Source organism: Bradyrhizobium sp. RDI18 (assembly GCF_043203335.1).
GTDB classification, from domain to species: Bacteria; Pseudomonadota; Alphaproteobacteria; order Rhizobiales; family Xanthobacteraceae; genus Bradyrhizobium; species Bradyrhizobium retamae.
The window spans coordinates 3,120,414-3,178,084 of record NZ_JBICRN010000008.1; the positions used below are offsets into that span (position 1 = coordinate 3,120,414).

At 63.3% G+C, this 57,671-nt stretch carries 47 protein-coding genes and 5 pseudogenes (2 of these 52 cut by a window edge); 22 read left to right on the top strand and 30 right to left on the bottom strand.

Annotation, left to right across the window (positions count from 1 at the left end):
• On the bottom strand, window positions 1-368 hold the start of the coding sequence (locus ACFXS9_RS24125) for a putative hydro-lyase (RefSeq protein WP_392692734.1). The gene continues 454 nt to the left of window position 1, outside the view; the window shows 368 of its 822 coding nt (coding positions 1-368); the start codon lies at window positions 366-368; its stop codon lies beyond the left edge, outside the window.
• A 120-nt stretch (window positions 369-488) separates the two neighbouring features.
• On the opposite strand from ACFXS9_RS24125, the gene ACFXS9_RS24130 reads away from it, so the two are divergent.
• Genes ACFXS9_RS24130 through ACFXS9_RS24140 form a run of 3 tightly spaced genes read left to right on the top strand, consistent with a single transcriptional unit; the run spans window position 489 to window position 3,662 of the window.
• Window positions 489-1,406 carry a LysR family transcriptional regulator gene (locus ACFXS9_RS24130; RefSeq protein WP_213290339.1) on the top strand — a complete coding sequence of 306 codons (918 nt, stop codon included), beginning with the start codon at window positions 489-491 and terminating at the stop codon, window positions 1,404-1,406.
• Window positions 1,407-1,466: 60 nt separating this feature from the next.
• The gene (locus tag ACFXS9_RS24135; protein ID WP_392692736.1) at window positions 1,467-2,717 is read left to right on the top strand and encodes a Zn-dependent hydrolase; all 1,251 of its coding nucleotides are present in this window, start codon (window positions 1,467-1,469) and stop codon (window positions 2,715-2,717) included.
• A gap of 27 nt (window positions 2,718-2,744) precedes the next feature.
• Window positions 2,745-3,662 carry an NAD(P)-dependent oxidoreductase gene (locus tag ACFXS9_RS24140; RefSeq protein ID WP_392692738.1) on the top strand — a complete coding sequence of 306 codons (918 nt, stop codon included), beginning with the start codon at window positions 2,745-2,747 and terminating at the stop codon, window positions 3,660-3,662.
• A 146-nt stretch (window positions 3,663-3,808) separates the two neighbouring features.
• On the opposite strand, the gene ACFXS9_RS24145 is transcribed toward ACFXS9_RS24140, so the two are convergent.
• Window positions 3,809-4,888, bottom strand: a complete 1,080-nt coding sequence (locus ACFXS9_RS24145; RefSeq protein WP_392692739.1) for a tartrate dehydrogenase — start codon at window positions 4,886-4,888, stop codon at window positions 3,809-3,811.
• Between the two features lie 174 nt (window positions 4,889-5,062).
• On the opposite strand from ACFXS9_RS24145, the gene ACFXS9_RS24150 reads away from it, so the two are divergent.
• The 4 genes from ACFXS9_RS24150 (at window position 5,063) to ACFXS9_RS24165 (ending at window position 9,328) form a co-directional block, all read left to right on the top strand.
• Window positions 5,063-5,839, top strand: a complete 777-nt coding sequence (locus ACFXS9_RS24150; protein ID WP_392692742.1) for an SDR family oxidoreductase — start codon at window positions 5,063-5,065, stop codon at window positions 5,837-5,839.
• 120 nt (window positions 5,840-5,959) lie between these two features.
• Window positions 5,960-7,381, top strand: coding sequence for an amidase (locus tag ACFXS9_RS24155; RefSeq protein ID WP_392692744.1), 1,422 nt, complete (start codon window positions 5,960-5,962; stop codon window positions 7,379-7,381).
• A gap of 33 nt (window positions 7,382-7,414) precedes the next feature.
• Complete coding sequence (locus tag ACFXS9_RS24160) at window positions 7,415-8,080, top strand: sulfite oxidase-like oxidoreductase (RefSeq protein WP_392692745.1); 666 nt, start codon at window positions 7,415-7,417, stop codon at window positions 8,078-8,080.
• A 24-nt stretch (window positions 8,081-8,104) separates the two neighbouring features.
• Window positions 8,105-9,328, top strand: a complete 1,224-nt coding sequence (locus ACFXS9_RS24165) for an alpha/beta fold hydrolase (protein WP_392692748.1) — start codon at window positions 8,105-8,107, stop codon at window positions 9,326-9,328.
• Here ACFXS9_RS24165 and ACFXS9_RS24170 read toward each other — a convergent pair.
• From ACFXS9_RS24170 to ACFXS9_RS24245, 16 genes and pseudogenes are all read right to left on the bottom strand, one after another.
• Complete coding sequence (locus tag ACFXS9_RS24170) at window positions 9,325-10,383, bottom strand: YeeE/YedE family protein (RefSeq protein ID WP_392692750.1); 1,059 nt, start codon at window positions 10,381-10,383, stop codon at window positions 9,325-9,327. The genes ACFXS9_RS24165 and ACFXS9_RS24170 overlap by 4 nt on opposite strands.
• Window positions 10,384-10,615: 232 nt before the next feature.
• A complete protein-coding gene (locus ACFXS9_RS24175) occupies window positions 10,616-11,635 on the bottom strand; it encodes a zinc-binding alcohol dehydrogenase family protein (protein WP_392699983.1) in 1,020 nt (339 codons plus the stop codon).
• A 36-nt stretch (window positions 11,636-11,671) separates the two neighbouring features.
• Window positions 11,672-12,997, bottom strand: a pseudogene (gene paaK, locus ACFXS9_RS24180) (phenylacetate--CoA ligase PaaK); the annotation flags it as partial.
• 19 nt (window positions 12,998-13,016) lie between these two features.
• Window positions 13,017-13,475, bottom strand: a complete 459-nt coding sequence (paaI, locus tag ACFXS9_RS24185; RefSeq protein WP_392692752.1) for a hydroxyphenylacetyl-CoA thioesterase PaaI — start codon at window positions 13,473-13,475, stop codon at window positions 13,017-13,019.
• Window positions 13,476-13,703: 228 nt separating this feature from the next.
• Window positions 13,704-14,783, bottom strand: a complete 1,080-nt coding sequence (paaE, locus tag ACFXS9_RS24190; protein ID WP_392692755.1) for a 1,2-phenylacetyl-CoA epoxidase subunit PaaE — start codon at window positions 14,781-14,783, stop codon at window positions 13,704-13,706.
• Between the two features lie 2 nt (window positions 14,784-14,785).
• The gene (gene paaD, locus ACFXS9_RS24195) at window positions 14,786-15,289 is read right to left on the bottom strand and encodes a 1,2-phenylacetyl-CoA epoxidase subunit PaaD (RefSeq protein WP_392692758.1); all 504 of its coding nucleotides are present in this window, start codon (window positions 15,287-15,289) and stop codon (window positions 14,786-14,788) included.
• Window positions 15,283-16,059 carry a 1,2-phenylacetyl-CoA epoxidase subunit PaaC gene (gene paaC, locus ACFXS9_RS24200; protein ID WP_392692761.1) on the bottom strand — a complete coding sequence of 259 codons (777 nt, stop codon included), beginning with the start codon at window positions 16,057-16,059 and terminating at the stop codon, window positions 15,283-15,285. Before paaC ends, paaD begins: the two co-directional genes overlap by 7 nt.
• Before the next feature lie 41 nt (window positions 16,060-16,100).
• Window positions 16,101-16,388, bottom strand: coding sequence for a 1,2-phenylacetyl-CoA epoxidase subunit PaaB (paaB, locus tag ACFXS9_RS24205; RefSeq protein WP_392692763.1), 288 nt, complete (start codon window positions 16,386-16,388; stop codon window positions 16,101-16,103).
• A gap of 11 nt (window positions 16,389-16,399) precedes the next feature.
• Window positions 16,400-17,392: a 1,2-phenylacetyl-CoA epoxidase subunit PaaA gene (paaA, locus tag ACFXS9_RS24210; protein ID WP_392692766.1), complete on the bottom strand. Its 993-nt coding sequence runs from the start codon at window positions 17,390-17,392 to the stop codon at window positions 16,400-16,402.
• A 75-nt stretch (window positions 17,393-17,467) separates the two neighbouring features.
• Entirely contained in the window at window positions 17,468-18,337 is an 870-nt protein-coding gene (gene paaX / locus ACFXS9_RS24215) for a phenylacetic acid degradation operon negative regulatory protein PaaX (protein WP_392692769.1), read from the bottom strand.
• Window positions 18,338-18,435: 98 nt separating this feature from the next.
• Window positions 18,436-19,206 carry an alpha/beta fold hydrolase gene (locus tag ACFXS9_RS24220; protein WP_392699985.1) on the bottom strand — a complete coding sequence of 257 codons (771 nt, stop codon included), beginning with the start codon at window positions 19,204-19,206 and terminating at the stop codon, window positions 18,436-18,438.
• A 185-nt stretch (window positions 19,207-19,391) separates the two neighbouring features.
• Window positions 19,392-20,678, bottom strand: a complete 1,287-nt coding sequence (locus ACFXS9_RS24225; protein ID WP_392692772.1) for a DUF445 domain-containing protein — start codon at window positions 20,676-20,678, stop codon at window positions 19,392-19,394.
• 208 nt (window positions 20,679-20,886) lie between these two features.
• Window positions 20,887-21,363: a phasin gene (locus ACFXS9_RS24230; RefSeq protein ID WP_392692774.1), complete on the bottom strand. Its 477-nt coding sequence runs from the start codon at window positions 21,361-21,363 to the stop codon at window positions 20,887-20,889.
• A gap of 245 nt (window positions 21,364-21,608) precedes the next feature.
• Window positions 21,609-22,203: pseudogene (locus ACFXS9_RS24235) on the bottom strand (GNAT family N-acetyltransferase).
• Window positions 22,200-23,282 carry an alpha/beta fold hydrolase gene (locus ACFXS9_RS24240; RefSeq protein ID WP_392692777.1) on the bottom strand — a complete coding sequence of 361 codons (1,083 nt, stop codon included), beginning with the start codon at window positions 23,280-23,282 and terminating at the stop codon, window positions 22,200-22,202. The pseudogene ACFXS9_RS24235 and the gene ACFXS9_RS24240 overlap by 4 nt, the downstream one beginning before the upstream one ends.
• On the bottom strand, window positions 23,279-23,659 hold the full coding sequence (locus ACFXS9_RS24245) for a hypothetical protein (RefSeq protein WP_028350065.1): 381 nt from the start codon (window positions 23,657-23,659) through the stop codon (window positions 23,279-23,281). The genes ACFXS9_RS24240 and ACFXS9_RS24245 overlap by 4 nt, the downstream gene beginning before the upstream one ends.
• 164 nt (window positions 23,660-23,823) lie before the next feature.
• On the opposite strand from ACFXS9_RS24245, the gene ACFXS9_RS24250 reads away from it, so the two are divergent.
• A complete protein-coding gene (locus ACFXS9_RS24250; protein ID WP_392692780.1) occupies window positions 23,824-24,738 on the top strand; it encodes an alpha/beta fold hydrolase in 915 nt (304 codons plus the stop codon).
• Between the two features lie 153 nt (window positions 24,739-24,891).
• Here the strand turns inward: ACFXS9_RS24250 and ACFXS9_RS24255 are convergent, their stop codons facing one another.
• The 7 genes and pseudogenes from ACFXS9_RS24255 to ACFXS9_RS24285 all read right to left on the bottom strand — a co-directional run bounded on the left by ACFXS9_RS24255 (window position 24,892) and on the right by ACFXS9_RS24285 (window position 34,212).
• Window positions 24,892-25,566, bottom strand: a complete 675-nt coding sequence (locus ACFXS9_RS24255) for a spermidine synthase (protein ID WP_392692783.1) — start codon at window positions 25,564-25,566, stop codon at window positions 24,892-24,894.
• Window positions 25,567-25,732: 166 nt separating this feature from the next.
• Window positions 25,733-28,967: pseudogene (locus tag ACFXS9_RS24260) on the bottom strand (bifunctional cytochrome P450/NADPH--P450 reductase).
• Window positions 28,968-29,097: 130 nt separating this feature from the next.
• The gene (locus tag ACFXS9_RS24265; RefSeq protein ID WP_392692786.1) at window positions 29,098-30,093 is read right to left on the bottom strand and encodes an alpha/beta fold hydrolase; all 996 of its coding nucleotides are present in this window, start codon (window positions 30,091-30,093) and stop codon (window positions 29,098-29,100) included.
• Window positions 30,094-30,103: 10 nt separating this feature from the next.
• Window positions 30,104-31,648 (bottom strand): wax ester/triacylglycerol synthase family O-acyltransferase, encoded by a 1,545-nt coding sequence (locus ACFXS9_RS24270; RefSeq protein ID WP_392692789.1) that lies wholly within the window; start codon window positions 31,646-31,648, stop codon window positions 30,104-30,106.
• Between the two features lie 154 nt (window positions 31,649-31,802).
• Window positions 31,803-32,537, bottom strand: coding sequence for an esterase/lipase family protein (locus ACFXS9_RS24275; protein ID WP_392699987.1), 735 nt, complete (start codon window positions 32,535-32,537; stop codon window positions 31,803-31,805).
• Window positions 32,538-32,605: 68 nt separating this feature from the next.
• Window positions 32,606-32,857, bottom strand: a complete 252-nt coding sequence (locus ACFXS9_RS24280) for a DUF6489 family protein (protein WP_065744106.1) — start codon at window positions 32,855-32,857, stop codon at window positions 32,606-32,608.
• A gap of 101 nt (window positions 32,858-32,958) precedes the next feature.
• Window positions 32,959-34,212 carry an NAD(P)/FAD-dependent oxidoreductase gene (locus ACFXS9_RS24285; protein ID WP_392692792.1) on the bottom strand — a complete coding sequence of 418 codons (1,254 nt, stop codon included), beginning with the start codon at window positions 34,210-34,212 and terminating at the stop codon, window positions 32,959-32,961.
• A 189-nt stretch (window positions 34,213-34,401) separates the two neighbouring features.
• Between ACFXS9_RS24285 and ACFXS9_RS24290 the strand changes: the two genes are divergently transcribed.
• The 12 genes and pseudogenes from ACFXS9_RS24290 (at window position 34,402) to ACFXS9_RS24345 (ending at window position 48,613) form a co-directional block, all read left to right on the top strand.
• Window positions 34,402-35,997, top strand: coding sequence for an ABC transporter substrate-binding protein (locus ACFXS9_RS24290; RefSeq protein WP_392692794.1), 1,596 nt, complete (start codon window positions 34,402-34,404; stop codon window positions 35,995-35,997).
• Window positions 35,998-36,098: 101 nt separating this feature from the next.
• Window positions 36,099-37,079, top strand: coding sequence for an ABC transporter permease (locus ACFXS9_RS24295; RefSeq protein ID WP_057844461.1), 981 nt, complete (start codon window positions 36,099-36,101; stop codon window positions 37,077-37,079).
• An 11-nt stretch (window positions 37,080-37,090) separates the two neighbouring features.
• Window positions 37,091-38,062 (top strand): ABC transporter permease, encoded by a 972-nt coding sequence (locus ACFXS9_RS24300; protein WP_392692798.1) that lies wholly within the window; start codon window positions 37,091-37,093, stop codon window positions 38,060-38,062.
• On the top strand, window positions 38,059-39,057 hold the full coding sequence (locus ACFXS9_RS24305; RefSeq protein ID WP_334376639.1) for an ABC transporter ATP-binding protein: 999 nt from the start codon (window positions 38,059-38,061) through the stop codon (window positions 39,055-39,057). The genes ACFXS9_RS24300 and ACFXS9_RS24305 overlap by 4 nt, the downstream gene beginning before the upstream one ends.
• Window positions 39,054-40,052 (top strand): ABC transporter ATP-binding protein, encoded by a 999-nt coding sequence (locus ACFXS9_RS24310; protein ID WP_392692802.1) that lies wholly within the window; start codon window positions 39,054-39,056, stop codon window positions 40,050-40,052. Before ACFXS9_RS24305 ends, ACFXS9_RS24310 begins: the two co-directional genes overlap by 4 nt.
• Window positions 40,053-40,250: 198 nt before the next feature.
• Window positions 40,251-42,056 carry a gamma-glutamyltransferase family protein gene (locus ACFXS9_RS24315; RefSeq protein WP_392692804.1) on the top strand — a complete coding sequence of 602 codons (1,806 nt, stop codon included), beginning with the start codon at window positions 40,251-40,253 and terminating at the stop codon, window positions 42,054-42,056.
• A gap of 12 nt (window positions 42,057-42,068) precedes the next feature.
• The gene (locus ACFXS9_RS24320; RefSeq protein WP_392692806.1) at window positions 42,069-42,779 is read left to right on the top strand and encodes a DUF1028 domain-containing protein; all 711 of its coding nucleotides are present in this window, start codon (window positions 42,069-42,071) and stop codon (window positions 42,777-42,779) included.
• On the top strand, window positions 42,776-43,765 hold the full coding sequence (locus ACFXS9_RS24325; RefSeq protein WP_392692809.1) for an ABC transporter ATP-binding protein: 990 nt from the start codon (window positions 42,776-42,778) through the stop codon (window positions 43,763-43,765). Before ACFXS9_RS24320 ends, ACFXS9_RS24325 begins: the two co-directional genes overlap by 4 nt.
• Before the next feature lie 172 nt (window positions 43,766-43,937).
• Complete coding sequence (locus tag ACFXS9_RS24330; protein ID WP_392692811.1) at window positions 43,938-45,056, top strand: ABC transporter ATP-binding protein; 1,119 nt, start codon at window positions 43,938-43,940, stop codon at window positions 45,054-45,056.
• A gap of 29 nt (window positions 45,057-45,085) precedes the next feature.
• Window positions 45,086-46,597 (top strand): annotated as a pseudogene (locus ACFXS9_RS24335) (ABC transporter substrate-binding protein).
• A 182-nt stretch (window positions 46,598-46,779) separates the two neighbouring features.
• On the top strand, window positions 46,780-47,721 hold the full coding sequence (locus tag ACFXS9_RS24340; RefSeq protein WP_392692814.1) for an ABC transporter permease: 942 nt from the start codon (window positions 46,780-46,782) through the stop codon (window positions 47,719-47,721).
• A 4-nt stretch (window positions 47,722-47,725) separates the two neighbouring features.
• The gene (locus ACFXS9_RS24345; protein ID WP_392692817.1) at window positions 47,726-48,613 is read left to right on the top strand and encodes an ABC transporter permease; all 888 of its coding nucleotides are present in this window, start codon (window positions 47,726-47,728) and stop codon (window positions 48,611-48,613) included.
• Between the two features lie 68 nt (window positions 48,614-48,681).
• Here the strand turns inward: ACFXS9_RS24345 and ACFXS9_RS24350 are convergent, their stop codons facing one another.
• The 4 genes and pseudogenes from ACFXS9_RS24350 to ACFXS9_RS24365 all read right to left on the bottom strand — a co-directional run bounded on the left by ACFXS9_RS24350 (window position 48,682) and on the right by ACFXS9_RS24365 (window position 54,644).
• Window positions 48,682-49,425, bottom strand: coding sequence for a hypothetical protein (locus ACFXS9_RS24350; protein ID WP_392692820.1), 744 nt, complete (start codon window positions 49,423-49,425; stop codon window positions 48,682-48,684).
• Between the two features lie 123 nt (window positions 49,426-49,548).
• A pseudogene (locus ACFXS9_RS24355) lies at window positions 49,549-52,642 on the bottom strand (MexW/MexI family multidrug efflux RND transporter permease subunit).
• A 105-nt stretch (window positions 52,643-52,747) separates the two neighbouring features.
• Window positions 52,748-53,941 carry an efflux RND transporter periplasmic adaptor subunit gene (locus tag ACFXS9_RS24360; RefSeq protein WP_392692823.1) on the bottom strand — a complete coding sequence of 398 codons (1,194 nt, stop codon included), beginning with the start codon at window positions 53,939-53,941 and terminating at the stop codon, window positions 52,748-52,750.
• A 1-nt stretch (window position 53,942) separates the two neighbouring features.
• Window positions 53,943-54,644 (bottom strand): helix-turn-helix domain-containing protein, encoded by a 702-nt coding sequence (locus ACFXS9_RS24365; protein WP_334367717.1) that lies wholly within the window; start codon window positions 54,642-54,644, stop codon window positions 53,943-53,945.
• A gap of 351 nt (window positions 54,645-54,995) precedes the next feature.
• Between ACFXS9_RS24365 and ACFXS9_RS24370 the strand changes: the two genes are divergently transcribed.
• The gene (locus ACFXS9_RS24370) at window positions 54,996-56,216 is read left to right on the top strand and encodes a cytochrome P450 (protein WP_392692826.1); all 1,221 of its coding nucleotides are present in this window, start codon (window positions 54,996-54,998) and stop codon (window positions 56,214-56,216) included.
• A gap of 671 nt (window positions 56,217-56,887) precedes the next feature.
• Here ACFXS9_RS24370 and ACFXS9_RS24375 read toward each other — a convergent pair.
• Entirely contained in the window at window positions 56,888-57,178 is a 291-nt protein-coding gene (locus ACFXS9_RS24375) for a hypothetical protein (protein WP_392692828.1), read from the bottom strand.
• 15 nt (window positions 57,179-57,193) lie between these two features.
• Here ACFXS9_RS24375 and ACFXS9_RS24380 point away from each other — a divergent pair, with 15 nt between their 5' ends.
• Window positions 57,194-57,671, top strand: partial view of a Spy/CpxP family protein refolding chaperone gene (locus ACFXS9_RS24380; protein ID WP_392692829.1) — the 5' end (the start) only. Its footprint extends 512 nt past the window's final position; the window shows 478 of its 990 coding nt (coding positions 1-478); its start codon is at window positions 57,194-57,196; its stop codon lies off the right edge, out of view.

Consider the following 57,671-nt stretch of genomic DNA (forward strand, 5'->3'; position numbering starts at 1 on the left):
GCGACGAGATCGTCGCGCCAGTGCGCCATGATGTCGGTCGGCTCCTCGACGATTTCGCCGCCGCGCCAGATGCGATAGCGCGGCAGGTCGGTGCGGATATCGAGATCGAGGCCGAGCGCGGGAATGCGGGGGTCGCCGACGTCGGACATGCCGATGATCGGGCATGGTTTGGGATTGAGTTGACAGAACCGGTGAAACGCCGCCGCTAACTTCTCGGGCAGGATCGCAAGATTGCCCTGGACGAAACCGTTGGCCACACCCGCTGTGTGAGTAGCCATGCCGTTGCGGCACGCATGCCGGGCTGCCACGCTGGGCGATAAATCTGGCCCATCGCGGCTCGTAGTTTCCGTCCTCGCAAAGCCGGTCATCGTTGTCCCCGCTTCCATTCTTATCGACATCTACTCCCGCATATGGCTATGATAATGTCTAATCGTCTTTTCTAATCAAGTTCGATAAATAGCAATTATCAACCTGCGGGCTGAGGGTGCATGACTGATTTCAAGGCAATTGAGACTTTCATGTGGGTGGTGACGCTTGGCAGCTTCCGCGGCGCGGCCCAGAAGCTGAACACGACGCAGCCGGCGATTTCGCAACGGATCGCCCAGCTCGAGCGCGAAGTTGGCGTGAAGCTCCTGCAGCGCGATCGTCGCATGGTGCTGCCGACACCGAGCGGACGGCAATTGATGGTTTATGCCGAGAAGCTGATCGGGCTGCGCTCGGAAATGCTCGCTGTGGTCGGCGATCGCTCGGCGATGCGCGGCGTGCTGCGGCTCGGTGTCGCCGAAACCATCGTGCACACCTGGCTGCCGCAATTGATCAAGAGCGTCAATTATGCCTACCCCAACCTCTCGCTCGAGATCGAGGTCGACATCACCTCGAATTTGCGCAACCGGCTGTTGGCGCAGGAGATCGAACTCGCCTTCGTGCTCGGCCCGCTGACGGCGCCGATGGTCAACAACCGGGCACTCTGCGATTATCCGGTGGGTTTTACGGCCAGCCCCTCGCTCGGCCTCGGCAAGCAGGAACTGACGCTGCACGATCTGGCGAAGTTCCCCATCATTACGTTTTCGCGCCGTACCCAGCCCTATGAAATCGTGCGCTCCCTGTTCAACCGCCCTGACCTGCCGCCGATACGGCTGCATGCCAGCGCCTCGCTCGCAACCGTGATCCACATGGCGATCGAAGGTCTCGGTATCGCCCTGATACCGACGGCGATTGTCGAGGACGACATGGCAAACGGGCGGCTGCAATTGCTGTCGACCAATCTGCAGTTGGCGCCGCTGACGTTTTCGGCAAGCTGGCTCGCCTCCCCCGACACCGTCGCGGTGGAGCGCGTGGTCGAACTTGCGGCCAGCCTGGCGCGAGGCGGCGTCATTGTTGACGCGCCGCCGCAGGCGCGTCATTGAAAACAACCGAATAAGAATGAACAAGCGCGCCGCCTGCCAGCAGACCTTCCGGAACAGTGCATGACCAAGATCAGCTCCAACCTGCAAATCGATTCCGCCCGGCTATGGGGCACGATTCATGAAACCGCCAAATTCGGCGCGACGCCAAAGGGCGGGGTCAGGCGGCTGACGCTCGGGCCTGAGGACAAGCAGGTGCGCGACTGGTTCCGCGAGCGGTGCGAGGCCGCAGGGCTGGAAGTGCATGTGGATGCGCTGGGTTCGATGTTCGGCCTGCGCAAGGGCCGCGACATGTCGAAGGCGCCGGTTGGGCTCGGCTCGCATCTCGATACGCAACCGACCGGTGGCAAATATGACGGCGTGCTCGGCACGCTGGCGGCGCTAGAGGTGGTGCGCACGCTCAACGATGCCGGCATCGAGACCGAAACGCCGATCTGCATCTGCAACTGGACTAACGAGGAAGGCTCACGGTTCGCGCCGGCGATGATGGCATCCGCGGCCTATGTCGGCGACTTCACCACCGACGATATTTTGTCGCGCAAGGACGCCGAGGGCGTCACGGTGGCGGAGGCGCTTGACAGCATCGGCTATCGCGGTGACGCGCCGGTGGGTCGCCAAAAATTCTCTGGCTTCGTCGAGCTGCATATCGAACAGGGGCCGATCCTGGAGGCCGAGAACAAGACCATCGGCGTGGTCGATTCCGGGCAGGGAGTTCTGTGGTACGACGGCAAGGTCACCGGCTTCGAGAGCCACGCCGGCTCGACGCCGATGCCGCTGCGCCGCGACGCGCTGGCGACGCTGTCAGAAATCGTGCTGGCGATGGAAGCAATCGCTAAGAAGCACGGGCCGAAGGCCGTTGGAACCGTCGGCGAGGCGGTGATCGCCAATCCCTCGCGCAACGTTATCCCGGGCGAGATCGCCTTCACGGTGGATTGCCGCAGCGCCGATGCTGCCATCATGGATGCGCTGGATAGAGATTTGCGCGCGGCGATCACCGAGATCGCGGCGCGACGCAAGGTCGATGTCCAGTTCGACCTGATCTGGCGCAAGCCGCCGACCCATTTCGATGCCAAGCTGGTAGACGCGGTGGAGAACGCCGCAAAAATGCTCGGCTATTCGCATCGCCGGATCACCTCCGGTGCCGGCCACGATGCCTGCAACCTCAACACCGTGATGCCGGCCGCCATGGTGTTCGTGCCCTGCAAGGACGGCATCAGCCACAACGAGCTCGAGGACGCCACCCAAGCCGATTGCGCGGCGGGCGCCAACGTGCTGATGCATACCGTGCTGGCGCTGGCCGGCGTCGCATCCTGATATCAAACCAAGAAACGGGGGAATGCCGTGCGCGGAGTTTTCGTCGACGCCAATGAATCGCTGGCCGTGATCTTTGAGCGGCTGCACCAGCCCGGCGATCCCGACGTGCGGATCCACCGAAATCCCGATATCACTTCGGATCAATATCCCGAGATACTCGACGGCGCCGAGATCGCGATCGTCGATCACACCGCGCTGCCGACCGATATCGCGAAGAAATGCACGGGGCTGAAGCACGTGGTGTTTCTCGGCACCGGCGCACGCAGCTACATGAATCCGGAAGAACTCGCCGAGCTCGGGATCCAGGTGCACCTGATCAAGGGCTATGGCGATACGGCGGTCGCCGAATGCGCTGTTGCGCTGATGTGGGAAGGCGCGCGCGGACTTGCGAAAATGGATCGCGGTATCCGCGCCGGCAATTGGCTGCGCGACGACGGCATGCAGCTCACCGGCAAGACGCTCGGCCTGATCGGCTTTGGCGGCATCGCCGCGGAAGTGGCGCGGATCGCGATCGGTTCGGGCATGCGCGTCGTCGCCTGGAACCGGTCGCTCAAGAAGCATCCGAAGGTCGAATTCGTCGATCTCGACGAATTGCTGACTGAGAGCGACGTCGTCTCGATCCACCTCCTGCTCAACGACGAAACGCGTGGATTGATCTCGCGCGCCTGCATCGAAGCGATGAAGCCGGGCGTCATCCTGATCAACACCGCACGCGGCGCCATCGTCGACGAGGAAGCGATGATCGATGCGCTGAAATCGGGCCAGATCCGCCATGCCGGCCTCGACGTCTTCAACATCGAACCGCTGCCGGCCGATCATCCGCTGACCCAACTGCCGAACGTGACGCTGTCGGCGCATTCGGCGTTCCGCACGCCCGAAGCGAGCGAGAACCTGATGCGCGCGGCGTGGGAGCACTGCCGAAGGATTGTTGTGAAGGGGAAATAACGTTCGTCGTCCCGGGCAAGCGAAGCGCGACCGGGACCCATAACCACCGATGGATATGTAGCGACGGCTGGAGCCACAGCCGAGACAACAACTAACTTCAGTGGTTATGGGTCCCTGCGTTCGCAGGGACGACAGTGACCGAAAACTCAATCCACCATCTCTGCGACCGCCTTGCCGCATGCTACGGTGTCGGCGTTGCCACCAAGATCCCTGGTCCGCAGGGTGCGCTCGCCCAGCGTACGCTCGATGGCGCCGACGATGGATTCCGCCGCCTGCTTCTCGCCGAGATGCTCCAGCATCATCGCGCCAGACCAGATCATGCCGATGGGATTGGCAATCCCCTGCCCGGCAATGTCGGGCGCCGAGCCATGCACCGGCTCGAACACCGACGGAAAATTGCCTTCCGGGTTGATGTTGCCGGATGGCGCGATACCGATGGTGCCGGTGCAGGCGGGGCCGAGATCGGAGAGAATGTCGCCGAACAAGTTCGAGCCGACCACGACGTCGAACCAGTCCGGATGCAGCACGAAATTCGCGGTCAAGATATCGATGTGGTACTTGTCCCACTTCACGCCCGGATACTTCTTCGCCATCGCCTCCACGCGCTCGTCCCAATAGGGCATCGTGATCGAGATGCCGTTGGACTTGGTCGCCGAGGTCAGGTGCTTTTTCGGCCGCGACTGCGCCAGATCGAACGCGAATTTCAGGATGCGGTCGACGCCAGTGCGCGTCATCACGGTCTGTTGCGTGACGAATTCACGGTCGGTATCGGGGAACATGCGGCCGCCGACGGAGGAGTACTCGCCTTCGGTATTCTCGCGCACCACCCAGAAATCGATATCGCCGGGCTTGCGGTTGGCGAGCGGCGATGGCACGCCGGGCATCAGCCGCACTGGGCGCAGATTGACGTACTGGTCGAACTCGCGGCGGAACTTGATCAGCGAGCCCCACAGCGAAACGTGATCGGGGATTTTCGCGGGCCAGCCGACCGCGCCGAAATAGATTGCATCATGCTTGCCGATCTGCGCCTTCCAGTCCTCCGGCATCATCTCGCCGTGCTTTTCGTAATAGTCCCAGGACGCAAAATCGAAATGATCGAAATGCACGGCGACGCCGTGCTTTTTCGCCGCAACTTCCAGCACGCGCAGGCCTTCGGGGATCACTTCCTTGCCGATGCCGTCACCGGGAATGACCGCGATCCGATACTGCTTTTTGGCGCTGCTCATCGAGAGTTTCCTTGTTGTCTTGCCCGGCCGCTAATGCCGGTTATTCGATTGTCTTGCAATGGACCAATCCTGCCTGCCGCGCAACGCTGCACTGCAATGTTGACCGAGACGGCGCCCGCCGCTTACCAATTTCGCTGACCGTCTTCCACCCTCCTCTAACCACACGAGAATCCCATGGACCTGCATCTGCGCGGCAAGCGCGTCCTGATCACCGGCGCCTCCAAGGGCATCGGCGCGGCGGCGGCCGAAGCCTTTGCCGAAGAAGGCTGCGACGTCATGCTGGCCGCCCGCAGCGGCGAGGAGTTGAAGGCACTCGCCGAACGGCTGCGCTCCGCACATCAGATCGGCGCGACCGCCCATGTTGCCGACCTGCGCAAGGGCGAGGACATCGCCAGGCTCGCCAAGGAAGCTGCCGATATCGACATTCTCGTCAACAATGCCGGCGACATCCCCGGCGGCTCGATCGACAAGATCGACGAGGCGACCTGGCGCCACGCCTGGGAGCTGAAGGTGTTCGGCTACATCAATCTCACCCGCGCGATCTATGCGCAGATGAAGGCGCGTGGCGGCGGCGTCATCGTCAACGACATTGGCGCTGCCGGCGAAAAGTTCGACGCCAATTACATCTGCGGCAGCGCCGGCAACGCGGCGCTGATGGCATTCACCCGCGCGCTCGGGGGAAAAAGCCTCGCCGACAATATCCGCGTGGTCGGCATCAATCCCGGTCCCGTCGGCACTGACCGCCATGTGACGCTCCTGAAGACGCGGGCGAAGACTCAGTTCGGCGACGAGAACCGCTACAAGGAATTCCAGAAGAACATGCCGCTCGGCCGCCCCGCGCATGCGCGCGAGATCGGCGACCTCATGGCGTTCCTGGCGTCGGATCGCTCGGGATATACGTCGGGGGTGATCTTTACCGTGGATGGCGGATATACGGCGGGCTGGGGTTAGGTCGCGCTGCACCGTCATGCATTATCTTCGGTCGGCCACTACTTCCATGCGTTTCCACTTTGCCGGAAAATGTTCTACAGCACGATCTGCGATCGAGAAAACTGACGCAGGAGTATCGAAGTGGCTGATCAGGGGCTGGTGCGTGAGACGGCGGTTGCCATTGTCGGCAAGCTGAAATCGGGCGAAGTCACCCCGCTCGACCTGCTCGACGTGCTGGAAAAGCGCATCGCCGAGGTCGACGGCAAGGTCAACGCGCTGCCGACGCTGTGCTTCGACCGCGCCCGCAAGCACGCCACCGCACTGATGCAGAAGCCCGTTGCCGAACGCGGCCTGCTCGCCGGTCTTCCGATCCCGATCAAGGACCTTACCAATGTCGCCGGCGTCCTGACTACGCAGGGCTCGCCGATATACAGGGATAACATTCCGGCGAAGTCAGATATTCTGGTCGAGCATCTCGAAAACAATGGCGGCGTGATCTACGCCAAGTCGAACACGCCGGAATTCGGTGCCGGCGCCAACACCTTCAACGAAGTGTTCGGCCCGACGCGCAACCCTTTCGACACGTCACGCTCCGCCGCCGGCTCCTCGGGCGGCGCGGCGGTCGCGCTTGCGACCGGCACAGCCTGGCTGGCGCACGGCTCCGACATGGGCGGTAGCCTACGCAATCCCGCGAGCTTCTGCGGCATCGTCGGATTGCGGCCAAGCATCGGCCGCGTCGCGCATACCCCAATCGCCGCCATCGATCGCAATCTCGGCGTCCAGGGCCCGATGGCTCGCAATGTCGAAGACGTCGCGCTGCTGCTCGATGCCATGAGCGGCGAGCACCCCGCCGATCCGCTGTCGCTGCCGGTGTTGCCGAATTCGTTTCTCGCAGCCGTCCGCTCCGGCAACAAGCCGAAGCGCGTCGCCTATTCGCCCGATCTCGGCATCACGCCGGTCGACGCGGAAGTCGCCGCCGTCACCCGCAAGGCGGCGCAGCGCTTTGCGGCGCTAGGGGTCATCGTCGAAGAGGCCCATCCCGATTTACGCGAGGCCCATGAATGTTTTCATGTGCTGCGCGCGTTCGACTTCGCGCTTTCCAAGGCGGCGCTGCTGCGCACGAAACGCGACCTGCTCAAGCCCGAGGTGATCTGGAATATCGAGGAAGGCCTGAAGCTGACGGTCGAACAGCTCGAACGCGCCGAGGCGCAGCGCGTCGCGATGACCGCGCGCACGCTGGAATTTTTCGAAAGATACGATCTATTGCTCGCGCCCGCCACGATCGTGCCGCCCTTCCCGGTCGAGAACCGCTACGTCGCCGAATGTGCCGGCAAGCAGTTCGACAATTACGTCGAATGGCTCGGCATCGTCTACGCGATCACGCTGGTGTGCTGTCCTGCCCTGTCGTTGCCGTGCGGCTTCACGGCCTCGGGCCTTCCGGTCGGGCTGCAGGTGGTCGCGCCGCCGCGGGGCGAGGCGCAATTGCTTGCCGGAGCCAAGGTGCTGGAGGATATTCTGAGCGTGCGCGGCACGACGCCGATCGATCCGAGGGCGCCGAAGTAAACCAGGCGCGCTTGCCGATCAGGGGCCCTTCACATGACCGATGAGAATGAGCCGCCGCCCGAGAGCAAGCTGACGCGCAGCAAGGAACGCTGGGCGCGAGAAGGCAAATTCCTCACCGGCAAGACCTCGCGGCCTGAAGACCAACGGCTGCCGCCAGGACAGCATCTGACCAGGGATTGGCCGACGCTCGATCTGGGACTGACGCCCAATATTTCCCGCGAACGCTGGCGGCTTGACGTCTACGGCGCCGTCGAAAAACCGATCTTCTGGGATTTTGCGCAGTTCACGGCCCAGCCGCAGAGCAAGTTCGTATCCGACATTCACTGCGTCACGACCTGGTCGCGCTACGACAATCAATGGGAGGGGCTGGCAACGCGTGACCTCCTGGACACCTGCCGGCCGCGCGAGGAAGCGCGTTTCGTGGTGCTGCACTCCCATGACGGCTACACTACCAATCTGCCGTTGGAAGATTTCGCCGCCGAGGATGCCCTGCTCGCCCATAGCTGGTCCGGTGCGCCGCTGGAGCAGGAGCATGGCGGCCCGGTGCGGCTGGTGGTGCCGCATCTCTATTTCTGGAAGAGCGCGAAATGGCTGCAGAGCATCGAGTTTCTGGCAGAGGATGCGCCGGGCTATTGGGAAGTACGAGGCTATCACAACCGCGGCGATCCGTGGGCCGAGCAGCGCTATTCAGGCGATTGAAGCCAAGTCGGAGTGAGAACAGCCATGCCGAGCGAACGCTTTCAATTCACCGGCGAAGGCGGCCATCAGCTTGCCGCTGCCCTCGATATGCCTGACGGACCGGTGCAAGCCTACGCGCTGTTTGCGCATTGCTTCACCTGCGGCAAGGACGTGCTGGCCGCGAAACGCATTGCGACGGCGCTCACCGCAAAAGGCATCGCGGTGTTGCGGTTTGATTTCACCGGGCTCGGCGCCAGCGAGGGCGAATTCGCCAACTCGACCTTCTCCTCGAACGTTGCCGATCTCGTCCATGCCGCCGATCATTTGCGCGAAACCCGCACGGCGCCCGCGATCCTGATCGGCCATAGCCTGGGCGGCGCCGCGATCCTCGCTGCCGCGGGGCAGATACCGGAGGCAAAGGCGGTCGTCACCATCGCCGCCCCGTCCGATCCCGTGCATGTCACGCATCTCTTCAAGGATCGCCTCGACGACATCCGCACGCACGGCACGGTGGAGGTCCAGCTCGCCGGGCGGCCGTTTCACATCAAGCGCGAATTCCTCGACGACATCGCCGAGCACAGCCTGGCGGCGCGAATCGCAGACCTTCACAAGGCGCTGCTGATCATGCATTCGCCGACCGACGACACGGTCGGCATCGACAATGCAACGAAGATTTTCGTTGCCGCCAAACATCCCAAGAGCTTTGTGTCGCTATCGGGCTCCGATCATCTGCTGAGCGGCAAACGGGACGGCGTCTATGTAGCCGGCGTCATCGCCGCGTGGGCCGAGCGCTACATCGAGCCCGCCGCGGCGCAGCCTGCTTCTGCCGCGAGCGAGGCGCCACGCCACGTCGTGGTTCGTGAAACCCGCAACAGCAAATTCCAGCAGATCGTCACCACAGGTCCCCATCAGATGGTGGCGGATGAGCCCGTTGCCGTCGGCGGCCAGGACAGCGGGCCGGGACCGTATGACTTCCTGCTCGCAGGCCTTGGCGCCTGCACGTCGATGACGATGCGGATGTATGCCGATCGCAAATCGCTGCCGCTGGACCGCGTCACCGTGACGCTGAAGCACAGCAAGATTCACGCAACCGATTGCGCCGAATGCGAGACGCGCGAGGGCATGCTGGATCAGATCGACCGGGTCATCTTGATCGAGGGCGCACTCGATGCTGACCAGCGCAAGCGGTTGATGGAGATTGCCGACAAGTGCCCGGTGCACCGGACGCTAAAATCCGAGATTCAAATCGTGACCAAGGCTGGCGGCTAAGCCGCCGCCAGTGGCCGAACGCGCAGCGCGCCGCGCAGGCCGGCGGCGGTGCCGACGAGGATGCCGGCGAAGGCAATCAGCGAAGCAAGCGCCAGCGTGGAAAATCCCGTCAACCCCTGCCCGATCGAGCAGCCGAATGCCATGACGCCACCGATGCCCATCAGCGCGGCACCACTGCCGGAGCGCAGCATGTGACGCGGCGACTGATAGCCTTCGAGTTGAAAGCGTCCGGTCAACAGCGCCGTCACGAGGCTGCCGGCGAACACGCCGAACACGGTGACGATGCCGAAATTGAGCGTCGAGCCCGTCGACAGCATGAGATATTGAAGGGCGTCCGCGATCGGCGCGATGAAGGTGAGCGAGGTCACCGGCGTGGGATTGAAATCGTCGGCGCCGAGATAGCCGGTGGCAAACCAGCCCGCCACCACCAGGAGGCCGATGACGAGACCCGCGGCGATTTGGCCCGGCGACCGCCGCAAAGCGGGATGCGCAAAGGCAAAAATGATCAGCGCTGCGGAGATGACCGAGGCGGCCAGCATGCGCGCTGCCGTTGCGCTCAGGCCTGCGGCGGCAAACAAGGCCGGCACCGAATTCGCTGTGGCCGTGGTCTGCGACGCCCCGACCATCGCGATGCGCGACGGGGCGATCAGGCCCTTCAGCGTCATCTGGGCGAAGATCGCCAGCACGACCACCACCACGAACGAGCGGAGATTGCCGCGCCCGAGCAGCACCAGCGCGCGCGAGCCGCAGCCGTTCGACAACACCATGCCGTAACCGAACAACAGCCCGCCGAAGAACATCACGGGCGCGGAGAATGACGGCTGCAGATAGATCGACTTGCCGATATCGACGAGGCCGCCCGCAGCCAGCAACTGCGTCATGGCCACCGCGACGCCGATCGCCAGCGCATAGGTGCGCACCAGCCGGCCGTCACCTTCAGCCCAAAAACCTCTGAGGCTGCTGAGCAAGCAAAACCCGCTCAACAATCCGACCGATCCATAGACGAGACCGATCAGCAATCCGCTGATGATGACGATATTGGCACTTTCCAGCACTGGTGTTTCCCTGCTCCCGCCCGGCCGATGCAGCGGTTACCGCTCAAATAGGAAGCCATTTCAGCAGTTGCTAATATGTTGGAAAAATGCGCGCGTCCACGCCGCAACGATGCGGAGAATGAATCGCCCACCGAGGTCGACGATGACGAAATAAAGTCATTGCACGCAGGCGACGGACAACGGATTTATTCCCCATGAAAGAATTGGGAATCCCGCGCAGCGAATGCCTGTTTCAAGGCCGCAGGATCACCCGGTCGCGCGCCGAGCCGGCGACCGCGATGAAGGCAGCGCGGGCGTGTTCCAGCGGATAGATCGCGGCCGGCTTGATCAGGAACGGCTTGAGATGCCCGCTGGCGAAGCCGGGACCGAGTTCCCGCAGCACCGCGCCGGTCGCGATCGACGACAGGCCGAGGGTGTCGATGCCGACATAGGTGTGCTGGCCGCGATAGAATTCCAGAATATTGAACTGCACGATGCGGTCGATTGCGGCGATCAGGATCTGCCGCCCGCGCACCGCCAGCGATTGATGTGCGGCCTGGAAATAGGGATCGCCGACGGTGTTGAACACGATGTCGGCGCCCTTGCCGCCGGTGAGTTCGCGCACGCGCGCCGCGACATCGGTTGCGGAAGCGTCGATGACTTCTACCGTTGAATTGGCGTGGCCTTCGTAGGGCTCGCTCTTGCGCACCACGCCGATCACCCGCGCGCCGTGCCAGCTCGCGATCTGCACTGCCGCCTGCCCGACCTTGCCGTTGACACCCATGACTAGCAAGGTCTCACCCGCCTTCGGAACGCCGGCGCGGCGCAAGCCTTCCATCGCGGTGACGAAGGGCACGCCGATGCCGGCCGCCTCTTCCCATGAAATGCCCTTGGGCTTCTCCACCACGGCGTCGGCTTCGATCGCGAGATGCGTAGCGTGCGTGCCGTCCCGGCGAATACCGAGATCGCCGGAAGAGCCGAACACGTCGCGCCCGATCCAACCGTCCGGCCCATCGATGACAACGCCCGCATAGTCGCGGCCCGGCGTGCGCGGAAATACCGCATAGGGCATCAGCCCAGTCGCCGCCTTCACATCGGACGGATTGACCGCCGCCGCCTTGACCTCGATCAGCAACTCGTTGCCGGCACGCGACAGCGCGTGCGTTTCGATGATGGGCGCAAGTGAGGCTGCGTCCGCAACTTTTGCCGGCAGGCGGACGCAGCGGGCCTGCACCGTGACAGGTCCAACATCGGAATTTTCGGCAACTGACATTAGAGATTCCCGCTCGGCTCCTGAGCAGGAGTTACCCTTTGGCCGCTTGTCGTAAACACGTTTCGCCTTGCCGAGCGAACGTTCCAGCGTTTCCGGCGCCACTGCCTTGATGCGCGCGGTGATGCCGATGGTGTTCTTGATGAACAGCGCAACCTTTTCGGCGTGCGCGAGCAGCCCGCTACCGTCCCAGCTTTCGGGGCGGGCTTCGGCGAGCACGGTCATCTCGTCCATGCGCCCTTCGCGCGTCAACTCGATGATGAAATGGCCGCCGCACCAGTCGGTCGCCAGCAACGCCTCCTCGATCTGGGTCGGGAACACGTTGACGCCGCGCAAGATGATCATGTCGTCGGAGCGGCCGGTGACCTTCTCCATGCGCCGCATGCCCGGGCGCGCGGTGCCCGGCAACAGCCGCGTCAGGTCGCGGGTGCGGTAGCGGATGATCGGAAAGCCTTGCTTGGTGAGCGAGGTGAATACCAGTTCGCCCTTCTCGCCGTCCGGCAGCACCGCGCCGGTCTCGGGGTCGATCACCTCGGGGTAGAAATGATCCTCCCAGATATGCAGGCCGTCCTTGGTCTCAACGCATTCCTGCGCCACGCCGGGGCCGATCACTTCCGACAGCCCGTAAATATCGGTCGCGTCCATGTCAAAGGCCTGCTCGATCTCGGCGCGCATCGCATTCGTCCAGGGCTCGGCGCCGAAGATGCCGAACTTCAACGACGACTGACGCGGGTCGAGCCCCTGCCGCTTGAACTCGTCCGAGATAGCCAGCATGTAGCTCGGCGTCACCGTGATGATGTCGGGCTTGAAATCGTTGATAAGTTGCACCTGGCGTTCGGTCATGCCGCCGGAGACCGGCACCACGGTGCAGCCGAGTTTTTCCGCGCCGTAGTGCACGCCGAGTCCGCCGGTGAACAGGCCGTAGCCGTAGGAATTGTGAATGATCATGCCGGTGCGGCCGCCGGCGGCGCGGATCGAGCGCGCCATCACCTCCGACCAGATATCGATATCGCCCTGCGTATAGCCGACCACGATCGGCTTGCCCGTTGTGCCCGAGGACGCGTGGACGCGGACCAGCTTTTCGCGGGGCACGGCGAACATGTTGAAGGGGTAATTGTCGCGGAGGTCGGTCTTCGCCGTGAATGGGAATTTCGTGAGATCGGAGAGCTGCTTGAAATCGGAGGGATGCACGCCGGCCGCGTCAAACGCCTTCCTGTAATGCGCCACATTATCGTAGGCGTGCCGGAGCGACCAGGCGAGCCGCTTGGTCTGTAGCGCCATGATCTCGTCGCGCGAGGCGCGCTCGGCCTCATCCAATTCAGCGCGGTAACCGCTTCCGCTGGATTTCAATCTTGCCATGGCCATGGCGTGTTCCTCTCGCTTGCTATTTTTGTTTGGTCTCTTCGTCCGCGGCTGGTAGCCACGTCCCGGCGACGGTGCGGGAATGACCGCGGAACTCCGCAATCACGACATCGCCCGATGTGACGCGGACGTCATAGATCCCGGAGCGACCGTTGCGCGAAACTTCCCGCGCGGTCGCGACCAGCACGTCGCCGAGCTTGCCCGGGCGGATGAAGGCGATATCGCATTGCGCAGCGACTACGCGCTCATTGCGGGAATTGCAGGCAAAGGCGAAGGCGGAATCGGCGAGGAGAAAAATGAAACCGCCATGGGCGATGCGCTGGCCGTTGACCATGTGCGGCTGCACCGTCATCGTCAGCGTCGCCTGCCCCGGCTTGACCTCGACAATTTTCATGCCGAGGCCCTTGCTGGCGTCGTCTTCCTTCCACATCGCCTCCGCGCAGGCGCGGGCGATCTCGTCGGGCGACAGCGCGACGTTCATAGCGGGTTGCCCGCTCTGCGAGACGGATCCACGACGTTCTCTCCCTTGTACGCACGGGCCTGTTATCAGGCCTCTTTGCATAGTGTCTCAGTTGGAACGAAGCACACGAGGTGTCAACGATCCCGGGTCTCCAACTTCTTCCGTCATTCCGGGATGGTCCGAAGGACCAGACCCGGAATCTCGAGATCCGGGTTCGATGCTTTGCATCGCCCCGGGATGACATCGCTGCTAGACATGGTCGTAGTCCACCACGACCTTGTCCGAGCACGGCCGCGCCTGGCAAGTCAGGATGAATCCCGCCTTCAGCTCCCACGGCTCCAGCGAATAATTGACTTCCATCTGCGCCTCGCCCTCGACCAGCTTGGCGCGGCAGGTCGAGCACATGCCGCCCTTGCAGGCGAACGGCAGATCCATGCCGGCGCGCAACGCGGCGTCGAGAATGGCCTCTCCTTCGGCGACCGGCACCTCGCGGCGCTTGCCGTCGATGATCAGCGAGGCGATCGCCTTCGGCGGCGCGGACGGCTCGACAATCTTCTTCGCGCGCGGCTTGCCGCCGAATTCCGAGACAAAGCGCTCGACATGGATGCGGTCCTCGGCAATGCCGAGTTCGCGGCAAGTGGTCTCGATCTCCTCGCTCATACCCATGGGGCCGCAGATGAAGACGTGATCGACACTCGAGGCGGGCACCAGCGAGCGCAACAGCACGCGCACTTTCGCACCATCGAGCCGACCATGCAGGATCGGGATATCCTGCTCCTCGCCCGAGATGACGTGGAACAGCGACAACCGTTGCATGAAGCGGTCTTTCAGTTCTTCGAGTTCTTCGAGGAACAGCATGTTTGACGTCGTGCGGTTGCCGTAAAACAGGAAGAACCGGCTGTTCGGCTCGCGCGCCAGCACGCCCTTGACGATCGACAGGATCGGCGTGATGCCGCTTCCTGCGGCAAATCCGACATGGACCCTCGCCTCATCCGGTGCAGGGGCGACGCCGAAACGGCCAGTCGGCGTCATCACGTCGAGTTCGTCGCCGGCCTTCAATTCGTCCGCTGCCCAGTTCGAAAACGCGCCACCGTCGACCTTCTTCACCGCGATGCGCAACTCGCCGTCGTCAGGCCCTGAGCAGATCGAATAGGAGCGGCGCACTTCCTCGCCGTCCATCGTGGTACGCAAGGTGAGGTATTGTCCCGGCGCAAAGCTGTAGTCGCCTTCCAGCTCCTTCGGGATCGCAAACGTCATCGATACCGCATCCACAGCCTCGCGACGGAGGTCGTTGACGGCGAGACGATGGAAACGCGGCGCGACGGACATGGTCAATGACACTTGAAATAATCAAAGGGTTCGCGGCAGGCCTTGCAGCGCCACAGCGCCTTGCAGGAGGTCGAGCCGAATTCGGACAGCAGCTCGGTATTATCAGAGCCGCATTGCGGACAGGCCACCTGCTGTTCACCGAACAGCGCGCGGCGCGAGTTCGATGCCTGCGGTGGGGCGATGCCGTATTCCCGGAGCTTGTTGCGGCCGTCGTCGCTCATCCAGTCCGTGGTCCAGGCCGGCGACAGCACGGTGCGGACCGTCGGGCGCGGCATGCCGGCGCGTTCCAGCGCCAGCTCGATCTCGAGCGCGATCATGTTCATCGCCGGACAGCCGGAGTAAGTGGGCGTAATCGCGACCTCGACGCGGCCGTCATGAACCTCGACGTCACGCAGCACACCGAGATCGGCGATCGTAAGCACCGGTATTTCGGGATCGACTACCTGAGAAGCGGCCTCCCAGGCGCGGCGGCGCAGATCGGTGTCGCTGTGGATGGCCGTTACCATGTCGCCCCCGGAAACGTCCGCTGCATCGATTGCAGCTCGCTGAGGAGATGACCGAGATGCTCGCTGTGCCGCCCGCTGCGGCCGCCCTGCTGCATCCAATTATTATCGGGCAGCACAAGCGTCGCTTCGCGGACGACATCCGATACCGTCTTCAGCCATTGCGGACGTAGCGGCCCCGGATCGACCGCGACGCCCGCATCGATCAAGCCGCGCTCGCTGTCATCGGCGGCAAACATCTCGCCGGTGAAAGCCCAGAGCTCGTCGATCGCCGCTTGCGTGCAGCGGTGGCTTTCTTCGGTGCCATCGCCGAGACGGATGATCCATTCCGAGCAATGGCGGACGTGATAGGCGCTTTCCTTTTCCGATTTTGCCGCGATCGCCGCCAGCGTTGCATCGGTGGAGCGCATCATTGCGCGCCAATAGAGATCGGCGAACGCAGCATAGAAGAACTGCCGCACCATGGTGCGCGCGAAATCGCCGTTCGGCTGTTCAAGCAGCAGGAGATTGCGGTACTGCCTGACGTCGCGGAGATAAGCGAACTTGTCCTCGTCGTTGCCCCTGCCCTCGACCCTGGCCGCGTAGGAATAAAGCTCGCGCGCCTGGCCGAGCAGATCGAGGCCCATATTGGCGAGCGCCATGTCCTCTTCCAGCATCGGCGCATGGCCGCACCATTCCGACAGCCGATGGCCCAGGATCAAGGCATCGTCAGCGCGGCGCAGGGTGTAGAGCACCAGCGGCGTTTCGGAAACCTGGATGTTGGCTGCAGCCATTTCAATCACCTGCTAGCGGTCGTCATTGATGACGGAAAGACCTACATATGCCCGACTTCGTCGGGCACGTCGTAAAATGTCGGGTGCCGGTAGATCTTCGACTCCGCCGGCTCGAACATCATGCCCTTCTCGGACGGATCGGACGCGGTGATGGCGCTCGACGGCACCACCCAGATCGAGAGGCCCTCGCCGCGGCGGGTGTAGATGTCGCGGGCAGCCTGCAGCGCCAGCGTGGCGTCGGTGGCATGCAGCGAGCCGACATGCTTGTGCGACAGCCCGTTGCGGCTGCGGATGAAAACTTCCCAGAGCGGAATGTTCGGCGTCGCCATCGTTGGTCTCCCTACTCAGCGGCCTGCAAGGCGGCGCGCTGCCGGCGCTTCTCGGCATAGGCCATCGCTGCTTCGCGCACCCAGGCGCCATCCTCATGCGCCTTGCGCCGCGCCGCCAGACGGTCGCGGTTGCAGGGGCCGTTGCCTGCCAGCACCTGCTTGAACTCGTCCCAATCGATCGCGCTATATTCCCAATTGCCGTTCGCGTTCTGCTTCATATCGGGATCGGGAATCGCAAGCCCCAGGAATTGGGCCTGCGGCACGGTGGCGTCGACGAATTTCTGCCGCAGCTCGTCATTGGAGAAGCGCTTGATCTTCCACTTGGTCGAGGTGTCGCTGTGCTGGCTGACCTGATCGGGCGGACCGAACATCATCAAGACCGGCCACCACCAGCGATTCAGCGCATCCTGCGCCATCGCCTTCTGCTCGTCGGTGCCGCGGCACAGCGTCAGCATGATTTCAAAGCCCTGGCGCTGGTGAAACGATTCCTCCTTGCAGACGCGGATCATCGCGCGTGCGTAAGGACCATAAGAGCAGCGGCACAGCGGGATCTGGTTCATGATCGCCGCGCCATCGACCAGCCAGCCGATGGTGCCGATGTCGGCCCAGGTCAGCGTCGGATAATTGAAGATCGAGGAATACTTTGCCTTGCCCGCGAGCATCGCGTCGACGAGCTCTTCGCGCGAAGAGCCGAGCGTCTCGGCGGCGGCGTAGAGGTAGAGGCCGTGGCCGCATTCGTCCTGCACCTTGGCGAGCAGCGCCGCCTTGCGGCGCAGCGACGGCGCGCGGGTGATCCAGTTGCCTTCGGGAAGCATGCCGACGATTTCGGAATGCGCGTGCTGCGAAATCTGCCGCGTCAGCGTCTTGCGGTAGGCGGCCGGCATCCAGTCGTTGGGCTCGATGCGCTCGTCAGCATCGATGCGCGCCTGAAACTGCGCAGCCCGCGTGGCGTCCTCAATGTGGCGATCGTCGCCGTCGGACGTGTTGAGCGCCTGCGTGTACATGGCGGACCTCCCGGAATTTGTTGGGAGGTAATATATAACAAAAATTATGATATGCAATATATTTCTGTAACAAATCTACAGCCCGTCAAATCGCTTCGAAAGTTCCCCGCCGGGCTTTGGCAGCGCTCCGTTTTCGTTGGTGGCATGGCGATCAAGCCATTGTTCGGACGCGGGAAGCAGCGCGCGATAGATCTCGCCACAGAGCATTCGGGCGGCCCTGCCGGGCCAGTCCGCGGGCAATAGCGCGGTCGGCAGCAACGGGTCGCGCAGCACGACGCGGCGGTAATGATGGATCAGGAGGATCCGTGCGGTGAACGCGTCGGCCTCGGTCAGCCGCTCGCCGCGACCGAGCCAGCCGTGCAGCGGCTCGAAGGTCTTCATGAATTTCTGATAGGCGTCGGCGGTGCGATCGAGCGGCCAGCTTTCGCTGAGCAGACGCCGCCCGCTGTCGTCCTCCGCCGACACTTCGAGACGAATGGCGCCGGAGGCTTCGGCAGGCACCGGCACGCCCGACGGCGCCACCCACACGCCCGGCAGCGGACTGCCGAAGCCAGCGTTCTTCAACGCCTCGCGTGCGGCGTCGCGATCTCCGCCATTGCCGATCAGCAGCAGTTCAAATCGCCCGGTCCAGTCGGAGGCTGGCGGACCGTAAATGTGTTTGGTCGCGATATCGAAAGTCTGCCGTTCGCCCTGCACCAGCCGATAGAAACTGTTGCGGCCAACTTTGACGCGCTCGAACCAGCCGTCGGCCGTCAGCCGCGACATCGCGGTGCGCACGACGCTGGCGTCGATGTCGAGCTGCTCGAAAAATTCCAGCAGCGTGCCGAGCCAAACCGAGCCGCCGCGCGGCACGATGGCATCGCCGAATACGGTGATGACGATCGAACCCGTGCGCGACGGTTCGCGCTTCAACTGCTGAATGATGCGGGCAAGCGGCGGCGGCATGCGTCAAGGCATAGCGCGTTTTGCGGCAGAGCGACAATGTCGGTGGTTTTTCCCTCTCCCCGTTCTTCACGGGGAGAGGGTCAGGGTGATGGGCTGCTTCAGCGATGCGGATTCGGGTAAACAACGCTGCGCCAGCCGCTTCGATCGAACGGCGACCATTCGCCTTCCGGCTGCGCCAGGCGATCGGCAACCGCGTACACGACCGCCGGGTGATGGCCCATGCCACAGTGGCTGCTTTCGACCTCGATGCTTTCGGAAGTCGCCGACGTCTTCTCCATGCAACCCTGCCAGGCGCAGACGCCGTCGGTGCGGCTGAAGATCGCGGTGGTCGGCACCGGCGGCGTGCCTGAAAGCGCGCCGCCGAACCGGGCGTCCTCCTCGTCGGCGCGGCGGCCGCTCGCCAACTCGTAGACACGCCAGGCGTTGGTCGCCTTCGGTCCCGACGCAAACGGGCTGCCGAGCGTGATCACCGAGCGCACGCGCTCCGGCATCATCTTGGCAAGCTGCCGCGCGTAGAGACCGCCGAGGCTCCAGCCGACCAGCGAGACCTTGCGGCCGTGCGTGTCGTTCAACTCCTGCACCAGATCGACCATGGCGTTCTGCACGCCGTGGCGCAGGCCGAGGTTGCGCCCCTGACGCCAGCCGCTGACGGCATAGCCGCGCGTGCGCAGGAAGCTGCGCAGCGGCCGCGTCGAGGTGTCGGATGCAACAAGGCCGGGCAACACCAGCACGGGGTGCCCGTCGCCGCGCGGCGCCAGACTCAGCAATGGCAGTGCCCCCAGAAACGCGCCGAGTTCGTGAATGGCACGCCCCTCCAGAAGCATCAGGGTTCTGGATGGCGGGGCAAGCGTCTGCGCAGCAACGGACATCATATCTCCTCTCGGGCTCGGCCCCTTACGTCGCGGCAGCCGGCCACCAGTTCAGTTAGACGCCAACGCGGTAGAATCGTTCGGCACTGCAATATAGTTCCCTAAAAAGCTAGGGAACCGGCTTTCCCCTTGCAAGCAGTGCAGATCACATCTCGGATAACGAAAGCGTTGACGTGATGAATTAGTCACAGCAGCCGCAGCAGGTATTCCAGGGTGTACAGCGCCAATCCCGCCAGCCCACCGATCAGCGATCCATTGAAGCGGATGTATTGCAGGTCGCGGCCGATGTTGATTTCGATCAGCGAGATCAACTGCCCCATGTCCCAGGACTTCACCTGGTCGGAGATGAAGGTCGAGACGCCGCTCTTCTGTTCGGCGATCACGGTGCGCAACACCGCCACGAGCCCCTGGTTGATCTCGGTGCGCATCTCGGCGTCGCCCGCCAGCGCCTCACCCGCTTTCACGAACATGCGCACCAGATATTGCTCCAACACCTGCGTCTCGCCCGAGGCGCTGCGTTCGAAGAACGAGCGTGCGTTGGCCCAGATGTGGCGTGCGAGACCCGTCACTTCGGGACGCGCCAGGAGATCGCGCTTCAACCCTTGGATCCGCTCGGCGTAGCTTGGATCGGTGCCGAGGCGATCGACGAAGGTCATCACCATGCGATCGAACTCGCCGCGGAACGGATGCGCGGGATCGTTGCGGACTTCCTCGAAGAAGGCGGTGGCGGAAGCAACGATCTTGTTCACCAGGAACTTGTCGGCGCGATAGAGCCTTAGCAGCGTCGGCAATTCGGCGCGGATCTTTTCGCGGATCATCGCCATGGTTTCGGCCTGCGTCATGGTCTGATGCACCGCGCGCAGGATGTCATCGAGCAGGCCGGAATGCCGTCCCTCTTTCACGAATGCGCGCAGCATTCCGGCCGCGAGCGGCGCGAGATCGATCGACATCAGTTGCGCGGTGATGCGACGGCTGACGAAGGTCATCAGCCCGGAGGTCTCCGTCGCCGCCACCGCTTCGGGCAATAGCCGCAGCGCAAAGCGCGCAAGATCCTCGCTGCGCTTGCGGTCGCGCAGCCAGTCGGCGATGAACGCGCCGAAATCGATCTGCCGCAGCTTGGCCTCGACGGGAGCAGCTTCCAGGAAATGCTTCTCGATGAATTCGCCGAGCTTGTCGGCGATGCGGTGCTGGTTGCTCTGGATGATTGCGGTGTGCGGAATCGGCAGTCCCAGCGGCCGTTTGAACAGCGCCACGACGGCGTACCAGTCGGCCAGGCCGCCGATGGTGGCGGCTTCCGCAAACGCCGCGATGAAGCCAAAGGCCGGATGCATCGGCAGCAGCGCTCGTGCGGCGAGGAAGATCGCGAGCGTCGCCGCCAGCACCGACGTTGCCACAATCTTCACGCGCCGCAACTCGGCGGCGCGGATCACGTCGCCGGGAGAGTCGATGACGAAGGTGGCGGGAAGGGTCATGACGGCTTTCGAGGAACGGTTCGCGTCCGCATCAGACTAGCCGTCATTGCGAGCGAAGCGAAGCAATCCATGTCGCCGCACCGGAAGGATGGATTGCTTCGTCGCTATCGCTCCTCGCAATGACTGCAACAGGTCATGACGAGGAGAGGACAAAAAGAAGGCCCGCAAAAGCGGGCCTTCGAAAACGGCAGTTGTCAGCGGATCGCGATCAGGCGGTCTTGGAATAGACCTTGGCAAAGTTGTCCTGCGCGGTCTTGGCACTGTCGGCGACGAGCTTGCCGAGATAGTCGGTGGTGGCCTTCGCCCGCGTGACGAGCACTTCGCCGCGCGCACGGACCATGTCCGACTGGATCTGGGCAGCTTCGCTCAGCGACTTCGCCGAAGCGAGCTTGTCGATGCCGGCGAAGAACGCTTCCGCGTCCTGGTAGAGCGCCTGCTGGATGTTGCGGCTGATCTTGGCGGCCTCGGAAACCGAACCGGCAACGGCGGTCTCGATCGCAGCAGTCGCCTTCTCCGAACCGGCATAAAGGTCGGCGGCGCGCTCCTTGGCGGTCTCGGTCTGCTTCTTCACGAACTCACGGGCGGCTTCCGGAACTTCCAGGTTCTGGAGCTTGGTGAACGCCTCGGTGACGGGCGCGAAGGCATCCTTGACGGTGTTCAGCACGGAATTGGTTTCGGTGGTCATTGGGGGTCTCTCCATCCTCGGTTTGAGCTATGGGCTCACCCCGTCCGGATTGGCCCGGGGCACGTGTGTTGTGCCATAGTTAATGGTGCATCGCAACATTAATGTTGCAGCGCGATATCACGAATTCGTGAAAAGCCTGATAGATGAGCGATCCGCCCAGAGAACCGGCAAAAGTTCCACTTTAGGCTAATGCCGGAGCCGCCCCATTACTTTGCATGGGCTTGTTTTCGCGATTTTGTGTTCGGCTAGTGCTGCACGGCCCCGGGGAGCCCATAGGCTTCCATCTGTGCCCGAACCTGCGCCACATTGTGTCCGAGCACGACGATATCGTGCTTCTTGCCGTCGACATCCCGAACGTGGTCCCGCAGCAGGGCCTCGGCCCGGAAGCCGAGGCTCTCGAACAGGGCGATCGCCGCTTGCTGGTCGACGGTCATCTGTACCGACAGCTTTTCCAGCCCGGCGCCCAGCGCCAGCGCAAACGTTTCCTGCGACAGCGCCCGGCCGACCCCCCTGCCCGCGGACGTCAAGCGAGACCACCATCCGGATTTCGCCGACATGGGGCGACCAGGAATGCGGGTCGCGCACCAGCGTGCCGCAGCCGACCACCGTCCCATCTTTCACTGCCAGCAGGCTTACGATCTGGCCGCGCTCAATCTCGTTGATCCAGGCCGAGAGCACTTTTGGTTGGCTGATATTGCGCGGCAGAAACAAGAGATCATGCGTCGGCAGCTTTTGCGCAAATGCCAGCACGGCGGCTTCGTCCGCCCGCCCCATCATGCGGAATTCGATCTCGCCGGCATCGGTCTTGACGTGGCGCGGATAGGAACGTGTCTCGCTCATGTTGATCTCTTACCTAGCCAGGAATCCAGTTTCGGCCACAGCCGCTTGATCGCGTTGGCGCCGGCGACGAGGCTGACGTGACCGCCCTTGAGCATCACCTCTTCCTTGTCGGTCGAACCGACCTTGGCGATCAGGTGCTTGGCCGCATCATAGGGCACGATGTGATCGTGTTCGGCGACCGCATGCAGGATCGGCACCTTGATCTTGGAAATATCCGCCGCACGCCCGCCGACCGACATGGTGCCGTCATAGAGTTTGTTGTCCCACATCAGGTTCCTGGTGATGTCGCGGAAATACTCGCCCGCCAGTGGCAGCGTATCCGTCGCCCAGCGGTCGAACATCCGGTACGACTTCACGAACTCGTCGTTCCAGATGTTTTCCCACAATTGCACCTGGCTGACGGTGCGCGACGCCGGCCGCAGCATTTCGAACGAGGACAGGATCATTTCGGGCGGCACGTTGCCGACGCTATCGACGAGGCGATCGACGTCGAAATAGCGGCGGTCCGAAAAGTTCTGGAACAGCTTCATCTCGCGGAAATCGATCGGCGTGGTGAAGCAGATCAAATTCTTCATCGGCCCGTCATGAAAGATCGAGCCGTACAAGAGCGACAGCACGCCGCCGAAGCAATAGCCGATCACGGTAACGTCCTGCTCGCCGGAATCCTGCTGCACGCGGCGGACGCAGTCGGGGATGAAGTCGAGGACGTAGTCCTCCATCCGCAAGGATTTTTCTTCCGGCTTCGGCGCGCTCCAGTCCAGCATGTAGACGTCGTAGCCGCGCTTCAGCAGAAACTCGATAAAGCTTTGGCCCGGCACCATGTCGAGGATGTAGCCGCGGTTGGTGGTCGCCATCACGATCAGGATCGGTACGCGGTAGATTTCATCCGCCATCGGCCGATAGTGGTAGAGGTTCATGGTGCCGCGGGCGGCCAGGATGTCCTTTGGCGTCGAGCCGAGCGACGGGCCGGAGGTAGAAAAATATTCGACGCCCTTGATGCTACGCTGGATCGCGCGCTGCACCTCGGACTGGACCCGCTCTGAAATGGAAGCGAGATCGAGACCCGCGGGAGCGTTCATTTCTGCTCTCCCTCCGCCGGCGGACGCTTGGTGCGCGGCGGCCGCGGCGTGCCGTAGCCGCTCTCCGGCGCCAGCGAGTTGTGGTGCACCTGATGCAACAGCGCCTTGATCTCGTTGAGCTGGCCCTCGATCGCCTGCAGCCGCTCCGCCATGCCGACGAGCTGCGCCCGACTCGGCAGGTTCATCGCCAGCAGGTATTTCTCCATCAGTTCGCCGAGCTGCTTCTGCGCGCCTGCGCTGACGCCGCCGACCTGGTTCATCATTTTCGAGAATTCGGGCGAGGCCATCGCCTGGTTGGCAAAGGAGTTGAACCCCTTCTCCATCTCCCCGATCATGGTCTGCCAGATCACAGCAGGATCGTTGCCTTTGTCGGCCATAGGCGCCCTCTCCCGAAAGATTACGAGCGCTTGCCACGCTTCGCTTGTGATTGGCCCATACCACACCGTTGCAGCGGGCCGGTCAACCGCTGCGACGTCTTCTGCGGTGCGGGAAACCGTGCCATAGTTACTGAAGCCAGATAACACTTGAGGGAAGACACGCGATGCTCGCCCATCAGCCGCCCCAGATCGCCCGCGCCAACGGCATCGATATTTGCTACGAGATTTTTGGCGATCCGGCCGCGGAACCTATGCTCTTGATCATGGGGCTCGGCGCCCAGATGATCCATTGGGATGACGATTTCTGCCGCCAGCTCGCCGCGCGCGGCTTTCGCGTCATCCGCTTCGACAATCGCGACATCGGTAAATCCTCTCACATGTCCGGCGGCAAACGGCTGACGCCGTTCGAACTCCTGAAGCTGCGGTTCCTGAAGATACCGGTGGCCGCACCTTACAAATTGATCGACATGGCCAAGGACACCGTCGGCCTGATGGACGTGCTCGGCATCCAGTCGGCGCATCTCGTCGGTGCCTCGATGGGCGGCATGATCGCGCAGGAAGTCGCGCTCTCGTTCCCGCAGCGCGTGCGTTCGCTGACCTCGATCATGTCGACTACGGGCAACCCAAAAATACCGCCGCCGACGCGCGAGGCTGCGGCCGTGTTGATGGCGCCGCCGCCGCGGACCAAGGAGGAGTACTTCGACCGGTTCGCCCAGACCTGGAAAGTGCTGCGTGTCGGCTCGTTCCCGGAAGACGAGGCGCTCGACCCTGCCCGCGCCGCCCGCACCTATGAACGCGGCCTCAATCCGAACGGCGTCGGCCGGCAGTTGCGGGCGGTGCTTGCCTCCGGCAGCCGCAAGGAACGGCTGCATCGCCTGAAGATCCCGACGCTCGTCATTCACGGCACCGTCGATCCGCTCGTGCACCCCGAAGGCGGCAAGGACACCGCGGCATCGATCCCCGGCGCAAAGCTCCTGATGATCGAAGGCATGGGCCACGCGCTGCCGATCCCGATGTGGCCGCAGATCATCAACGCGATCGCCGGGCACGCGCAGGGTGCGGCCGCAAAGGCGGCGTGATCTATCTCGTCGTTCCTGCGAAAGCAGGAACCCATAACCACCGGCGTGCGTCGTTGCGAGCGCTGTGGCTCCAGCCCAGTCTTGCCATCACCAATTGTGGTTATGGGTCCCTGCGTTCGCAGGGACGACAGCGGAGATGGTCGTCGAGCTAAGTCAAGCCTTCATCGCAATCCAGATCACGTGGCGGACGCCGCGGCCTTTGCCGGTGGCGCGGATGTTGACTTCGTTCACCTCGAAGCCTGCACCACGAAGACGTTTTGCGAACGTCGCGTTTGGCCCCGAAGACCATATGGCCAGGATGCCGCCCGGTCGCAGTGCGGCGTGCGTCGCACGCAAGCCTGCAGCGTTGTAGAGCGCATCATTGGCCTCACGAGTAAGCCCCTCCGGTCCATTGTCGACATCGAGCAGAATGGCATCGAACTTCGAACGATGCGACCGGATGATGTCGGTGACATCCGTCTCTCGAATGCTGACGCGGGGATCGTCCAAGCTGTCGCCGAAGATTTCTGCCATCGGGCCTCGGGCCCAACGGACCACCGCCGGCACCAGCTCCGCCACCACGATCTGCGCTTCATTGCCGAGCCCGGCGAGCGCGGCACGCAACGTAAAGCCCATGCCCAGTCCGCCGATCAGCACATGCGGCTTAGCGACGTTTTCGATCTTCTTCGCAGCGAGCGTCGCGAGCGCGGCTTCCGAGCCCGACAGGCGGCTGTTCATCAGCTCGTTGCTGCCGAGCTTGATGGAAAACTCCGTGCCGCGGCGCATCAGGCGGAGTTCGCTGCCGGTTCCAGGAATGCGGGCGGTGTCGAGCTTTTCCCAGGGAATCATGCGGATGCTTTAGCACGGTCGGCCGGCCCATGCGCGACAACTGTCATCGCCCGACTTTGATCGGGCGATCCAGTATCCCAGAGGCTGTGGTTGTTGCGCACCATCTCACCACGGCCGCGGCGTACTGGGTCCTCCGCCTTCGCGGAGGACGACAACAGTAAAAGCCTTACCCGCCCGCCCAGACGTCCAGCACGTAGCGGTTCTTGGTGCCGAGATCGTCGATCCAGCGCAGGCCGGCATCGGCATCGGCGCCGGACTTTTCGCGATAGATCGCAACCAGCGCGGCCTTGACGTCTGGCTCCATCTTGCCGCCGTCGCCGCAGACATAGACGATCGCGCCCTGCTCGATCAGGTTCCAGACGCGGTCCTTTTGCGCCGCCAGCTGATGCTGCACATAGGTCTTCAGCCCGTCGGCGCGCGAGAAGGCAGTGTGCAGCTCAGTGATGCCGTCGATCGCGAAGGCCTTCAACTCCGCGGCATAGAGAAAATCCTGTTCGGGATGGCGGCAGCCGAAGAACAGTATCGCCGGGCCGAGCTTTGCGCCCTGCGCCTTGCGATGCGCGCGCTCCTGCAGGAAACCGCGGAACGGCGCCAGCCCCGTACCGGGACCGATCATGATCACGGGTTGGGCCGGATCGTCCGGCAGCCGGAAGCCGGCCTTGGTCTCGCGTATCGTCGCATGCACGGTATCGCCGACGCGGCGTCCAGAGAGATAGTTCGAGCAGACGCCCTTGTAGACGCCGCGCCCCGAACTCGCGGGCGATTCCACCACGCCGACCGTGACGCTGCAGCGCGACGGATCGGTCGAAGGCGACGATGAGATCGAATAATAGCGAGGCGCCAACAGCGACAGCATTTCCAGATAGGCGTGGAACGGCAGTTCGCAGGCCGGATGCTCTTCCAGGAGATCGAACACCGACTTGCGCCTGGCCAGCACGTCCGATCGGTAATGCTCGGTGGAAACATCGTCGTCGCCGACATAGGCCAGCAGCTTCGGCTTGGTGACGGGACAGCGTGTGTGTTCCGACATGATCTGGATTTGCTTGCGGGTCGCGATCTGCTGCAACTCGACGAACTCGGTCAACAACCGCCCGACCGACACGGCATCGCCGACCGGCAATTGCGCGCGACGGCCCTCCGCGACGTGCAGCCGGATCTGGTCGGCGGGCAGGAAGCCAAAACGGCGCGCGACGGAATCGACCAGCGCCGGATCGTTGCGCGGCACCACGCTGAGGTGGTCACCGACGCGGTAGGCGATGCCGGGCGGCAATTCCACCTCGATATGGCGCGTCGAGCGGTCGGAAGGACTGGCGCCGGCCTTGTTCTGCAGTTCGGAATTGACCAGCACCTTCATCGGCACGACGCCGCCCTGCGCGACGATGGTGTGAACGGCCGACGGCGCCACCGGCTCGATCGAATAAAGCGGCGCGTCGTCGGCGCTGCGGGCGAAGCCGGAATCGACGCCCAGCTCCTTCATGGCCGCGGGTGCTGCCGCCGCAAACCATTTTTCGAACTGGCCGTCGAGATCGCTGCGGGCATCGCCCTCGCCGCGGCTGTAGAGGCTGCGCGCGCCGTGCGCCGCCAACTGCTCGTCGATCATGCGCGGCACGGATTGATAGGTCGCAGCCCAGTCGCTGTTGCCGCAGCCGAACACGGCGTATCGCACCTTGGCGAATGCGTCCTTTGGCAGGCCGCTGTCCAGCCATTTGACGAACTGCGTGGCGTTGTCGGGGGGCGCCATTGTAGGAAGCGCAAAAGATCAGCAGCGCGCCCTGCTCCGGCAGTTTGCCGACGCAATCGTCGAGCGCCCCGAGTTTTGTCGCGAAGCCGTTGACCTCGGCGAGGTCAGCCACCCGCGTCGCCAGCTCTTCCGCGGTGCCGAGGTTTGAGCCATAGAGCACCAACAGCGGCGTGTTGTGGCCCGGGCGGGTCCGCGCCTGTGGCGCCGCCGCGTTTGAGGCAGCGGCCGCGACAGCGGTGCGGCCGGCAAACGCGCCACGGTCCTTGTCCGCGCGCGGGCGCACCTTGATTTTGAAACCGTCCGGCTTGACGGTCAGCGTTTCCTTCAGGTGCATCTGGTAGCGATGTACGTCGAGCAGCTTGAAGCGCTGCAGGATCATGCCGATCGCCAGCGCCGCCTCGTGCATCGCAAAGCCGCGGCCGATGCAGGCGCGCTGGCCGTTGCCGAACGGCTTCCAGGCATTGATCGGCCGCGCGGCCTCGGCCTCGCGGCTGAAATTCTCGGGATCGAAGACGTCCGGGTTCGGACCCCAGACGCTGGGGTCGCGGTGCAGCGCCATCACCAGCACGGTGATAAACGTATTCTTCTTCAGCTTGTACTTGCCGCCGATGGTCTCGTCGTTGAGCGGCGTGATGCCGTAGGCGGGCGCCGGCGGCCACAACCGCAGCGCTTCCTTCAGGATCTGCGTGATGTAGGTGAGCTGCGTGACCTGCTGATAGGTCGGCCTGGCGTTGATATCGGGCCCGAGCACCCGGTCGACCTCCTCATAAGCCTTCTTCAGCACCTCGGGATGCTTGAGCAGCGCGTAGATCGTGCACGAGAGCAGTCCGCTTGTGGTCTCGTGGCCCGCAATCAGGAAGGTGTTGATCTGGTAGCGGATGTTGATGTCGTCGAGCTGCTCGCCGGTTGAGCGGTCGATGCCGGTCATCATCGCGCCCAGCATGTCCTTCTTGGCCTCGGCGGCTTCCGCATTGCGACGGCGCTCGGCGATGATCTCGTCGACCATCTTGTTCATGAAGGCGACGTCCTGGGCCAGCGTCTTGCGCCGCTTCTGCATCCACAGATTTTCCAGCGGCAGGCCGCGGGTCATCATGATGGTCTCGAGCGAGCGCACCAGCGACTCCACGAACGGATGGTAGTCACGGCGGTAGAACGAATTGAAACGATAGTCGAAGCCACAGAGACCGATCGTGTCGAGCGTCAGCGCCGTCATGTCGTGCACGACGTCGATCTCCTCGTCGGCGTTGAGCCGCTCCCATTTCTTCACGAGTTGCTCGGCGATATCGACCATGCTCGGGTGATAGGATTGCATCGCGCGGTTGCCGAACGGCTGCAGCAGGATGTTGTGCGCCTTGCTCCAGTTCGGCTCTGTCGTGTCGGCGGTGAACAGCCCGTCGCCGCCGACGGCGCGGACGCGGCGCAGCGAGCCGCGCACCGTTTTGTCGAAACGCTTCTCGTCGGAGAGCTCGTCGATCAGATCGTGGCCCGAGACGATCACGATCGGCGCGCCCATCATGTCGAGCCAGAAGATCGGTCCGAGCTCCTTGGACAGCTTGACCAGATGCTGCACCGGCGCATTCGGGTCCAGCGACAGCATGTTGCCGACGACGGGCTTCTTCGGCGGATGCGGGATCGGACTGAGTTTATTGCTGGACGCCATTGTCGAAGTGTCTCCCCTGCCTGCCTCAACCGTCATTGCGAGCGAAGCGAAGCAATCCATCGCTCGGCAAAACGAAAGAATGGATTGCTTCGTTGCTGCGCTCCTTGCAATGACGGCTTGTTATGCGGACCTACCCAAATCTTTTTCTACGCCACTCGATCAGCTTGCTACTGACCTCGTCCGGCTTTTCCTGCTGCGTCCAATGGCCGCTGTCGCGCACGAGATATTTCTCGAGGTCCGGCACCAGTCTCTCCATGCCCTCGGTGGCCGACGGCGGCAGCACCGCGTCGTTCTCGGCCATGATCATCAGCGACGGCACGCGGACGGTATGGTCGAGCCCTTCCGAGCGCTGCCAGTTGCGGGAAAAATTGCGGTACCAGTTGATGCCGCCGGTGAAGCCGGTCTTGGTGAAGGTGTCGACGAACACCTGCTTTTCTTCCGCCGACAGGATCGGCGTACGCGGATCGTGCTTGGCATCGTAATTCGCGATCATCTGTGGAAACGCCAGATTAAGTCGCGCTGATGCGCCTACACCCGCAATCGGCTGCTCCTCCGGCGTACCCGGGGGCCGCGCCACCGGCTTGCGCATGAATGCGTCAAAGGTCTGCTCGACCCGGCTGCCGAAAATCCTGTCGGGCTCGTGGCCAGGGTCCTGGAATTGCACGATGTACATCTTGTCGCCGAAGCGTTGCCGAAACAGCTCGATCGGATCGGCCGGCATGCGATCCCAATGCGGGGTGTTGACGCCAACGACACCGGCGACGCGATTAAGATGACGCAGTGGCATCTGCCAGACGACGAAGCCGCCCCAGTCGTGGCCGACGAAGATCGCCTTGTCGATTTTGAGATGATCGAGCAGACCGACGAGATCGCCGGTCAGATGCTCCATGTCGTAATCCTCGACCGGCTCCGGGCGGTCGGTCGCGCCATAGCCGCGCTGATCCGGCGCAATCACCCGGATGCCGGCCTCGCTCAGCGCCTTGATCTGGTGCCGCCAGGAGAACGCGATCTCCGGCCAGCCATGGCAGAGAATGACCGGCGGCTTGTCGGACTTCGGCCCCGCCTCGTAATAGCCCATGCGAATACCGTTCACCTCGGCGAATTGCAGCGGCGGCATTTCAATCATGGCAGGCCCCCTATTCAGCGGCGCGGGTCACGCTCGGCGGCGGCGCGAACGCCGCCTCCAGCGCTTCAAATTCGACCGGGAGCATGTCGCAGAGAACCTGGACATGCGGAATGATGTTGGCGCCGGCGATGAAGCCGAAATCGAGCTGGTCGCGGTAGCTCTGCACGGTGATGTTGAGCGCGATGCCATGCGTCGAGATCGACACCGGGAAGATGTGCAGCAGTTCGGCGCCGGCGGCATACAGCGTCTGCCGCGGCCCGGGCACGTTTGACACGGTGATGTTGGCTGCCGGCGGCAGCACGTCGGAGAGGTTGGAGCGGCTGTAGAGCAGCGCAAGGATCTGGGTCACGATCGGCGCGCCCAGCATCGAAAGGTTGGAGACTTGCGGCATCAGCGCCCGCAGCGGATGCGACATCTCCTTCGACTTGGTGGATTGCGCGATGATGGTTTCCAGCCGCGTCTTGGGATCGTCGACATTGGTGGCGATCGCGCAGATCATGCCGAACACCTGGTTGTTGGCATCGGCGTTGCCCTCCTCGCGCAGCGAGATCGGCACCGCCGCGGTCAGGGATTTGCTGGGCAACGCGCCCTGGCTGATCAGGTAGCGGCGCACCACGCCTGAAGACAGCGCCAGCACGACGTCGTTGAGCTTGCCGCCGGACGTCTTTGCCAGCGCCTTGGCGCGCGACAGCGAGATCGAGGTGCCGGCAAAGCTGCGCTCCGACGAGATCGTCTTGTTGAGGATGGTCGGCGGCGAGGCCATGCTGGCCAGACTGTCGCGCGATTTGGGATCCGAAATCTTGCCGACCACATCTGACACGCTCTTGAGCATCGTCGGAATGCTGCTGGCGAATTTTACCGCGCTCTCGATCTGGAACATGGCGTTGTCGAACAGGATCGAGCCGAGATCGCTTTTTCCCGAGCGCGGCAGTTCGAGACTCTTTGGCGCCGCCTTCGGGTCGAAGGGCTGGGTCCAGAGCTGCTGGTAGGAATCGATCAGGTTGGCGGCGATGTCGCGCGGCTCCGGCGCCACCTTGCGCGCCGTCGGCGGATCGACCTGACGCGGCACCGGGGTGATGTCGTAGATCATGCTGGTGAGCGCGGCGCCGGCGCCGCCGTCGATGCAGGCATGATGCATCTTGGAGTAAAGCCCGATCTCGTTGTCCTTCATGCCTTCGAAGACATAGAACTCCCAGAGCGGGCGGGCGCGGTTGAGCAGTTTGGCATGCATCCAGCCGACGATGCGCTCCAGCGTCGCGCGATCGCGCGGCGCCGGCAGGCTGGCGCGGAAGATGTGGCGGTCGATGTCGAACTGGTCGTCCTCGACCCAGGACGGATGATCGATGTCGAGCGGCGCCTTCTCCAGGCGGGCTTTCAGGATCGGCGCGATGTGCAGCCGCGAGGCGATCATCGCCTTGAACTCTTCGAAGAAGTCGCCCTTGTAGCCTTCGGGCAGGCGGAAGATCGCCATGCTGCCGACATGCATCGGCATTTCCGGGGTTTCCAGATACAGAAACGACGCGTCCAGCGAAGACAGCTTCTTGGCGTCCGCCATATTTTCCTCCCGCAGTAGAAAACGCGGCGCCTTGGCGGCGCTTCTGGCGTCTGGAATGTCTTTGTTATTGGAGCATATCCGAAAACCGGCAGCCATCCTGCATCAATTGCAGGACGGATCTTTCGCGATCATGCCCTTAGCTCAGGGCGTGGATTCAGGATTGTGCATTTTCGGGGGGCCCATAGGCAATGGCAAATGGTCCTGATCGGCCAAAATGCTTAAACTCACCCTCCGCCTGCGCCAGGCGGTCGGCTACTGCCCACAACGCTGCGGGGTTGACGCCGAGCCCGATATGGCTGGCAAGGTGGACCTCGATGTTTTCGGCGGTTGCGGAGGGACGCAACAGGCTGGTGTGCCAGTTCACGATGCCGTCGGTCCGCGAATAGATCGAGGTCGCCGGCACCGGGAGGTCACCGGCGATGGCCAGGCGGATTTCCGGATTGTCGTCGACGGTTTCTCCCGACAGCACCTCATAGAGCCGCGTGGCGTTGGTCGCGCGGATGTCGCTGGCAAACGGGCTGCCGAGCGTGATCACCGAACGCACCATGCCCGGCATCTGCAGTGCGAGATCGCGCGCATAGACGCCGCCGAGGCTCCAGCCGACCAGACTGACCTTGCGGCCAGTAGCTTCATAGATGCGCCTCAGGAGAGCTTGCAGTGCGCCACGCTTGGAAGCGATGCCACCGAAATTGCGGCCCATGTCCCAGGCATAGGTGTCGTAGCCGAGTTCTTTCAGATAGCGCCGCATCGGCGCCATCGATAGATCACTGGCGAGAAATCCCGGCAGCGCCAGCACCGGATGCCCGTCACCCTTCGGCGCACGCAACAACAGCGGCGACAGTAACAGGCTCGAATTCAGCTCGAACAGCGCCCGCGTCTCGGCCAGCATCAGAAACAGGCTTGGCGGTCGAAGCCGCTGCTCTTCTGTTGCTGCGCCGCTTTCCGCGATGGCCACTCTCACTTGTCCTTCTTGGCCATGCCGCCGAGCCCGGCCATGGTCACGAACATATCCTGGAATCGCTCGGCGATCTTGGGATCGAACGTGAACCAACTCTGGATCAGCGATTCCGGCGACACCTTTTCGATGTTGGCCATCACCTGCTGCTGCATCTTGTCCATCACGGCGGTCTGCATCGGCGAGACGTCTGGCAATCCGAAGAACTGCCGGGCCTCCAGCGGCGTGCAATCGATTTCGACATTAACTTTCATGACCGTTCCTTATCGCGCTGCCCTTGCTGCAGTATCGACACGACGGACCGAGTCATGCAAGGATCAGAGCCGGTCCCCGTTCCCTTCAATTCCCGATATGGTCAACCAAAGCGTTCGATCGCAAACGGCCTGACATCGGCAAACGGCGTCTCGCCGGTCATCATTTCGGCCAGCAGGCGGCCGGTCGCGGGTCCGAGCGTCAGGCCGTGGTGCTGGTGGCCGAAATCGAACCATAGTCCGCCATGGCGGGGGGCCTTGCCGATCACCGGCAGCATATCCGGCAGGCAGGGCCGCGCACCCATCCAGGGCTTGGTGTCGACCGGCTCGCCGAGCGGGAACAGCCTGTGCGCCCGCGGCAGGGCCCGCTCGACCTGGATCGGCGTTGGTGGTGCATCGCGGTGGGCAAACTCGGCGCCGGTCGTGAGCCGAATGCCGCGGTTCATCGGCGCCAGGAGATAGCCGAGATCGGTGTCCAGCACGGGATGATTCAAGACCGCGTTGCCGCGCGGCTTGAGATGCAAATGGTAACCACGCTTGACCTGAAGCGGGATCGAATAGCCGAGCGGGGCGAGGATCTGGTCGGACCACGGCCCCATCGCCACCACCACTTCGCGCGCCGCAATAGTGCCTTCCAGCGTCGCCACCCGCCACCGTCCGCTCGACTGTTCGAGCGTTCGGGCGTCGCCGACCAGGTAACGCCCGCCCTTGCGGCCGAACAGCGCCGCATAGGCCTTGGCCAGCCCACCGGGATCGGGCACAAATCCCGGCGCGGGAAAATGGATCGCGCCGCTGAAATCGCCGCTCAGATGCGGCTCGCGCGCTGATATCGCAGGCCGATCCAGCACCTCGCCGGCGACGCCATGCTCCCCGGCGCGCTTGAGATCCTGCACTGCAGTCGCAAGGGTTGCCTCGGAACGAAACAGCTTGATCCAGCCGGTCCGCCGCAATAGCTCCGGCACATTGGCTTCCGCAATCAGCGCCTCATGCTCGATCAGACTGCGCTGGATCAGCGGCAATTCGGCCATTGCGCTGTGCTGTGCACGCTCCGGTGAGGAGGCGAGAAAATACCGGGCCAGCCACGGCAGGAAGACCGGCAAATCCCTGAAATGGTAACGCACCTGCGGCGCGCGAAGAAACGCGTAGCGCAGGATCTGGCCCACGTCCCGCGGAAACATATAGGGAAAGACCGAGGCGCATTCGATCAGCCCGCCATTGCCGTAACTGGTTTCCTCGCCGGCTGTATCATGGCGGTCGATCAGAACCACGTTCCGGCCACGTTTTTGCAGGTGCAAAGCGGCGCCGACGCCGACCATGCCCGCACCCAGGACGAGAACGTCGGCCTTCAGTTCCGCCATCCGGCACTCCGAAAATTTAATGTCACGTGCTCGCGCACACTCTCAAGGCGCAAACTAGACTTTGCCGCACCGCCACGCAAACCGGCACGCAGTGCGGGATAATGAAGCTTGCGCGGTGGCTGGACTCTGGCAACATGGCTCGGCAATATCCGGCGGAAATTGCTGATCAAAAGCGGGGAAATCGAACAAATGTCGGTACGTCAGACTTTGCTTGCAGCAGCCACGGCTTCCATCCTTGCCGTGGCAATGGCGCCGGCATCGGCCCAAAGCCTGCGCTATGCCAATCAGGGTGACCTCAAGTCGCTCGACCCGCACACGCTCAACGAGAGCACCACCCACGCGCATCTCGCACATGTCTTCGAAGGCCTTACCGCTCGCGACAAGGACCTGAAGATCATCCCGGCGCTGGCGGAAAGCTGGGAGACCCCGGAGCCGACCCGCTGGCGGTTCCATCTGCGCAAGGGCGTGAAATTCCACAATGGCGACCCGTTCACCGCAGACGATGTCGTCTTTTCGGCGGATCGTGTTCGCAAGAAGGGCTCAAACCTGCAGACCCGTATTCCCGCCGACGCCAAGGTCGTCAAGGTCGACGATCACACGGTAGATTTCATCCTGACCTCGCCAAATCCCATTCTCAATTCGCAATGGGATACCTGGTACATCATGAACAAGAAGTGGGCCGAGACGAACAACGCCGTCGAACCGACGCCTGCTGCCGCCACCACGCCGAGCTTTGCCTCGCTCAATGCCAACGGCACCGGCCCCTTCACCGTCGAGAGCCATCAGCCTGGCGTCAAGACCGTGTACAAGGCCAATCCGAACTGGTGGCGCAAGCCCGAGCATAATCTCAAGGAAATCGTCTTCACCCCGATCGGCTCGGACGCCACGCGCGTCGCCGCCCTGCTCTCGGGCGAAGTCGATGTCATCGAGCCGGTTCCGATCCAGGATATCACGCGCGTCGATTCCAGCCCCAACGCCCAGGTACTGAAGGGACCGGAACTCCGCACCATCTTCCTCGGCATGGACCAGGTGCGTGACGAACTGCTCTACTCCAACATCAAGGGCAAGAACCCGTTCAAGGACATCAAGGTGCGCGAGGCCTTCTTCAAGGCCGTCGATGTCGAACTGATCAAGACCCGCGTCATGCGCGGGCTGTCGACGCCCTCGGCACTGATGATCGCCCCGCAACTGTTCAAGCTGTCCGGTGACTTTACCCGTCCGAAACTCGATCCCGACGGCGCCAAGAAGCTTCTGACCGAGGCTGGCTATCCCGACGGCTTCGAAGTCACGATGGACTGCCCGAACGACCGCTATGTCAATGACGCCGCGATCTGTCAGGCGGTCGTCGGCATGCTGGCGCGCATCGGCGTCAAGGTGACGCTGCTGGCCCAGCCCAAGGCGCAATATTTCGCCAAGGTGCTGAAGCCGGGCGGCTATCAGACCTCGTTCTATCTGCTCGGCTGGACACCCGGCACGCTCGATTCCCACAACGTCCTGTATGACATCATGGGCTGCCGTGACGATCCGAAATCCAGCCGCGGCGAGGCCAATCTCGGCGGCTACTGCAACAAGAAGCTCGACGAGCTCACCGACAAGGTGCTGCAGGAATCCGACATGGCCAAGCGCGATCTCCTGATCAAGCAAGCGTACGAAATTGGCGCAAAGGACTTTGGATACATCCCGCTGCACCAGCAGGCGCTGGCCTGGGGCGTGTCGAAGAAAGTGAAACTGAGCCAGCGCGCCGACAACCAGGTCCTGCTCTACTGGGCGACCAAACAGGATTAAGTTAGGCTCGACACAGGTCCCGGTGGCTCTAGCGGCTTCCGGGACCTTTCGCTTTCCAGGCGACAGCGACCTCCGCACCAAGAGAGCAGTGAAAGGAATACATGCTCGCTTTCACTCTTCGCCGCGCAATCCAGGCCATCGGCGTCATGATCGCAGTCGGCGTGATCGCGTTCTCGATGTTCCGTTTCGCCGGCGATCCCGTCAACCAGATCGTCTCATTGGACACGCCGGCCGCCGAACGCGAGGCGGTCCGCAAGTCGCTCGGGCTCGACGATCCCGTGCCGGTGCAGTTCGCACGCTATTTCGCCAATGCCGCGCAATTCAAGTTCGGGGTCTCCTATCAGTTCCGTCAGCCGGTTTCGAACCTGTTGATGGAACGAATGCCGGCAACGCTGGAGCTTGCCGCCTGCGCCACCGTTCTCGCCATGGTGTTCGGCATCCTGATGGGGGTCTATTCGGCGCTGCGGCGCGATACGATTCTGACAAAATTCTTCCAGGCGGTGTCGCTGATCGGAATCTCGCTGCCGACCTTCCTGATCGGCATCCTTCTGATCTATCTGTTTTCGGTGACGCTGGGCTGGCTGCCTTCATTCGGCCGCGGCGACGTGGTGCGGATCGGCTGGTGGACCACCGGCCTGCTTACGCTTTCCGGCCTGAAGGCGCTGATCATGCCATCGATTACGCTTGGCCTTTTCCAGATGACCCTGATCATGCGGCTAGTGCGCGCTGAAATGCTCGAAGTGCTCCGCACCGACTACATCCGCTTCGCCCGCGCCCGCGGCCTGACCACGCGCGCGATCCATTTCGGCCACGCGCTGAAGAACACGCTGGTTCCCGTCATCACCGTCGCCGGCTTGCAGTTTGGCTCGGTAATTGCATTTGCCATCATCACCGAAACCGTCTTCCAGTGGCCGGGCATGGGATTGTTGTTCGTGCAGGCCGTGCAAAACGTCGATATCCCGATCATGGCCGCCTACCTGCTGATGGTGTCGCTGATCTTCGTTACCATCAATCTGGTGGTCGATATCCTCTACACCGTCGTCGATCCGCGCCTGCGCTCGACCATCCGCCGTCCGGCATGAGTGAGACCGATATGTCTGACGCCGTAGTACCACACCGAATAGAGTCGAGCCCGCAGCGGGCACGCTCGAACGCGAGCTGGCTGAAGCGCGCGCTCGACAGCGACATCTTTTACTCGTTCCGCCGCTCCCGGATGACGATGGTGGCGGCGGGGGTAACGGTCCTGTTCTTCGTGCTGGCGATTTTTGCATCGCAACTGGCGGTGCAGAACCCGTTCGATCCGGCGCAATTGCAATTGATGAATTCGCGGATCTCGCCGCTGTGGACCGCCGAAGGCCAGAGCCCGTTCCTGCTCGGCACCGATGAACAGGGCCGCGACGTGTTTTCTGCGATCCTTTACGGCTTGCGGATTTCGCTCGTCGTCGGCGTGCTCGGCGTTATCTTTGCCGGCACGCTTGGCATCACGCTTGGCCTCATTGCGGGCTATGTCGGTGGCGCGGTCGACGGGCTGATCATGCGCATCGCCGACGTGCAGCTCACCTTCCCGGCCATCCTGATCGCGCTGTTGGTCAACGGCGTCGCCAAATCGGTGTTCAACAACCGGCTCGACGCCGTGAGCACGCTGGCGGTTCTGGTGGTCGCGATCGGTCTCAGTTTCTGGGTGCAATACGCCCGCACCGTGCGCGGCTCGGTCATGGTCGAGAAGAACAAGGACTATGTCGCGGCCGCGCAACTGATCGGCCTTCCCGCCCCGAAGATCATGCTGCGCCACGTGCTGCCCAACACCATGGGCCCGATTCTCGTGATTGCGACCATCAACCTTGCGCTTGCCATCATCACCGAGGCGACGCTGTCGTTCCTGGGCGCCGGCATGCCCGACACCATGCCCTCGCTCGGCACGCTGATCCGGATCGGCAACAACTATCTGTTTGCCGGCGAATGGTGGATCGTCGCCTTCCCCGGCATCGCGCTGGCGGGGCTGATCCTTTCCATCAACCTGCTCGGCGACTGGCTGCGCGACGCGCTCAATCCGAAACTCCGATGACCGTTCCCGTCCTCTCCGTGCGTAACCTCGAGGTGGAATTCCTCACCCGCCGCAGCACGCTGCGCGCGATCAACGGCGTTTCCTTCGACATCGCCAAGGGCGAAGTGCTCGGCGTGGTCGGCGAATCCGGCGCCGGCAAATCGGTCACGGGACTGGCCGTGATCGGGCTGATCGATCCTCCCGGCCGCATTTCGGGCGGCGAGATCTATCTGTCGGGAACGCGGATCGATCACCTGCCGCCGGAAGAAATCCGCCGTATCCGGGGCAAACGGATCGGGATGATCTTTCAGGATCCGCTGACAAGCCTCAATCCGCTCTACCGGATCGGCGACCAGATCGTCGAGACGATTCGAACCCACTTGAATCTGTCGGAGACCGCTGCGCGCAAGCGTGCCATCGATCTTCTGGCCGAGGTCGGCATCCCCGCGCCGGACAAACGCATCGACGCCTATCCGCACGAATTCTCCGGCGGCATGCGCCAGCGCGTCGTGATCGCGCTGGCGATCTGTGCCGAGCCGGAACTGATCATCGCCGACGAGCCGACCACCGCGCTCGACGTCTCCGTGCAGGCGCAGATCATCTCGCTGATCAAGCGCCTCGGGCGCGACCACGGCACGGCGGTGATGCTGGTCACCCACGATATGGGCGTGATCGCCGAGACTTCCGATCGGGTCGCGGTGATGTATTCGGGCCGGATCGCCGAGATCGGCCCGGTGCAGGATGTCGTGCAGAACCCGCTGCATCCCTACGCCAAGGGCCTGATGGGCGCGATCCCGACGCTCGCCGGCGAAGACAAGCGGCTGGTGCAAATTCCCGGCTCGATGCCGCGGCTGTCGGCCATCCCGCCAGGCTGCCCATTCAATCCGCGCTGCGCCTTTGTGTTCGACCGCTGCCGCGTCGACCGGCCGGAGCCGCTCAAGCACGGCTCGCACGCCGTGGCCTGCCATCTCTTCGACACCGCGCCCCATGAAGCGGCGAAGGAGACCGTGGCATGAGCCCACCCTTTGTCGATGTGAGGAATTTGCGCCGTGTGTTCGACGTCTCAAAGCCGTGGCTCAACCGCGTGCTGGAAGGCGGCCGTCCGGAATTCCTGAAAGCCGTCGACGGCGTGACGTTCGACATCAGGAAGGGCGAGACTTTTGCTCTCGTCGGGGAATCCGGCTCGGGAAAGACCACCGTGGCACGGATGGTCGTGGGACTTCTGCCGCCGACTTCGGGCGAAGTCATCATCAACGGCGTCTCGATGACGAATGCCAGACAGGCGCAGGCACGGCAGCGGCTGCGCCGCCGGATCCAGATGATTTTTCAGGATCCCTACGCGAGCCTCAATCCCCGCTTCCGGGTCGATGCCATCGTCTCCGAGCCGATCCGCGCCTTCGACCTGATCGAGGGCGAGCGCGATATCCGCTTACGCGTCGGCGAATTGTTGAATCTCGTGGGCCTGCATCCCGACGACGGCCTGAAATATCCGCATGAATTCTCCGGCGGCCAGCGCCAGCGCATCGCGATTGCGCGCGCGCTGGCATCAGACGCCGAATTCATTGTTTGCGACGAGCCGACCTCGGCGCTCGACGTCTCGGTGCAGGCACAGATCCTCAATCTGATGCGCGACCTGCAGGACAAATTCGGCCTGACCTATCTCCTCATCAGCCATAACCTCGCCGTGGTCCGCCACATGGCGACGCGCATCGGCGTGATGTATCTCGGTCGCATTGTTGAAATCGCCGAGGGCCGCGAATTGTTCGCCAATCCGCGGATGCCCTACACCAAAATGTTGCTCGGCGCAGTTCCTGATCTCGCGATGTCCGGCCGGCAGCGCATCCCGGTCAAGGGCGAAATCCCGAATCCGATCGACCCGCCGCCCGGCTGCGCCTTCAACCCGCGCTGTCCGCTCGCCTTCGATCTGTGCCGGCGGCAAGCGCCCGAGCTGATCAACGGGGTTGCCTGCCACGCCGTCAACCAACCGGTTGAGGCCACAGCTTTGGTATGATCACGCAGATGGGTGCAATGCGTGGCATCCCAGCGGTTGGCATCCAGCCTCGCCTGTGGTCAAGTGCGCGCACTAGAGCATGCTTCAACTGAGTTGAAGCATGCTCGTCGATCATCTTGTTTGAGCATGATCTTTCGGAAAACCGGTGTCCACTTTTCCGGATCATGCTCTAGGATACCAGCACGGCATTGGATTCCCATGAGCAACATCAATCCCGATCCGTTCACCACAAGGCCGGAAATCGAAGGCACCTTTGGCGTCGTCACGTCGACGCACTGGATCGCGACCGCCGTCGGCATGAGCATCCTGGAAAAGGGCGGCAACGCATTCGATGCCGGCGTTGCCACGGCCTTCACGCTGCAGGTGGTGGAGCCGCACCTGAACGGTCCCGGCGGCGACGTGCCGATCATCGTGCATGACACCAGGCGCGGCCGCACCGAGGTGATCTGCGGCCAGGGTCCGGCGCCTGCGAAGGCAACCATTGCGCACTACAAGGGCGAAGGGCTGGAGATGGTGCCGGGCACCGGGCTCCTCGCCGCGTGCGTGCCCGGCACGTTCGAATCCTGGATGCTGCTCTTGCGCGACTACGGCACGATGCGGCTGCGCGACGTGCTGGAGCCGGCGATCGCCTACGCCCGCGACGGCTACCCGCTGGTCGAGCGCGCTTCCGCAACGATCCAGGTCGTCGAGCAGTTGTTCAGGAAGCACTGGACGACATCGGCGGCGGTCTACCTGCCAAACAACGAAGTGCCAAAACCCGGCACGCTGTTCACCAACAAGCAGCTCTCCGAAACCTACGCCCGCATCCTCAAAGAGGCGGAAAGCGCGGGCGGCGACCGTGTCGCACAGATCGAGCGTGCGCGAAAGTCCTGGTCGCAGGGTTTTGTGGCGCAAGCGATCGACACGTTCTGCCGCGCGCAGGACGTGATGGACGTCAGCGGCTCACCGCATCGCGGCGTGCTAAGCGCCGACGACATGGCGCGCTGGCAGCCGACCGTCGAGGCGCCGCTGACCTATGATTACGGCCGCTACACCGTCTGCAAGCCCGGCGTCTGGAGCCAGGGTCCGGTGATGCTGCAGCAACTCGCACTGCTCAAGGGGTTTGAGCTCGACGGGCTCGACCCTGCCGGGCCCGACTTCATCCATCTGCAGATCGAATGCGCGAAACTCGCTTTCGCCGATCGCGAGAAGTTTTATGGCGACCCGCAATTCACGGACATCCCGATCGCGACGCTGTTGTCGGACGTCTACAATGACGAGCGCCGCAAGCTGATCTCTGGGGATAAGGCCTCGCTCGATTTCATCCCGGGATCGGTCGAAGGTTTCGGGTCGATCGTCAAGCTGCGCCGCGCGGAAGGCCATCGCGAGGCGGTCGGCGCCATGGGCGCGGGCGAGCCGACTGTCGGCCGGTTCGGCGAGGTGCGCGGCGACACCGTGCATTTCGACATCATCGACCAGGCCGGCAACATGGTCTCGGCGACGCCATCCGGCGGCTGGCTGCAATCCTCGCCGGTCATTCCCGAACTCGGTTTCTGCCTTGGCAGCCGCGCGCAGATGTTCTGGCTGGAGGAAGATCACCCGGCAGCACTTGCGCCCGGCAAGCGCCCGCGCACCACGCTCTCGCCCACCATGGCGCTGCGCGACGGCGAGCCGTACATGGCCTGGGGATCGCCCGGCGGCGACCAGCAGGATCAATGGACCACGCAGTTCTTCCTGCGGCATGTCCACGCCAAACTGAACCTGCAGGAAGCGATCGACGCGCCGGCCTGGCACTCCGAACATTTTCCGATTTCGTTCTGGCCGCGCACCGCGCGTCCCGGCGTGCTCGTGCTCGAAAGCCGCGTACCGAACGCGACTGTCGCCACGCTGAAGAGCCGCGGCCATGTCGTCGAGATCGGTCCCGAATGGTCGGAAGGCCGCCTCACCGCGGCCTCCAAGGTCGGTCGTCGCCGCCGCGCCGCCGCCAATCCGAGGGGCATGCAGGGCTACGCGGCGGGCCGGTAGAGGCGACTTGAGATGACCTGGTCGATCATTGCCCGTGATTCCTCAACCGGCCAGATCGGCATCGCGGTCGCGACCCGATTTTTCGCCGTCGGCGCGCGCGTGCCGCATATCGCGCCCGGCTTCGGCGGCATCGCGACGCAGGCGCTGGTCAATCCCTACTATGGCATCGACGGCGTGAAGCTGTTGCGCGAAGGCCGCAGCCCCCGGGAGGTGGTGGACATTCTGCTCGTTACCGACGATGGACACGAGGCCCGCCAACTTCATGTCATGGATATCAAGGGCCGCATCGCAGCGCATACCGGCCGCGAATGCATCGACTGGTGTGGGCATATCCAGGGCGACGGCTTCTCCCTCGCCGGCAACATGCTGGCGGGCGCCGCCGTGCTCGATGACACGGCGAAAGCCTTTGTCGCCAATGCCAGCCTGCCCTTTGCGCGGCGGCTGATCGTAGCGATGAAGGCCGGCGAAGCCGCCGGCGGCGACAAGCGCGGCAAGCAATCGGCGGCGCTGTTGATCCATGGCGAAGAAGAATGGTCCGATCTGGACCTGCGTGTCGACGACCATACCGATCCGTTGGCCGAACTCGAACGACTGGAACAAGTGAGCCGCGAGCGCTGGGTGCATTTCCGTCCCTTCCTGCCGACGCGCAAAAACCCGGCGGGGATCACCGACCGGACAGTCATCGATGCCCGCATCGAAGCGGCGACGACGGGCAAGGCATGACGGCAAACCCGCTGATCGAAATCGAGGGCCTGCGCGTGGTCTTCCATGGCGATGACGGCCGCACCACGCACGCGGTCGACGGTGTCGATCTCAGCGTCGCCAATGGCGCGACGCTTGGCCTTGTCGGCGAATCCGGCTGCGGCAAGAGCGTGACCTCGCTCGCCGTCATGGGACTATTGCCAAGGCGTTCCGCTGAGGTGTCGGGTTCGATCCGTTTCGACGGTTTTGATCTCCTCGACATTCCCGACGATACGCTGCGCGATCTGCGCGGCAATCGGCTCGCGATGATCTTTCAGGAGCCGATGACTTCGCTCAATCCGAGCTTCACCATCGGCGATCAGATCATCGAGACCATCCTTCGCCATCGCGGCGGGTCGCGGCGGCAGGCGCGCGAGCGCGCGATCGAACTGTTGCGGCGGGTGCACATCCCCTCGCCCGAGAAACGTGTCGACGAATATCCGCACAAGCTGTCCGGCGGCATGCGCCAGCGTGTGATGATCGCGATGGCGTTGGCCTGCGACCCGCGCCTTTTGATCGCGGACGAGCCGACCACCGCGCTCGACGTCACGCTGCAGGCGCAGATCCTCGATCTGATGCGCGAGCTGAAGGCCGCCAGCGGTGCCGCGATCATCCTGATCACCCACGATCTCGGCGTGGTCGCCGAAGTCTGCGACGAGGTTGCGGTGATGTATGCCGGTGAGATCGTCGAACGCGCGCCGGTCGACGAACTCTTTGCCAGCCCGCAGCATCCCTACACCGTCGGCCTGCTCGGCTCGATCCCGCGGCTCGGCCGCCGTACCCAGCACCTGGCGACGATCGAGGGCATGGTGCCGAACATGACGAACCCGCCGGCCGGCTGCCGCTTCGCCGCGCGCTGTCCCTTCGTGCTCGACGCCTGCATCGCCGCACCGCCGCCGCTTGCGATGGTAAGCCCCGACCACGCCTCGCGCTGCATCCGCGCGCCGCTGGAGCTTCTGGTATCATGACCGTGCCGCTCTCCGCTCTCGTGCCCCGGGCGCAGTGCAGCGCAAGCGAAGCGCAGCGATGCACTGCTGAACCGGGGTCCATCGCCAGCCTCACCCACACTGGGTCCCGGTTCTGCAGCACAACGCTTCGCATTGCGCTGCGCCCGGGACAGGATCGTGGCGGGAGCGCGTCATGACCGCGCTGCTCGAAGTCGAAGGTCTGGTAAAGCATTTCGTGGCCGCGCGTTCGGTTTTCGGAACGCCCACCGCTTATGTCAAAGCAGTCGACGGCGTCAGCTTCACGGTCGAGGCCGGCAAGACGCTGGCGCTGGTCGGCGAGTCCGGTTGCGGCAAGTCCACCGTCAGCCGGCTGGTGCTGCGGCTGATCGAGCCGGATGCGGGCAACGTTCGCTTCGAGGGCCGCGACCTCGGCGCGCTCGGCGCCAACGAATTGCGCGCCTTCCGCCGCGATGCGCAGATCATTTTCCAGGACCCGTATGCGTCGCTCAACCCGCGCATGACGGTGAGCCAGATTCTAAGCGAGCCGCTGGCGCTGCACGATCTGGTGCCGGCCCCGCGCCGCCGCGAACGGGTCGAAGAGCTGCTGCGGCTGGTCGGGCTCGAGCCGCGCTTTGCCCGCCGCTACCCGCACGAATTTTCCGGCGGCCAGCGCCAGCGCATCGCGATTGCGCGGGCGCTGGCGGTAGAGCCGAAACTGATCATCTGCGACGAGCCGGTCTCCGCGCTCGACGTCTCGATCCGCTCGCAAATCCTCAATCTGCTGCGCGACCTGCAGGACCGGCTCGGCCTCGCCTACATCTTCGTCTCGCACGATCTGGCGGTCGTAAAGCACATCGCCGACCGCGTCGCCGTGATGAATCTCGGCGGTATCGTCGAGACGGCGGACGCCGAAGCGCTGTTCGCCGCGCCGCGGCATCCCTATAGCCGTGCGCTACTGTCGGCGATTCCCGTACCCAAACCGCAGGCCCGGCGCGGCCGCATCGTGCTGGAAGGCGAGATGCCGAGCGCGCTCAATCCGCCTGCCGGTTGCCGCTTTCATACCCGCTGCCCTTATGTCATCGAGCGCTGCCGCACCGAAATTCCGCTCCTGCTCGCCGACGGCACGGGACACGCGACGGCGTGTCACCGCACCGCCGAATTGCCGTCACCCGGGGCCATCGTTCCCGCCGATGGCGGATTTTCGCCGGTGCTGGAAAAATTGGTCGCCGCCTTCAGCGGTGGCACGGAAGGTGTGGGTCGCGTCGGGGTTGATGTATCAGGGACACGGCCAAGTGCAGTAACGGCCAAGTGAAGCGTAATCGTGGATAAGGGGATGGCAGCATGAAAATCTTTCGCTTGGCAGTCACCGCGGCGGCGTTGCTGCTGTCGCTTCCGGCAACCGTTCAGGCCCAGACCACGCTGCGGATCGGGCTCGCCGAAGACCCTGATATCCTCGACCCGACCATGGCCCGCACCTATGTCGGCCGTATCGTGTTCGCATCGTTCTGCGACAAGCTGTTCGACATCGACGAGAAGCTCAATATCGTGCCGCAGCTCGCGCTGAGCCACGAGACCTCGGCCGACGGCAAGGAAGTCACCATCAAGCTCCGGCCCGGCGTCAAGTTTCATGACGGCGAGCCGCTGGACGCCGAAGCCGCCAAATATTCGATCGAGCGTCACCTCACCATGCAGGGCTCGTTCCGCAAGCCGGAGCTGGCGAGCGTCGATCGCGTCGAGGTGGTTGATCCCCTCACGATCAAACTTGGGCTGAAGGCGCCGTTCTCACCGCTGATCGCGCAGCTCACCGACCGCGCCGGCATGATGGTCTCGCCGAAAGCCGCCAAGGAAGCCGGCGACAAGTTCGGACTCCGTCCGGTCTGCGCCGGGCCGTACAAATTCGTCGAGCGAGTTCAGCAGGACCGCATGGTGTTCGAGAAGTTTGCCGATTACTGGAACAAGGACAATGTGTCCATCGACCGCATCGTGTTCCTGCCAATCGTGGACGCCACGGTTCGCCTCGCCAACCTGAAATCCGGCGGGCTCGACCTGATCGAGCGCGTGCTTGCCACCGACATCAAGGATGTTCGGACCGATTCACGGCTAAAACTTTCGACCGCGATCGAACTCGGCTATCAGGGCATTACGCTCAACATCGGCAAGGATAAGGCCAAGGGACCACTCAGCCAGTCCGCCAAGGTGCGCCAAGCGCTCGATCTCTCGCTCGACCGTGAAGCCATTAACCAGGTGGTGTTCAACGGCGAGTTCAAACCGGGCAATCAATGGGTCAATCCGGATCATCCCTATTACCAGCAGGCCTTTCCGCTTCGCGGGCGCGACGTCGCAAAGGCCAAGGCGCTGCTGAAGGAAGCCGGAGTCGCGCCGCCGGTCAGCGTCGACCTCATGGTGCCCAAGGGTGCTGAGACCGAAGCGGTCGCACAGGTAGTGCAATCGATGGCCTCAGAATCTGGCTTCGACATGAAGATCAGGGTCACGGAATTTGCGACCTCGCTGAAGCAGGCCGAAGCTGGTGAGTACCAGGCTTTCATGCTGGCCTGGAGCGGTCGGATCGACCCGGACGGCAACTCCTATGTCTTCCAGAAGAGCGACGCGCCGCAGAACTACAGTGGCTGGTCCAACAAGGAGGCCGACAAGGCGCTCGACGATGGCCGCCTCGTCACCGATCAGGCGCAGCGCAAGGCGATCTACGAAAAGCTGGCCAAGATCGTGCTGGAGGAGAAGCCGCTGCTCTACATCTAGCACCGCCGTATCCTGATCGCGCATACGACGAAGCTCGAAGGCTACAAGCAGATGCCGGACGGGCTGGTGCGGGTGGTCGGGCTGAAGCTGAAGTGAGCGGGGCTCGCGTAGTCTCGTGTCCCGGACGCGTTGCAGCGCGAAGCGGTGCAATGCTGAGCCGGGACCTAGCACTCCTCTCGCAAGGGTCCCGGTTCTGCAGCGCATCGTGGAACCTGTGCTCGGGCCGCGCGAAGCGCGGACCCGGTACGCTGCGCTGCGCCCGGGACACGGATAGTGCCATGCTGAACTTTCTCGCGCGGCGGATCGTCCAGCTCATCCCGACGCTGTTCTTCGTCTCGATCCTGATCTTCTCGCTGCAGCAATTGCTGCCGGGCGATCCGGCGCTGGTGATGGCCGGCGAGGAACGCGATCCTGATGTGATCGCGCAGATCCGCGAGCAGTACCGGCTCGATCAGCCGGTGCCGGTGCAATATGTCTACTGGGTCAAGGGCGTGCTATCGGGCGATTTCGGCGAGTCGCTTCGCAACAAGGTGCCGGTGCGCGACTTGATCGCCCAGAAGCTGCCGGTGACGATGCAGCTTGCGTCGATGGCGATCGTCATCGCCTTCCTGATCGGCATTCCGGCCGGAATTATATCGGCGGTCAAGAAAGGCACGGCCTGGGACTATGGTGCCAATTTCTTCGCGCTGTGGGGGATCTCGACCCCGAATTTCTGGCTCGGCATCATGCTGATCTTCCTGTTCTCGATCCAGCTCGGCTGGCTGCCGGCATCGGGCTATGTGCCGCTGACCGAAAACTGGCGCGCCAGCATCGCCTCCACTATCATGCCGGCCTTCGTGCTCGGCAACGCGATTGCCGCGATCCTGATGCGGCATACCCGCAGCGCCATGCTGCAGGTGCTGGAAAGCGATTATGTCCGCACCGCCCGCGCCAAAGGGCTTCTCGAGCGCTCGGTCATTCTCAAGCACGCCATGCGCAACGCGCTGACGCCGGTGATCACGCTCGGCGCGCTCGAGCTGGGCACGCTGCTGTCGGGCGCGGTATTGACGGAGCAGATTTTCTCGATTCCCGGCTTCGGCAAGCTGATCGTCGACGCGGTCTTCAACCGCGATTATGCCGTCGTGCAAGGCGTCGTACTGACGACGGCGACGATCTACATCACGCTCAATCTCATTGCCGATATCGCCTATGTCCTCGTCAATCCGCGGCTGAGGGCCTGAAGCCATGGCCGACACCACGCTCAATGCATTACCGATTGCTGTTTCCGACGAGCTGGAGAGCCCGGCGCGACGCGCGCTGCGCCGGCTGCTCAAGCGCAAGGGCGCGATGGCCGGGCTTGTCGTGATCGCAACCTTCATGTTGCTCGCGCTGTTTGCGCCGCTGATCTCGCCTTATGAACCGATCGCGACAAGCTGGTCGCTGGTGCGCAAGCCGCCGTCGGCGCTGCACTGGTTCGGCACCGACGAGCTCGGCCGCGATATTCTCGCCCGCGTAATCTACGGCGCGCGGGCTTCGCTTCTGGCCGGCGCCATCTCGGTCGGGATCGCGTTGTCGATCGGCGTGCCGCTCGGCCTCCTGTCGGGCTATCGCGGCGGCTTCATCGACGCGCTGATCAGCCGCATCACGGATGCGATGCTGGCCTGCCCGTTCCTGATCCTGGCGATTGCGCTCGCGGCATTCTTAGGGCCCAGCCTCGGCAACGCCATGATCGCGATCGGCATCTCGGCAACGCCGATCTTCGTGCGGCTGACCCGCGGCCAGGTGATGAGCGTCAAGGTCGAGGATTACGTCGAGGCTGCACGCGCCATGGGCAATCCGCGCTGGCGCATCGCGCTGTTCCACATCCTGCCGAACATCATGCCGGCGCTATTGGTGCAGGCGACGCTGTCGATAGCGGCTGCCATCATCGCGGAAGCCGCGCTGTCGTTTCTCGGCCTCGGCCAGCAGCCGCCCGCGCCGTCCTGGGGAAGCATGCTGAACGCCGCACAGCGCTTCCTGACCAATGCGCCGTGGATGGCGGTCTGGCCGGGACTGGCGATCTTTCTCGTGGTGCTGTCGTTCAACCTGGTCGGCGATGGTTTGCGCGACGCGCTCGATCCGAGGGAGCGGTAGTTGAGACCCTCATGGTGAGGAGCGCGCTCGCGCGCGTCTCGAACCATGAGGCCCCGCCGGTGGCCTCTCTAGATCACGATCTCCCGCAGCACCCTTCGGCAATCCATCTCATATTCCAGATCGATCACCGGCGGCCGGGCAAAATGCCAGGTCAAACCCGAACGCGCGGCGCCGCGGCGGACCAGCGCGTCGGCGAAGACGTGGTGGAAATCGTGGATGGTATAGGTCTGCACGTCAGTCGCGTCTTTCCAGCCGAACCCGAACTCGCCCATGCGCCGCTCCATCACACCGGCGACGTAGCGGACCTTCTCCGCAATACCCTCGGGGCTGACGTCGCGGTAACGCACGGTGCGTTCGGCATAGCTCGCATTGCCCTCCTGTGACTCGCCGCTGCCCGCGATCACGAAGCTCGGCGCCGTGCTTTGGCTCGGCCGCGTGAACGAAAAGGCGTAGAATGACGGTTCGGCCGGCGGATCGATCTCCGGACAGACATTGCTGCGTGCTACCGGATTGGTCGTTCCATCATAGACGCCCCATTCGCTGAGCGTCTTGACGTAGTGCAGGTTGAAATTGCGGAACCCCTCGTCGGTGAATGCCGACGGCGAGCGCAGCTCGCAGGCGCAGAACGAGGTCAGCGGCCTGCCCGCCGCCTCGATGTACCTTGCGATCCGCGCAAAGCCTTCGGCCAGCGGCAGCCATTTGTCGAAGCGCACCCGCTCGATCTCAAATCCGGGATTGGCTGCGACACCGCCCGAATACTGGAACACGGCGGGAATGAAGCGGTAATTGCCGGCGGGAAAGTCGCTCGTCATGTTGCCTCCCTGCTTTTTCTATCTTTTAGCATGGAGACGCACTGACGTCGCATCTCCCGGCACGAAAAAGCGGCGGCAACGGTTTCCCGCTGCCGCCGCTCGCTATTCCGCGGTTGCAAAGACTCAGGTCGGCTTGAGCGCGGACCCAAGATCGAAATCCGCGATCTCCTTGGTCCGCTTGGAGCCAGCCTTGGCTTGGTGATCGGTGGCCAACCAGACATAGACCGCCGGCAGCACGAACAGCGTGAACAGCGTGCCGATCGACATGCCCGCGACGACCACGAGACCGATCGAGAACCGGCTGGCAGCGCCCGCGCCTGTGGCGGTCAGCAACGGGATCAGACCGGTGACCATTGCCGCGGTCGTCATCAGGATCGGCCGCAGCCGGATGCGGGCAGCCATTTCGATCGCCGAACGCTTGTCGAGGCCTTCCTTGAGCTGCAGTTCGTTGGCGAACTCCACCATCAGAATGCCGTGCTTGGTGATCAGGCCGACCAGCGTCAGCAATCCGACCTGGGTGTAGATGTTGATGGTCGCCACGCCGAAGAACAGCGGGATTAGCGCACCGACGATCGCCATGGGAACGCTGATCATGATCACCAGCGGATCGCGCAGGCTTTCGAACTGCGCGGCCAGCACCAGGAAGATGATGATCAGCGCGAAGCCGAAGGTGATCGCGAGTTGATTGCCTTCCTGCACATATTGCCTGGAGTCGGCCAGATAATCGTGGCCAAAACCGGCAGGCATCTTCTTGGCTTCGCCCTCCAGGAAATCCACCGCCTGCCCAACCGTCACGCCCGGCATCGGCACCGCGGAGAACGTCGCTGAATTGAGCTGGTTGTAATGCGTCAGCGCATTCGGATCGGTGGCGGTTTCGATCGACACGATGGTCGACAGCGGCACTAGCTGCCCGGTGTTGGTCGGGACGTAGTAACCGCCAAGCGCTTCCGGCGACAGCCGCTTGTCCACGCGACACCTGCGGGATCACCTGATAGGAGCGTCCCTCGAGGTTGAAGCGGTTGACGTAATTGCCGCCCAACAGCGTCTGCAAGGTAGCGCCAACCTGCGACATGTTGATGCCGAGGTCGCTCGCCTTCGAGCGGTCGATTGAGACGCGAACCACCGGCTGATTGAATTCGAGGTCGCTGTCGGAGACGATGAACATACCGCTCGCGCGCGCCGCGTCCTTCAGCTTCGCCATCTGTTCATAGACGGCCTGGAAACTGGCGGTCGAATTGATCACCATCTGTATCGGCAGGCCACCGGGCCCGCCCGGCAACGGCGGCAGGTTGAACGCAAACGCCTGAACGCCTTCGATCTTGCTGATCTCCGCCTGCACCAGCGGCTTCAGCGCGATCGAGGAACGCTCACGCTCGTCCCACGGCTTGAGCAACATGCCGGCGATGCCGCCCTGCGGCCCGTTGATGCCGTTCAGGACGAAACGCAGGTCAGTCTCCGGAAAACTGGCAAAGGCCTTGTCGAGCTTGTCGCCATAGAAGTCGATATAGTCGATGTTGGCATATTTCGGCGCCTTGGTCACCGAGAACACGATGCCCTGGTCCTCCTCGGGCGCGAGCTCCTTGGACGTGTTCATGTAGAGGAAACCGACCAGACCCAGGATCGTCAGCGCGAACAAGCCGGTGATCGGGCGATAGTCGAGCGAGCGATCGAGCTGGCGGCCGTACCAGCGTGTCATTGAGCCGAACACCCTGTTGACCAGCCTCGAGAACCGCCCCTCGTCCGCGCTCTTGAGGAGGACCGAGCACATCATCGGCGACAGCGTCAACGCGATCACGCCCGATACGATCACCGAGCCCGCCAGCGTGAAGGCGAATTCGCGAAACAGCGAGCCGGTCAGGCCGCCGAGGAAGCCGATCGGCGCGTACACGGCGGCAAGCGTAATCGTCATGGAGATCACGGGGCCGACGATTTCGCGCGCGCCCTGCAGCGACGCCTGCACCGGCGTCTTTCCTTCCTCCAGATGGCGATGGATGTTCTCCACCACCACGATGGCGTCGTCGACCACGAGCCCGATCGCCAGCACCATTGCCAGCAGTGTCAGAAGATTGAAGCTGAATCCCATCATCAGCATCAGGCTGCAGACGCCGATCAGCGACAGCGGAATCGTCACCACGGGAATGATGACCGAACGGAACGAGGCCAGGAACAGGAAGATGACGACCACGACGATCAGGACGGCCTCGATCAGTGTGTTCTTCACCTCGTCGATCGACGACTGAATGAACTTGGTGGAATCGTAGGCCACTTTCATTTTCATCGATGGCGGCAGGTTGCGTTCCAGCTCGGGAAACAGCGCGCGCACGCCCTTGACCAGCGTCAGCGGGTTGCCTTGCGGGGTCGCCTGCACGCCGATGAAGATCGCACGCTCGCCGCTGAACGCGACGCTCGCGTCCGAGCTCTGCGCCGCAAGTTCGACGGTCGCGATATCCTCCACGCGCACGAAGCCGCCGTCCTTGGACTTGACGATCATCTTCTTGAACTGCTCGAGGTTCCGCAGGTCAGTGTTGGTCTGGACGTTCGAGACGATGAAGTAGCCCTTGGACTGACCGGCCGCGGCCTGGAAGTTGTTCGCGGCGATCGCCGCCGAGACATCGCTTGGCGACACGCCGCGGCCTGCCATCCGCACCGGATCGAGCCACAGCCGCATCGCAAACGTCTGCCCGCCGAGGATGTCGGCCGATGCGACACCGTCGACCGTCGACAGCACCGGCTGCACGACGCGCGTCAGATAGTCCGAGATTGCCGAGCCCGAGAGTTCGTCGCTGGAGAAACCGAGATACATCACGGCCGTGGTCTGGCCGGTCGTCTTGGTCACGACCGGATCATTCGATTCCTTCGGGATCAGATATTTGACCGAGTTTACCTTGGCGAGAACCTCGGTCAGCGCCTGGTTCGGATCGAAATTCAGCTTGATGTAGACCTGAATCGTGCTGGTGCCCTGCACCGACGAGGAAGTGATGTAGTCGACGCCCTCGGCGGAAGCGACCGCCTGCTCGATCGGCGTGGTGATGAAGCCTTGAATCAGGTTAGCCGACGCGCCCGGATATGAGGTGATGATGTTGACTACCGTGTTCGACAGCTTCGGATATTGCCGGATCGGCAATACGCTGGCAGCGCGCAGACCGATCAGGAGGATCAGCAGGCTGACGACGACCGACAGGACCGGACGCTTGATGAAGATATCGGTGAAGACCATCGTAAAATATCCCGCTGAATTCAGCATTTCCGGAGCGCGGTCGAGCCATAAGACCGCCGCCCATCTTTCTTTCGCCGCGGCTCCTCAAGGGAGCCGCATCATGTATCAGTAGCGCGGCGGCTTCGCCGGAATCGCCGGCACCGGATCGTTCGAAATCGTCACGGCAGCTCCGGACTGCAGCTTGAGCTGGCCCACCGCCACGACGCGGTCGCCCTCCTTCAAGCCCTTCAGCACTTCGGCGCGGCCCTCAAGGCGTTTGCCGGTCTGCACAAAGGTGCGCGTCGCGATCAGGCTGGTCTTGCCGTCCTCCTCCTTCTTCTCACTGAGGAGGTAGACCGAGTCGCCATAGAGCGTGTAGTCGACCGCGGTTTCGGGCACGGTGACGACCGGCGGCTTATCCGGCAGCACCACAGTGGTGGTCGCGAACATGCCGGGCTTGAGGATCCTGTCCGGATTCTGGATCGTCGCCTGCACGCGAATGTTGCGCGTGTCCGCCGCGATCTGCGGCTCGATGGTGGTGATCTTTCCCTCGAAGGTGCGGCCCGGATAGGCGTCGACCGCGATCCGAACGATCTGGCCGACCTTGAGCTGGCCGGAGTCCTTCTCCGTCACAGTGAAGTTCGCATACAGCATCGACAGATCGGTCAGCGAGACGATCTGCGTACCCGCAGTCAGATATTGTCCGACTTCGACCCTGCGCACGCCGAGTTCGCCATCGAACGGCGCCCGCACCAGCTTCTGCGAAATAATCGCCTCGGTCCTGGCGATGCCGGCGCTGGCCTGATCGAACACAGCCTGGGCGTTGTCCACCGTCGCCTGTGGTCCGACCTGACGCTCGGCCAGTTGCTTGGCGCGATCCAGCGAGAGCTGCGCCAGCCGCTGCTGCGCCTTGTAGTTGGCAAGGTCTGCCTGCTCGGGACCGTCGAACAACTGCACCAGCGGCGTGCCCTGCTTTACACTGGCGCCCGCCGTAAACAGGATATCGGTGATGCGGCCGTTGACGTCGGAGGTCACGTTGACCTGGTGCACAGCGGCAAGATCGCCGACCGCGGTCAGAAGATTCGGAATCGTTTCGGACTTCGCCGTGGCGATGTTGACGCTGGTCGGCGGCGGCTTCATGGTCGCGAAGAACTGCGCGATCATCTTGCCGCGGAAGTAGTTGAACCAGACCAGGCCGCCAACCAGCAAGGCCAGCAGCGTTCCAACGATGATGAGCCATCGCACCATGCGGACCGGCCGCTTGTGCGGCTTTTCCGTTATCGGCTTGCCCGAAATCTTGTGTTCGGTCACGATATTCATGTCATGCACTTTCTGCAGTTACCGATTGTCCCGAATTCGGTGACAGCTCGCCGTCCAGATGAGAAGCAATTGCGGCTTCGGTAAGTCCGATGCCGCGCAGGATGAATTGACACAACTGCCGCTCCAGGTCGGCGGCGTTGCCGTAAGAAAGACAGGGCACGGGCGGAAGCCGCGTCAGCGCCGCCATCAGCACGGTGTGGTGCGCGAACCAGAACAGGTTGAGCGGATCGCTGCCGATCCGCGCCGCGTCGCCGGCCGTTACAGCGCGCTCGATCGACGCGGTGAACACCGGCCCGATCAGGCCGGCGACCTTGTCGTAGAGCAAACGCGCGAACTCGCCGTCATCGAGATGGCTGGTCGTCATCAGCCGCAGCCGCTGCGCTTCCTCCTGATCCGAGCCGTCCGACACCTCCATGAAATGGCCAACCATGCCTTTGACCAGCTCAACCAGTGTGGCAGTTGAAGGCTGCTGGCCGAGCAGGTGCGCGAAATCAGGATCGGCCTCGCATTCCTCGGCGAGGATTTCGGCATAGAGCGCTGCCTTGGATGGGAAATGCTTGAACAACAGCCCTTCCGAAATGGCTGCAGCCGCCGCCACGCTCTTGGTCGTGGTGCCGGCAAAGCCGTGACGGGCAAAGCACCGCTTGGCGGCGCTCAAAATCAATTGCCGCCGCAAGTCACTGGTCATGCGCAGGGTAGACATGGGGGCGTGAGTAATCACTCACCTTTACGAAGTCAAGGATACATTGCAGCGCACCAAGCGGATTCTGCTACCGGGTGGCGTCAAAGACACAACCTCATCGCTTTGTTTGAGCACGATTTTTCGGGAAATCGGGCTCTCGCGTTGCAGACTTATCCAGAATTGGTCGCAACCCCAGGGCGCTTGGATCAAGGCGACGCTTGGATCCCAAGGCGCTTGGATCAAGGCGCTTGGATAGTGTGGGCTGAAAGCTGCGCCGACTTGACGCTTTGAAAGCGGCGTCTAAGATAGTTGCAGATGCGACTAATTTGACCGCCGCTTATCTTTCCGTCTTCCCAACGAGTACGGCGAGCCATGAATCCGGATGCGCGCGAACTGGCGGCCACGTTCGACCTCGAAAAGCTGACGCCGGAGTTCTATGCCAACCCCTACCCGACCTATCGCGCGCTGCGCGAGAGCGAACCGGTCAAGCGGTTGCCGAGTGGGTCGTATTTCCTAACTCGCTACGACGATCTGGTCGCAGCCTACAAGAACACCAAGGCCTTCTCGTCCGACAAGAAGAAGGAGTTCTCGCCGAAATATGGCGACTCCCTGCTCTACGAGCACCACACCACGAGCCTCGTGTTCAACGATCCTCCCGCCCACACCCGCGTCCGCCGGCTGATCATGGGCGCACTATCGCCGCGCGCGATCGCCGGCATGGAGCCGGACCTGGTCCGGCTGGTCGATCGCCTGCTCGACGCCATCGCCGCCAAGGGCAAGGTGGACCTGATCGACGATTTCGCTGCTGCCATTCCGATCGAAGTGATCGGCAATCTGCTCGATGTGCCGGGGAGCGAGCGCGATCCCCTGCGCGACTGGTCGCTGGCCATTCTCGGCGCGCTGGAGCCGGTGATCGGCCCGGACGCCTTCGCCCGCGGCAACAAGGCGGTGAAGGATTTCCTGGCGTATCTCGAAGGGCTGGTGGCGCGGCGACGGGCCAAGCCCGGCAATCCCGACCGCGACGTGCTGACGCGACTCATTCAGGGCGAAGACAATGGCGAGCGGCTGACTGAAAAGGAGCTGCTGCACAACTGCATCTTCCTGCTCAATGCCGGCCACGAGACCACGACCAACCTGATCGGCAACGGGCTGGTCGCGTTACTGAACCACGCAGGCGAGAAACGCCGGCTGATTGAAAATCCCGATCTGATCAAGACCGGTGTCGAGGAAATGCTGCGTTTCGAGAGCTCCAACCAGCTCGGCAACCGCATGACCGTCGAGCCGTTCGAACTCGGCGGCATCGCGATGCCGGCGGGCACACCGGTGACGCTGTGCATCGGCGCCGCCAACCGCGACCCGGCCCAGTTTGCCGATCCCGAACGTTTCGATATCGGCCGCACGCCGAACCGGCATCTGGCCTTCGGCACCGGCGCGCATCAATGCGCCGGCATGGCATTGGCACGGCTCGAGGGCGCCATCGCGATCTCGCGTTTCCTCGCGCGCTTTCCGGATTATGCGCTCGACGGCGAACCGGTACGCGGCGGCCGCGTGCGCTTCCGCGGATTTCTGAGCGTACCTTGCAGGGTCAGCTAGGGCGCGGGCAAACCGCGTCAATCCTGCATCGTAAAATCGCAATGTAAGTCATCGCTGCGACGAACGAATTCTGCGCTCGCGCGTTGATGGTTCCGGGCCACCAAGCATGAGGGAGTTGAGATCATGCTTTCGCGCGGCGCTCGCATTGCAGCATTTTTTCTTGGTGTCTCCGCGATAGCGGTAAGCACCGGCTCATCCGCCCAGGATCGAAGAGGCCTCGGCGCAGGTGGTGGCCCGGCTGCGCCAGCAGCTCGACCGGCTGCACCGCCACCGGCGATGGCCCGCCCGGCGGCACCGCCACCTTCGATGGCCCGGCCAGCAGCCCCCCGGCTATGGCTCGTCCCGCCGCGCCGGCGTTCCGTGCAGCCCCTCCGGCACAGCGTCCAGCCATGGCCCCGCCTCCGGCGCCGCGTATCGCCGCGCCGCCGCGACCGGCAGCGCCGCGTGTCGTAGCGCCGCGGCCTGAGATTCATCGTGCCGCGCCGTCGCAGCGGCCGGCCATGGCGAGGCAACCGGAGCCGCGCATCAGCGCACCATCGCGGCCGGGCGCACCGCCGATTGTCGGCGCGCGACCGTCGCGAAACGAACAGATCGAAACGCGTGCGCAGCAGCGCGAGCAGCGCCTCCAGCAGCGGCAGCAAATGGTGCAGGAGCGGCAGCGCGATATGCTGTCACGCCAGAGCACGGAGCGGCAGAGCCGCATCGATCGCTTGCAGCAGCGCGTCCAGCAATTGCAGTCGCAAAAGCCGGAAGGTCTCCGGGCGCAACGCGAGCAGCAAAGATTGCTGCAGACTCAAGACCGCCTGCTCCAGCGCGAGCAGCGCATCCAGGAACGTGACCAGGCGCGCCTGCAGCGGCTGGCACCACCGCCTTCGGCTGAACGATCCGCCGCTGCTGCCGCCGCACAGGCTGCAGCCCGCGGACGGTTTACCGCACACTTCCGCAGCAATGATGCCTTGCAAGCCCGAACCGCGCTCATGGCCCGCGAGAACCGCTGGGCTCCCCGTCACGCTTGGCGGCACGGACACCGCGCCACGTTTGTGGCCTGGCTCGGCCCGGTATTCTGGCCCTACGCCTATTCCGACATCTTCAGTTACACCTTCTGGCCCCATGCCTACGATCCCGGCTATTGGGCCTACGCCTACGACGATTTCGTCGACACGGTGTTTTGGGGTACCGACAGCCCGTATTCCGCTTACGCCAGATATCCTGAACCCGGCGCCGCAATCACCGATTTCCGAGCGCGCAAGCCCGCAAGCGTGAGCCGGCAGACTCTCCGGCAATTGTGTGGAGATCCGGATAAGGGCGTGACCTCCTGGCCAATCGCGGAGATCACGCGCGCGGTCCAGCCGACGCCCGAGCAGCGCGCCCTGCTCGACGAATTGAAAGCCGCTGCGGCAAAGGCTGCCGATGTGTTCAAGGAATCCTGCGCCGATTCCTATGCGTTGACGCCGC

Bases quoted from the DNA above. Each gene is read 5' to 3' on its own strand.
- ACFXS9_RS24130 (WP_213290339.1), top strand. From the start codon at position 489: ATGACTGATTTCAAGGCAATTGAGACTTTCATGTGGGTGGTGACGCTT.
- ACFXS9_RS24135 (WP_392692736.1), top strand. From the start codon at position 1,467: ATGACCAAGATCAGCTCCAACCTGCAAATCGATTCCGCCCGGCTATGG.
- ACFXS9_RS24145 (WP_392692739.1), bottom strand. From the start codon at position 4,888: ATGAGCAGCGCCAAAAAGCAGTATCGGATCGCGGTCATTCCCGGTGAC.
- ACFXS9_RS24150 (WP_392692742.1), top strand. From the start codon at position 5,063: ATGGACCTGCATCTGCGCGGCAAGCGCGTCCTGATCACCGGCGCCTCC.
- ACFXS9_RS24160 (WP_392692745.1), top strand. From the start codon at position 7,415: ATGACCGATGAGAATGAGCCGCCGCCCGAGAGCAAGCTGACGCGCAGC.
- ACFXS9_RS24165 (WP_392692748.1), top strand. From the start codon at position 8,105: ATGCCGAGCGAACGCTTTCAATTCACCGGCGAAGGCGGCCATCAGCTT.
- ACFXS9_RS24175 (WP_392699983.1), bottom strand. From the start codon at position 11,635: ATGTCAGTTGCCGAAAATTCCGATGTTGGACCTGTCACGGTGCAGGCC.
- paaI (WP_392692752.1), bottom strand. From the start codon at position 13,475: ATGAACGTCGCGCTGTCGCCCGACGAGATCGCCCGCGCCTGCGCGGAG.
- paaE (WP_392692755.1), bottom strand. From the start codon at position 14,783: ATGTCCGTCGCGCCGCGTTTCCATCGTCTCGCCGTCAACGACCTCCGT.
- paaD (WP_392692758.1), bottom strand. From the start codon at position 15,289: ATGGTAACGGCCATCCACAGCGACACCGATCTGCGCCGCCGCGCCTGG.
- paaC (WP_392692761.1), bottom strand. From the start codon at position 16,059: ATGGCTGCAGCCAACATCCAGGTTTCCGAAACGCCGCTGGTGCTCTAC.
- paaB (WP_392692763.1), bottom strand. From the start codon at position 16,388: ATGGCGACGCCGAACATTCCGCTCTGGGAAGTTTTCATCCGCAGCCGC.
- paaA (WP_392692766.1), bottom strand. From the start codon at position 17,392: ATGTACACGCAGGCGCTCAACACGTCCGACGGCGACGATCGCCACATT.
- paaX (WP_392692769.1), bottom strand. From the start codon at position 18,337: ATGCCGCCGCCGCTTGCCCGCATCATTCAGCAGTTGAAGCGCGAACCG.
- ACFXS9_RS24220 (WP_392699985.1), bottom strand. From the start codon at position 19,206: ATGTCCGTTGCTGCGCAGACGCTTGCCCCGCCATCCAGAACCCTGATG.
- ACFXS9_RS24225 (WP_392692772.1), bottom strand. From the start codon at position 20,678: ATGACCCTTCCCGCCACCTTCGTCATCGACTCTCCCGGCGACGTGATC.
- ACFXS9_RS24230 (WP_392692774.1), bottom strand. From the start codon at position 21,363: ATGACCACCGAAACCAATTCCGTGCTGAACACCGTCAAGGATGCCTTC.
- ACFXS9_RS24240 (WP_392692777.1), bottom strand. From the start codon at position 23,282: ATGAACGCTCCCGCGGGTCTCGATCTCGCTTCCATTTCAGAGCGGGTC.
- ACFXS9_RS24245 (WP_028350065.1), bottom strand. From the start codon at position 23,659: ATGGCCGACAAAGGCAACGATCCTGCTGTGATCTGGCAGACCATGATC.
- ACFXS9_RS24250 (WP_392692780.1), top strand. From the start codon at position 23,824: ATGCTCGCCCATCAGCCGCCCCAGATCGCCCGCGCCAACGGCATCGAT.
- ACFXS9_RS24255 (WP_392692783.1), bottom strand. From the start codon at position 25,566: ATGATTCCCTGGGAAAAGCTCGACACCGCCCGCATTCCTGGAACCGGC.
- ACFXS9_RS24265 (WP_392692786.1), bottom strand. From the start codon at position 30,093: ATGATTGAAATGCCGCCGCTGCAATTCGCCGAGGTGAACGGTATTCGC.
- ACFXS9_RS24270 (WP_392692789.1), bottom strand. From the start codon at position 31,648: ATGGCGGACGCCAAGAAGCTGTCTTCGCTGGACGCGTCGTTTCTGTAT.
- ACFXS9_RS24275 (WP_392699987.1), bottom strand. From the start codon at position 32,537: ATGCTGGCCGAGACGCGGGCGCTGTTCGAGCTGAATTCGAGCCTGTTA.
- ACFXS9_RS24280 (WP_065744106.1), bottom strand. From the start codon at position 32,857: ATGAAAGTTAATGTCGAAATCGATTGCACGCCGCTGGAGGCCCGGCAG.
- ACFXS9_RS24285 (WP_392692792.1), bottom strand. From the start codon at position 34,212: ATGGCGGAACTGAAGGCCGACGTTCTCGTCCTGGGTGCGGGCATGGTC.
- ACFXS9_RS24290 (WP_392692794.1), top strand. From the start codon at position 34,402: ATGTCGGTACGTCAGACTTTGCTTGCAGCAGCCACGGCTTCCATCCTT.
- ACFXS9_RS24295 (WP_057844461.1), top strand. From the start codon at position 36,099: ATGCTCGCTTTCACTCTTCGCCGCGCAATCCAGGCCATCGGCGTCATG.
- ACFXS9_RS24300 (WP_392692798.1), top strand. From the start codon at position 37,091: ATGTCTGACGCCGTAGTACCACACCGAATAGAGTCGAGCCCGCAGCGG.
- ACFXS9_RS24305 (WP_334376639.1), top strand. From the start codon at position 38,059: ATGACCGTTCCCGTCCTCTCCGTGCGTAACCTCGAGGTGGAATTCCTC.
- ACFXS9_RS24310 (WP_392692802.1), top strand. From the start codon at position 39,054: ATGAGCCCACCCTTTGTCGATGTGAGGAATTTGCGCCGTGTGTTCGAC.
- ACFXS9_RS24315 (WP_392692804.1), top strand. From the start codon at position 40,251: ATGAGCAACATCAATCCCGATCCGTTCACCACAAGGCCGGAAATCGAA.
- ACFXS9_RS24320 (WP_392692806.1), top strand. From the start codon at position 42,069: ATGACCTGGTCGATCATTGCCCGTGATTCCTCAACCGGCCAGATCGGC.
- ACFXS9_RS24325 (WP_392692809.1), top strand. From the start codon at position 42,776: ATGACGGCAAACCCGCTGATCGAAATCGAGGGCCTGCGCGTGGTCTTC.
- ACFXS9_RS24330 (WP_392692811.1), top strand. From the start codon at position 43,938: ATGACCGCGCTGCTCGAAGTCGAAGGTCTGGTAAAGCATTTCGTGGCC.
- ACFXS9_RS24340 (WP_392692814.1), top strand. From the start codon at position 46,780: ATGCTGAACTTTCTCGCGCGGCGGATCGTCCAGCTCATCCCGACGCTG.
- ACFXS9_RS24345 (WP_392692817.1), top strand. From the start codon at position 47,726: ATGGCCGACACCACGCTCAATGCATTACCGATTGCTGTTTCCGACGAG.
- ACFXS9_RS24350 (WP_392692820.1), bottom strand. From the start codon at position 49,425: ATGACGAGCGACTTTCCCGCCGGCAATTACCGCTTCATTCCCGCCGTG.
- ACFXS9_RS24360 (WP_392692823.1), bottom strand. From the start codon at position 53,941: ATGAATATCGTGACCGAACACAAGATTTCGGGCAAGCCGATAACGGAA.
- ACFXS9_RS24365 (WP_334367717.1), bottom strand. From the start codon at position 54,644: ATGTCTACCCTGCGCATGACCAGTGACTTGCGGCGGCAATTGATTTTG.
- ACFXS9_RS24370 (WP_392692826.1), top strand. From the start codon at position 54,996: ATGAATCCGGATGCGCGCGAACTGGCGGCCACGTTCGACCTCGAAAAG.